Origin of the sequence: Streptomyces sp. NPDC126510, from assembly GCF_040302345.1 — a bacterium.
In the GTDB taxonomy this organism is placed as follows: domain Bacteria; phylum Actinomycetota; class Actinomycetes; order Streptomycetales; family Streptomycetaceae; genus Streptomyces.
The window spans coordinates 240,321-295,576 of the sequence record NZ_JBEORR010000008.1 but is presented as its reverse complement, the minus strand read 5'-3'; the positions used below and the strand labels follow the sequence as shown (position 1 = coordinate 295,576).

51 protein-coding genes and 1 tRNA gene (1 of these 52 only partly in view) are annotated in these 55,256 nt (G+C 70.1%); 19 read left to right on the top strand and 33 right to left on the bottom strand.

Going from position 1 to position 55,256, the window contains the following annotated elements:
* Positions 1-220 precede the first annotated feature (220 nt).
* Both ABTX60_RS13905 and ABTX60_RS13900 read right to left on the bottom strand, forming a co-directional pair.
* A complete protein-coding gene (locus ABTX60_RS13905) occupies positions 221-1,027 on the bottom strand; it encodes an SAM-dependent methyltransferase (protein ID WP_352097284.1) in 807 nt (268 codons plus the stop codon).
* A gap of 127 nt (positions 1,028-1,154) precedes the next feature.
* Entirely contained in the window at positions 1,155-1,640 is a 486-nt protein-coding gene (locus ABTX60_RS13900; RefSeq protein ID WP_352097283.1) for a hypothetical protein, read from the bottom strand.
* Between the two features lie 167 nt (positions 1,641-1,807).
* On the opposite strand from ABTX60_RS13900, the gene ABTX60_RS13895 reads away from it, so the two are divergent.
* A complete protein-coding gene (locus ABTX60_RS13895) occupies positions 1,808-3,037 on the top strand; it encodes a phosphorothioated DNA-binding restriction endonuclease family protein (RefSeq protein WP_352097282.1) in 1,230 nt (409 codons plus the stop codon).
* A 54-nt stretch (positions 3,038-3,091) separates the two neighbouring features.
* On the opposite strand, the gene ABTX60_RS13890 is transcribed toward ABTX60_RS13895, so the two are convergent.
* Complete coding sequence (locus tag ABTX60_RS13890) at positions 3,092-3,772, bottom strand: polysaccharide deacetylase family protein (RefSeq protein WP_502992318.1); 681 nt, start codon at positions 3,770-3,772, stop codon at positions 3,092-3,094.
* Positions 3,769-4,446, bottom strand: a complete 678-nt coding sequence (gene xynA, locus ABTX60_RS13885) for an endo-1,4-beta-xylanase XynA (RefSeq protein ID WP_352097281.1) — start codon at positions 4,444-4,446, stop codon at positions 3,769-3,771. Before xynA ends, ABTX60_RS13890 begins: the two co-directional genes overlap by 4 nt.
* A 306-nt stretch (positions 4,447-4,752) precedes the next feature.
* On the opposite strand from xynA, the gene ABTX60_RS13880 reads away from it, so the two are divergent.
* Positions 4,753-5,349, top strand: a complete 597-nt coding sequence (locus tag ABTX60_RS13880) for a hypothetical protein (RefSeq protein WP_352097280.1) — start codon at positions 4,753-4,755, stop codon at positions 5,347-5,349.
* 60 nt (positions 5,350-5,409) lie between these two features.
* Here ABTX60_RS13880 and ABTX60_RS13875 read toward each other — a convergent pair whose 3' ends face one another.
* On the bottom strand, positions 5,410-5,721 hold the full coding sequence (locus ABTX60_RS13875) for a DUF7683 domain-containing protein (protein ID WP_352097279.1): 312 nt from the start codon (positions 5,719-5,721) through the stop codon (positions 5,410-5,412).
* Positions 5,718-6,101, bottom strand: a complete 384-nt coding sequence (locus ABTX60_RS13870; RefSeq protein ID WP_352097278.1) for a VOC family protein — start codon at positions 6,099-6,101, stop codon at positions 5,718-5,720. Before ABTX60_RS13870 ends, ABTX60_RS13875 begins: the two co-directional genes overlap by 4 nt.
* Before the next feature lie 426 nt (positions 6,102-6,527).
* Between ABTX60_RS13870 and ABTX60_RS13865 the strand changes: the two genes are divergently transcribed.
* Positions 6,528-7,463, top strand: a complete 936-nt coding sequence (locus tag ABTX60_RS13865; RefSeq protein WP_352097277.1) for a 2-dehydropantoate 2-reductase N-terminal domain-containing protein — start codon at positions 6,528-6,530, stop codon at positions 7,461-7,463.
* Between the two features lie 199 nt (positions 7,464-7,662).
* Positions 7,663-8,892 (top strand): GNAT family N-acetyltransferase, encoded by a 1,230-nt coding sequence (locus ABTX60_RS13860; protein ID WP_352097276.1) that lies wholly within the window; start codon positions 7,663-7,665, stop codon positions 8,890-8,892.
* A gap of 153 nt (positions 8,893-9,045) precedes the next feature.
* Here the strand turns inward: ABTX60_RS13860 and infA are convergent, their stop codons facing one another.
* The 8 genes from infA to ABTX60_RS13820 form a co-directional block, all read right to left on the bottom strand.
* Positions 9,046-9,270 carry a translation initiation factor IF-1 gene (gene infA, locus ABTX60_RS13855; RefSeq protein WP_352097275.1) on the bottom strand — a complete coding sequence of 75 codons (225 nt, stop codon included), beginning with the start codon at positions 9,268-9,270 and terminating at the stop codon, positions 9,046-9,048.
* The gene (locus ABTX60_RS13850) at positions 9,267-10,061 is read right to left on the bottom strand and encodes a GNAT family N-acetyltransferase (protein WP_352097274.1); all 795 of its coding nucleotides are present in this window, start codon (positions 10,059-10,061) and stop codon (positions 9,267-9,269) included. Before ABTX60_RS13850 ends, infA begins: the two co-directional genes overlap by 4 nt.
* A gap of 254 nt (positions 10,062-10,315) precedes the next feature.
* Complete coding sequence (locus tag ABTX60_RS13845; protein WP_352097273.1) at positions 10,316-11,650, bottom strand: glycoside hydrolase family 68 protein; 1,335 nt, start codon at positions 11,648-11,650, stop codon at positions 10,316-10,318.
* A gap of 183 nt (positions 11,651-11,833) precedes the next feature.
* Positions 11,834-12,847 carry a LacI family DNA-binding transcriptional regulator gene (locus ABTX60_RS13840; RefSeq protein ID WP_352097272.1) on the bottom strand — a complete coding sequence of 338 codons (1,014 nt, stop codon included), beginning with the start codon at positions 12,845-12,847 and terminating at the stop codon, positions 11,834-11,836.
* A 142-nt stretch (positions 12,848-12,989) separates the two neighbouring features.
* On the bottom strand, positions 12,990-14,003 hold the full coding sequence (locus ABTX60_RS13835) for a LacI family DNA-binding transcriptional regulator (protein ID WP_352097271.1): 1,014 nt from the start codon (positions 14,001-14,003) through the stop codon (positions 12,990-12,992).
* 77 nt (positions 14,004-14,080) lie between these two features.
* On the bottom strand, positions 14,081-14,917 hold the full coding sequence (locus ABTX60_RS13830; protein WP_352097270.1) for an ATP-binding cassette domain-containing protein: 837 nt from the start codon (positions 14,915-14,917) through the stop codon (positions 14,081-14,083).
* On the bottom strand, positions 14,914-15,927 hold the full coding sequence (locus ABTX60_RS13825) for an ABC transporter permease (protein WP_352097269.1): 1,014 nt from the start codon (positions 15,925-15,927) through the stop codon (positions 14,914-14,916). The genes ABTX60_RS13830 and ABTX60_RS13825 overlap by 4 nt, the downstream gene beginning before the upstream one ends.
* A gap of 145 nt (positions 15,928-16,072) precedes the next feature.
* Complete coding sequence (locus ABTX60_RS13820; protein ID WP_352097327.1) at positions 16,073-17,089, bottom strand: sugar ABC transporter substrate-binding protein; 1,017 nt, start codon at positions 17,087-17,089, stop codon at positions 16,073-16,075.
* A 251-nt stretch (positions 17,090-17,340) separates the two neighbouring features.
* On the opposite strand from ABTX60_RS13820, the gene ABTX60_RS13815 reads away from it, so the two are divergent.
* The 3 genes from ABTX60_RS13815 (at position 17,341) to ABTX60_RS13805 (ending at position 20,914) form a co-directional block, all read left to right on the top strand.
* Complete coding sequence (locus ABTX60_RS13815) at positions 17,341-18,327, top strand: carbohydrate kinase family protein (RefSeq protein WP_352097268.1); 987 nt, start codon at positions 17,341-17,343, stop codon at positions 18,325-18,327.
* A 14-nt stretch (positions 18,328-18,341) separates the two neighbouring features.
* On the top strand, positions 18,342-18,644 hold the full coding sequence (locus ABTX60_RS13810; RefSeq protein ID WP_352097267.1) for a putative quinol monooxygenase: 303 nt from the start codon (positions 18,342-18,344) through the stop codon (positions 18,642-18,644).
* A 98-nt stretch (positions 18,645-18,742) separates the two neighbouring features.
* Positions 18,743-20,914: a TerD family protein gene (locus ABTX60_RS13805; RefSeq protein ID WP_352097266.1), complete on the top strand. Its 2,172-nt coding sequence runs from the start codon at positions 18,743-18,745 to the stop codon at positions 20,912-20,914.
* Between the two features lie 178 nt (positions 20,915-21,092).
* Here the strand turns inward: ABTX60_RS13805 and ABTX60_RS13800 are convergent, their stop codons facing one another.
* On the bottom strand, positions 21,093-23,627 hold the full coding sequence (locus ABTX60_RS13800; protein ID WP_352097265.1) for a GH32 C-terminal domain-containing protein: 2,535 nt from the start codon (positions 23,625-23,627) through the stop codon (positions 21,093-21,095).
* 377 nt (positions 23,628-24,004) lie between these two features.
* On the opposite strand from ABTX60_RS13800, the gene ABTX60_RS13795 reads away from it, so the two are divergent.
* The 7 genes from ABTX60_RS13795 to ABTX60_RS13765 all read left to right on the top strand — a co-directional run bounded on the left by ABTX60_RS13795 (position 24,005) and on the right by ABTX60_RS13765 (position 30,576).
* On the top strand, positions 24,005-24,730 hold the full coding sequence (locus ABTX60_RS13795; protein WP_352097264.1) for a GntR family transcriptional regulator: 726 nt from the start codon (positions 24,005-24,007) through the stop codon (positions 24,728-24,730).
* A 121-nt stretch (positions 24,731-24,851) separates the two neighbouring features.
* Positions 24,852-25,922 carry an Ldh family oxidoreductase gene (locus tag ABTX60_RS13790; RefSeq protein ID WP_352097263.1) on the top strand — a complete coding sequence of 357 codons (1,071 nt, stop codon included), beginning with the start codon at positions 24,852-24,854 and terminating at the stop codon, positions 25,920-25,922.
* Positions 25,919-26,221, top strand: a complete 303-nt coding sequence (locus ABTX60_RS13785) for a putative quinol monooxygenase (RefSeq protein WP_352097262.1) — start codon at positions 25,919-25,921, stop codon at positions 26,219-26,221. Before ABTX60_RS13790 ends, ABTX60_RS13785 begins: the two co-directional genes overlap by 4 nt.
* A 21-nt stretch (positions 26,222-26,242) precedes the next feature.
* Positions 26,243-26,677, top strand: coding sequence for a cupin domain-containing protein (locus tag ABTX60_RS13780; RefSeq protein ID WP_352097261.1), 435 nt, complete (start codon positions 26,243-26,245; stop codon positions 26,675-26,677).
* Entirely contained in the window at positions 26,674-28,095 is a 1,422-nt protein-coding gene (locus tag ABTX60_RS13775) for an aldehyde dehydrogenase family protein (RefSeq protein ID WP_352097260.1), read from the top strand. Before ABTX60_RS13780 ends, ABTX60_RS13775 begins: the two co-directional genes overlap by 4 nt.
* Positions 28,096-28,279: 184 nt before the next feature.
* Positions 28,280-29,059 carry a polyprenyl diphosphate synthase gene (gene uppS, locus ABTX60_RS13770; RefSeq protein ID WP_352097259.1) on the top strand — a complete coding sequence of 260 codons (780 nt, stop codon included), beginning with the start codon at positions 28,280-28,282 and terminating at the stop codon, positions 29,057-29,059.
* Entirely contained in the window at positions 29,056-30,576 is a 1,521-nt protein-coding gene (locus ABTX60_RS13765; protein ID WP_352097258.1) for an oxygenase MpaB family protein, read from the top strand. The genes uppS and ABTX60_RS13765 overlap by 4 nt, the downstream gene beginning before the upstream one ends.
* A gap of 114 nt (positions 30,577-30,690) precedes the next feature.
* Here the strand turns inward: ABTX60_RS13765 and ABTX60_RS13760 are convergent, their stop codons facing one another.
* Positions 30,691-31,524, bottom strand: coding sequence for a PIG-L family deacetylase (locus tag ABTX60_RS13760; RefSeq protein ID WP_352097257.1), 834 nt, complete (start codon positions 31,522-31,524; stop codon positions 30,691-30,693).
* A 206-nt stretch (positions 31,525-31,730) separates the two neighbouring features.
* Positions 31,731-32,612, bottom strand: coding sequence for a helix-turn-helix domain-containing protein (locus tag ABTX60_RS13755; protein ID WP_352097256.1), 882 nt, complete (start codon positions 32,610-32,612; stop codon positions 31,731-31,733).
* A gap of 77 nt (positions 32,613-32,689) precedes the next feature.
* Here ABTX60_RS13755 and ABTX60_RS13750 point away from each other — a divergent pair, with 77 nt between their 5' ends.
* Both ABTX60_RS13750 and ABTX60_RS13745 read left to right on the top strand, forming a co-directional pair.
* Entirely contained in the window at positions 32,690-34,480 is a 1,791-nt protein-coding gene (locus tag ABTX60_RS13750) for an ABC transporter ATP-binding protein (protein ID WP_352097255.1), read from the top strand.
* Complete coding sequence (locus tag ABTX60_RS13745) at positions 34,477-36,264, top strand: ABC transporter ATP-binding protein (RefSeq protein WP_352097254.1); 1,788 nt, start codon at positions 34,477-34,479, stop codon at positions 36,262-36,264. Before ABTX60_RS13750 ends, ABTX60_RS13745 begins: the two co-directional genes overlap by 4 nt.
* Before the next feature lie 321 nt (positions 36,265-36,585).
* Here the strand turns inward: ABTX60_RS13745 and ABTX60_RS13740 are convergent, their stop codons facing one another.
* From ABTX60_RS13740 to ABTX60_RS13710, 7 genes are read right to left on the bottom strand one after another with little or no spacing between them, the layout of a single operon-like run.
* Positions 36,586-37,611: a 2-hydroxyacid dehydrogenase gene (locus tag ABTX60_RS13740; protein WP_352097253.1), complete on the bottom strand. Its 1,026-nt coding sequence runs from the start codon at positions 37,609-37,611 to the stop codon at positions 36,586-36,588.
* Entirely contained in the window at positions 37,608-38,231 is a 624-nt protein-coding gene (locus ABTX60_RS13735; RefSeq protein ID WP_352097252.1) for a histidine phosphatase family protein, read from the bottom strand. Before ABTX60_RS13735 ends, ABTX60_RS13740 begins: the two co-directional genes overlap by 4 nt.
* Positions 38,228-39,715, bottom strand: a complete 1,488-nt coding sequence (locus tag ABTX60_RS13730; RefSeq protein ID WP_352097251.1) for an FGGY-family carbohydrate kinase — start codon at positions 39,713-39,715, stop codon at positions 38,228-38,230. Before ABTX60_RS13730 ends, ABTX60_RS13735 begins: the two co-directional genes overlap by 4 nt.
* Positions 39,712-41,214 carry an FGGY family carbohydrate kinase gene (locus ABTX60_RS13725; protein ID WP_352097250.1) on the bottom strand — a complete coding sequence of 501 codons (1,503 nt, stop codon included), beginning with the start codon at positions 41,212-41,214 and terminating at the stop codon, positions 39,712-39,714. The genes ABTX60_RS13730 and ABTX60_RS13725 overlap by 4 nt, the downstream gene beginning before the upstream one ends.
* Before the next feature lie 5 nt (positions 41,215-41,219).
* Entirely contained in the window at positions 41,220-42,470 is a 1,251-nt protein-coding gene (locus ABTX60_RS13720; protein WP_352097249.1) for a sugar ABC transporter permease, read from the bottom strand.
* On the bottom strand, positions 42,467-43,285 hold the full coding sequence (locus tag ABTX60_RS13715) for an ATP-binding cassette domain-containing protein (RefSeq protein WP_352097248.1): 819 nt from the start codon (positions 43,283-43,285) through the stop codon (positions 42,467-42,469). Before ABTX60_RS13715 ends, ABTX60_RS13720 begins: the two co-directional genes overlap by 4 nt.
* 29 nt (positions 43,286-43,314) lie before the next feature.
* Complete coding sequence (locus ABTX60_RS13710) at positions 43,315-44,394, bottom strand: ABC transporter substrate-binding protein (RefSeq protein WP_352097247.1); 1,080 nt, start codon at positions 44,392-44,394, stop codon at positions 43,315-43,317.
* Positions 44,395-44,714: 320 nt separating this feature from the next.
* Here ABTX60_RS13710 and ABTX60_RS13705 point away from each other — a divergent pair, with 320 nt between their 5' ends.
* On the top strand, positions 44,715-45,521 hold the full coding sequence (locus ABTX60_RS13705; protein WP_352097246.1) for a DeoR/GlpR family DNA-binding transcription regulator: 807 nt from the start codon (positions 44,715-44,717) through the stop codon (positions 45,519-45,521).
* 108 nt (positions 45,522-45,629) lie between these two features.
* Here the strand turns inward: ABTX60_RS13705 and ABTX60_RS13700 are convergent, their stop codons facing one another.
* The 3 genes from ABTX60_RS13700 to ABTX60_RS13690 form a co-directional block, all read right to left on the bottom strand.
* The gene (locus ABTX60_RS13700; RefSeq protein ID WP_352097245.1) at positions 45,630-45,965 is read right to left on the bottom strand and encodes a deoxyxylulose-5-phosphate synthase; all 336 of its coding nucleotides are present in this window, start codon (positions 45,963-45,965) and stop codon (positions 45,630-45,632) included.
* 150 nt (positions 45,966-46,115) lie between these two features.
* On the bottom strand, positions 46,116-46,523 hold the full coding sequence (locus ABTX60_RS13695) for an NUDIX hydrolase (protein WP_352097244.1): 408 nt from the start codon (positions 46,521-46,523) through the stop codon (positions 46,116-46,118).
* A gap of 163 nt (positions 46,524-46,686) precedes the next feature.
* Complete coding sequence (locus ABTX60_RS13690) at positions 46,687-47,013, bottom strand: GYD domain-containing protein (protein WP_352097326.1); 327 nt, start codon at positions 47,011-47,013, stop codon at positions 46,687-46,689.
* A 480-nt stretch (positions 47,014-47,493) separates the two neighbouring features.
* Between ABTX60_RS13690 and ABTX60_RS13685 the strand changes: the two genes are divergently transcribed.
* On the top strand, positions 47,494-48,027 hold the full coding sequence (locus tag ABTX60_RS13685; protein ID WP_352097243.1) for a hypothetical protein: 534 nt from the start codon (positions 47,494-47,496) through the stop codon (positions 48,025-48,027).
* A gap of 356 nt (positions 48,028-48,383) precedes the next feature.
* Here the strand turns inward: ABTX60_RS13685 and ABTX60_RS13680 are convergent, their stop codons facing one another.
* The 3 genes from ABTX60_RS13680 to ABTX60_RS13670 all read right to left on the bottom strand — a co-directional run bounded on the left by ABTX60_RS13680 (position 48,384) and on the right by ABTX60_RS13670 (position 51,877).
* The gene (locus tag ABTX60_RS13680; RefSeq protein WP_352097242.1) at positions 48,384-48,713 is read right to left on the bottom strand and encodes a hypothetical protein; all 330 of its coding nucleotides are present in this window, start codon (positions 48,711-48,713) and stop codon (positions 48,384-48,386) included.
* A gap of 28 nt (positions 48,714-48,741) precedes the next feature.
* The gene (locus tag ABTX60_RS13675; protein WP_352097241.1) at positions 48,742-50,514 is read right to left on the bottom strand and encodes a hydroxysqualene dehydroxylase; all 1,773 of its coding nucleotides are present in this window, start codon (positions 50,512-50,514) and stop codon (positions 48,742-48,744) included.
* 937 nt (positions 50,515-51,451) lie between these two features.
* Entirely contained in the window at positions 51,452-51,877 is a 426-nt protein-coding gene (locus ABTX60_RS13670) for a hypothetical protein (RefSeq protein ID WP_352097240.1), read from the bottom strand.
* A 380-nt stretch (positions 51,878-52,257) separates the two neighbouring features.
* Between ABTX60_RS13670 and ABTX60_RS13665 the strand changes: the two genes are divergently transcribed.
* Entirely contained in the window at positions 52,258-52,728 is a 471-nt protein-coding gene (locus ABTX60_RS13665; protein WP_352097239.1) for a hypothetical protein, read from the top strand.
* Between the two features lie 288 nt (positions 52,729-53,016).
* On the opposite strand, the gene ABTX60_RS13660 is transcribed toward ABTX60_RS13665, so the two are convergent.
* The 3 genes from ABTX60_RS13660 to ABTX60_RS13650 all read right to left on the bottom strand — a co-directional run.
* Positions 53,017-53,089: transfer RNA gene (locus ABTX60_RS13660), tRNA-Arg, on the bottom strand.
* 201 nt (positions 53,090-53,290) lie between these two features.
* Positions 53,291-54,961, bottom strand: coding sequence for an IclR family transcriptional regulator domain-containing protein (locus ABTX60_RS13655; RefSeq protein ID WP_502992317.1), 1,671 nt, complete (start codon positions 54,959-54,961; stop codon positions 53,291-53,293).
* 269 nt (positions 54,962-55,230) lie between these two features.
* Positions 55,231-55,256 carry the 3' end of a M6 family metalloprotease domain-containing protein gene (locus tag ABTX60_RS13650; protein ID WP_502992319.1) on the bottom strand. Its footprint extends 1,330 nt past the window's final position, so only the last 26 of its 1,356 coding nucleotides appear in the window; the start codon falls outside the window, past its right edge; it ends in the stop codon at positions 55,231-55,233.

The window sequence follows — 55,256 nt, the reverse complement described above, 5'->3', positions numbered from 1 at the left end:
ACCGACTCGAACGGCTGACGAACGGTACCGGTCCCACTCAGGGGCGCGGGGAACTGCGCGAAGAGCCCCCGCGGCGCGGCACACGACGACGGCGGGAACCCACGGCTTACGCCCCCACCTTGACCGACTCGAACGGCTGACGAACGGTACCGGTCCCACTCAGGGGCGCGGGGAACTGCGCGAAGAGCCCCCGCGGCGCGGCACACGACGACGGCGGAACCTACGGCTTACGCCCGACACCGCAGTACGCATCAACCGCGCCACCGGAACCCGCACCGTCGCCCCCGGACCCCTCCGGCCGCCACTCGGGAACCCGCACCACTCCCGGCTCCACCAGCTCCAGCCCATCGAAGAACCCGGCGATCTCCGCGACCGGCCGTACGTGATACGGCACCGCCCCACTCGCGTTGTACGCCTCCGACGCGGCGATCATTCCCTCACTGGTCGCCGTGCTGTCGCTGATCACCAGGTGGCTGCCGGCCGGCAGCCCGGCCATGAGCTGCCGCACCAGCTCGCGCGCCCGCTCGTACTCGGCGACGTGACCGAGGGTGTTGAGGATCATCAGACCGACCGGCCGGGACAGATCGAGCGTGCCGGCGGCGGCCTTCAGGACGGCCTCCGGGTCGTACAGGTCGGCGTCCAGGTACGCGGTCCTGCCCTCGGGCGTGCTGGTGAGCAGCGCGTTGGCGTGGGCCAGCACGATGGGGTCGTTGTCGACGTAGACGATCCGGGCGTCCGGGGCGACCCGTTGGGCCACTTCGTGCGTGTTGTCGGCGGTGGGCAGCCCGGTGCCGACGTCCAGGAACTGCCGTACGCCCTGCTCACCGGCCAGGTATTCGACGGCCCGCCCCAGGAACCGGCGGCTCGTGACCGCCACGTCGACGAGCCCCGGGAAGATCGACTTGATCTGGTCGCCGATCTCGCGGTCGACCTCGTAGTTGTCCTTGCCGCCGACGAAGTAGTTCCAGAAGCGGGCCGAGTGCGGCTTGGAGGTGTCGATACGGTCGCGCAGGCTGTCGTCGGACACGGCGGGGCCTCCTGGGGGTGGGGAAGGGGGACCGGCCCACCAACCTAGGGGAACTTCCCGGCAGCGCAGGGTTGTTGCCCCTCCTGGGGATCCGCCTGCCGTGGGGTTTCGGCCACGGCGGGCACTGCTAGACCCCGTGGGAGGCGATACCGCCCAACTCCCCGCCGCCCTCGTGCCCGTGGCGCTGGGTGACCAGCCAGAACGACCACGCCAGGGACCACATCAGCAGCCCGGCGGCGATCGGCGTCCCGAACAGGATCAGCAGCCCGGCCCCGATGTTCGCTCCGACGCCCCCCGCGGTCAGGATCCGCCACCCCACACCAAGCATGAGCCCGAGGGCCACCAGCGGCCCGAGCACTCCCCACCACCGCTGGTCCATCGCCCCGCGCAGCGAGGCCCGCACGAGCACCGCGGCACCGGCCACCGCCAGAACCAGCGCGAGCCCCCCGGCGACCGCGGCCACGCCGTCCCCGATGTCCCACGGCTGGAACGCGTAGTCCAGCTCACTGGCCGGCAACCCGGCGTAGTTCTGCTGCCCCATCAGACCCCAGGCGGCCACAGGCACACCACCGGCAAGAGCGGCTCCGGCCGCGACGATTCCCCGATTCCTCATACAGCCAGGATTCCCGGACACCGCGGGTCCCGTCATGAGCACCCGTACTCAAGTACGTCGCACACCTGGGCGCGTGCGCGCACCCCTCGGCGGCGCCGCCGGGCGGTCACCGGCAACGCCCCGGCGAGGCCCCCGCGCTGTCAGTGCCGTCGCGTAGGGTTCCCGCCATGGCACTCTCGGACATATCGCGCGTCGAGATCGAGAAGGCGATCGAGGAGTGTGACTGTCTCGGGCGTGACGCCTTCCTGAAGACGTACGGGTTCCGGCGTGCGCGTCGCTACGTGCTGGTGCACGAGGGCAAGCAGTACGACTCCAAGGCGATCGTCGGCGCGGCACACGGCTTCCTGCCGGGCGAACGCCCCCTGACCCCCGACACACCGGGCTTCTCCGGCGGCGCGGACCACGCCGCCCGCCGGCTCGAACGCCTCGGCTACGACGTCGTCGACGAGCAGGGGGCAGCCGGGCCGGCCCACGAGGAGCTGATCCACCGCATCACCCGCCTGCAGGTGAACCGCTCGGCGAACCACCTGGCCCTGTACAAGCCGATCGCACTGCTGTGGGCCATGGGCCGGGCACTGCGGGGCGAGCCCCGGCTCCTCCCCTGGACCGAGACCGAAGCAGCCCTCAAGCGCCTGTTGCAGAGGCACGGGTACAGGGGGGAGCGGCCGCGTCCGGACTACCCGATCGCGTCCCTCTACCGCGACGGCGTATGGGAGTTGCGCGAGTACACCGGCCCGGTGACCACTGCCCACGGAGACGCCGGGGTGAAGCGCTGGTTCGCCACGAACCAACCCCTCGGCGGCCTCGCCGAGCCCGTGTACGACCTTTTCCGGCACTCCACCGTCACGCGTCTGGCCGTCCTCGACGAACTAGTGGGCACCTTCTTCGAGGACCTCGACGCGGCCCCGTTCCTCGCCGACGTGGGCCTGGACGGCCTCGACCCGGCCGAACCGCACCCCCGGCCCGGCCCCGCACCGGAGCGGTGGCTCCTGACCGCGGCCGAGTACGAACGCGGCTGCACGTTCGTCGAGGAACGGGAAGCACAGACCCACGGCCGTCGCCGCACCGGCACCACCCACCGTCCGGTCCGCTCCCGCACGGCCCGCTACCTGGTCCTGAGCCGTAGCGGGGGCCGCTGCGAGAACCCCAACTGCACGGGCCAGCCCGCCGATGTGACCGACGACGACCACCCGATCCTCGAAGTCGACCACGTCGTGGACCTCACCCGGGGCGGACGCGACCACCCGAGCCAGATGGTGGCTCTCTGCCCCAACTGCCATGCCGTCAAGACCCGGGGGCGCACGCGGGAGGCGCTGCGCGAGACCCTGCTCAGGGTCGCGTCCGAGCGACATGCGGCGAGCGGTGGTGGAAGGCCTGCCGCCGGGCCACCCCTCTAGGCTCCTCCGGACCGCCCTGTGGCGCGACGGCGTGGTCGCCGTCGCGCCGGGGGCTCACGTGGGGGCCACCGCGCGGCCCGTCTGGGGGGAGATCGTTCCCGCGCACAGGCCTCGGGACGCCAGGCCCTGGGCGATGCGGGGGATGGCCGCAACGGTGTTGGCGGGTCCGTCGTGCATCAGGATGATCTGGCCGTTGGTGAGTCGGGCGGCGGACCGGACGATCGCGTCGGTGCTCACGCCGTTCCAGTCCTGTGAGTCGACGTCCCAGATGATCTCGGTCAGGCCGTACCGGGCCGCGACCGACCTCACCGTCGCGTTGGTCTCGCCGTACGGCGGGCGGAACAGCTTCGGCGTGCCCCCTCCCGCGTTGGCGATGGCCTGCTGGGTGCGGGAGATCTCGGAGTCGATCTGCGCCTGGCTCAGTTGGGTCAGGTGCGGGTGGGTGTAGCTGTGGTTGGCGACCCACATGCCGGCGGCCACCTGCGCCCGGACCAGGGACGGGTTGGCGGCCGCGGACCGGCCCACGTTGAACATCGTGGCCCGCAACCCGTTGTGGCGGAGCACGTCGAGCAGCTTCGTCGTGTTGCCGGACGGGCCGTCGTCGAAGGTGAGCCCGACGTAGCCGGTGCAGGCGGCGGCCCGCGCCGGCGCGGCGGCAGAGGCCGTGACGGTCGTGACGGTGAGGGCCGCGGCCGCCACCGTCGCGAGCATCGCCGGCACGGCCCCCGTCCTCATGGCCCCACCCTGATGCTGGAGTTGCCGCTGCTGCGGTATCCCTCGGTCGCCATGATCATGTAGTACTTGAAGTTGCCCAGGGGCATCCCGGCCCGGGCCCACGCGTCGAAGTGGTTGCCGGCCGTGATGGTGCCGCCCGTCCGCTTGGACTGCCGCACGCTCCAGTACTGGTCGAAGGTGCGTACGCCCTCGACGGACGGGGCGTTGTAGCGCGTCGTCTTGTAGATGTCGTACGTGCCGCCGTCGCTGGTGACGGTGCCCTTGTAGGTGCCGGTGGGCCGGTAGGTGCCCCAGTTGTCGACGATGTAGTACTCGACGAGCGGGTTCGCCGTCCAGCCGTACAGCGTCAGGTAGGCGTTGCCGGACGGGTTGAACGAGCCCGAGTACGTCACGGTGCGGCGGGCCCCGGTGCTCCAGCCCTTGCCGGCGACGAAGTTCCCGGTGTTGCGCCATGAGGTGCTGTAACTGCCGCCGGACGACAGGGTCATGGAGACCGTGCCCGGCGCGTCCGTCCAGAACGAGTAGTAGTAGCCGTTGTTGGTGCCCGTCTGGTTGGTGGTGACGACGGTGTCGGCGTGCGCGGTGCCCGGCATCGTGAGCGCCGCGGCCGCGACCAGCAGCATGGTGCAGGTGCTGCTGATGAGCAGCCGTAAGCGGCCTGGTGACTTCTGCATGGGTGTGCTTCCTCCTCGTCCGAGTGGGGGTGGGTCGACGGGGGAGCTCTGTCATCGGGGAGTGTTGGCCGGGCCCTTTCGACTGTCAATGGTTTCGTCGGCTATTGCGAAATGTTCGGGCCATCATGGAGACGAACTGTTCCGAATTTCCGCTGTTCATCGCGGAGATGACGATCGCGGAGAAGTGATCTCCATGCGATGGCAGCCCTGGCCGCCCCGAACACTGAATCCATCTCGTCGAATGTTTCGAAGAGTTTCCGGAGTAAGTCCATGTCACGTCGAGGTCGGCCCATGTACTCTCCGCGAGTGACATCGACGTCCGCCGCGACGCCCGCCACTCCGTCCGATGAGGATGCCGAGTGCCTGGCCCTCACCCGCGCTCTGCGCCGCCGAGGCGTGCTGGTGCTCTCCGCGTTCGCCCTGCTGTGGGCCGTGGCGGCGGCCTCCGGGACCGGCTCGGCGACGGATGTCGTGCCGCTCGGCATCGAGGCGGCGGCGGTACTGCTCACCGCGGCGGCGATCCACCTGGGGTATCGCAAGGACGCCACGCCCTCGCCCCGGATGGTGAACCTGCCCCCCAACTGGGCGTGTGGCGTGGGCATCGTCAACACCGTCGAGCTGGTGGCCGTCTTCGCCGTCATCGCCGCGTCCAACGCCGCAGGCCGGCCCGAGGTCGTCCCCGCGGGCATCGCCCTCGTCGTGGGCCTGCACTTCTTCCCGCTCGCCCGGCTGTACGACCAGTGGCAGTACCGGTGGACGGCGTCGCTGCTGACGGCCGTCGCGGTCGCCGGGTTCGTCCTCGTCGCGGCGGGCCTCGCTGGCGAGACCGTGCGGGTCGTGGTGGGCCTGGGCAGCGCGCTGGTGTTGTGGGCCTCGTCGTACCACCTGGCGCTGCGCGGCTAGGTTCCGTTCGCGCCGGGGGCCGGCACGGCCGGGCGGCCGAGAGGTGCACCCCCGTGCGGCTCACTCAGCCGCGCAGGCCCCCGTCAGGTAATCCAGCTCGGGATCGGGCGGCCCGCACTGGAGGATCGCGTCCACCGCCGGCCACACCTCGACGGGCACGGGGTAGCAGTAGATCATCCAGGGATCGTCGGCATCCGGGGTGATCACCTCCCGCAACAGCAGAAGCTGCTCACGGCTGATGGGGTGCTCGACCTGCAAGGTGTCGTCCGCCTTGCTGAACCCCTCCAGGACCCAGATGGCGTCGGGCGCTCCCGCGGGCGTCTGCCCGTCCTCAGACCCTGTGCCAATCGGTTGACCGGGACGCAGCGTCATCGAAGCGGCTTCAAGCGGGCCTTGAGGAGGCAGAACTCATTGCCTTCGGGGTCCATGAGAACGTGCCACGGCTCCTCGCCGGTCTGGCCGATGTCGGCCGGGCGCGCCCCGAGCTTCAGGAGGCGTTCGAGCTCGGCGTCCTGGTCGCGGTCGGTGGCGTTGACGTCGATGTGCAGCCGGGACTTCCCGGGCTCCGGCTCGTGACTGGGGTTGAGGATGATCGTCGGCTGCGGCCCGCCGAACCCTTCGCGCGGGCCGATCTCGAGGGAGCCGTCGTCCTCGCGGTCGAGTACGACGAAGTCCAGGACCTCGCACCAGAACCGTGCCAGCAGCTCGGGATCGCGGCAGCCGAGCACGAGCTCACTGATACGACATGCCATGGACGAAACCCACCTTCGGTGTCGGAACGGCCGGGGCCATCCCGCGCGGAGCTCTCGAACAACCCCTGCGGGAACGCGCTCGTGACCGTACCGGGCGGGGGGAGCCGGTGCGAATGTTTTTGGTCCGTGCCCATGCCCGCCTGTGGAAGTTCTGGGCGAATTCGAAGACGTACCGCACATCAGACTTACGTACCGGAATCCGCCCTTGCCCGGAATGCCCGGATTGGACTCCGATGATGGTTCGAGTGACCGACGACTCCCTGTTCGCTCGAACTTCGAGGCAAGGTGAGTGAGTGCACATCTCGGATTCCGAGCGGGAGCGGGATCCCGGCGCTGCCGAGAAGGCGATCTACGGAGGATCGGCGACGCGATACGTGCTGCAGCGGCGATGGCGCGGGACTCCTGGGCATGTAGTGGGGCCGTGCGATGGCAATGAAGAAGGTGCCCGGGAGGTGGCGGCAAATCCCAAGCGGTTCGACCGCAACGTCGGAAAAAGGGGGAGACATGGCAAAGCTCTGCGTTGTCGGTGCCGGCGTCGTCGGACAGGCAACAGGGAAAGGGTTCCTCAAACTCGGCCATGACGTCACATTCGTTGATGTCAATGCCGATACGGTGGAACAGATTCGCAGCAACGGTTTCAGCGCCATCTTTCCGGAGGAGATTATCCTGCGTGATGTCGAGGCGGTATTCATTTCTGTCCCGACTCCTACAGCGGAGGATGGGGTAAATCTGTCCTCTCTCGATCAAGCGTGCCATGATATTGATTCTGCACTGGCTGTATTCCAGAGTAGGCCAGTCATCGTCTTTAGAAGTACGATACTTCCCGGTACTACCAGAAAGCACCTCGTCCCTCTTTTGGAGAAGGCTGCTGGTGATAGCCGGGTGGGGGAGCACGTGTGCTACAACCCCGAGTACCTCAGGGAGCGGCACGCTCAGAGAGACTTCGATTGTCCGAGGATCATCACGATTGGGCAGAGCGTCCGTAGTGAGGATGCGGCTCACAGGCTGGCTGAGCTCTATCATCCTTTTGATGCAAAGGTCTACCGATGCGGCTATGAGGAAGCAGAGTTCCAGAAGTACGTCAACAATCTGTTCAATGCTGCCAAAATCTCCTTCTTCAATGAGATGCGAGAAATGGCAAAGGGTTTGGGTATAGACCCCACTCTGGCATTCCAGCTGACGGTGCGCAGCGCTCAAGGCATGTGGGATCCGTTGTATGGCATCCATGACAAGGGGGTGTACGGGGGAGCCTGCCTGCCAAAAGACACCAATGCCTGGATCGAATACATGGAGGAGTCGGGGTTCAACCCGATCTTCATGCAGGCAGTCCGGGAAATCAATCGAAGCATTGGAGGTGCGTGAATGTCACAATGGTGACGGATGCCCGACGGTCCTGCAGCCTGTTGTCCCGGGCGGTCCGTCGCCACCGCAGATGCTCACCGGTCGGCGTCGCCCCGATGCCGGGACGGTAATTCGCTTGCCCGGGCCACGGGTCGACGCTGCACTGTGGGGCGGACACCACGAGTCGTGGTGCGGGTATCCCGAGGAGGCAGCGGCAGTGATGGAGATCCGTCCCACGACCGACAAGGATCTCGACGTCTTCGTCGACACCGTTCATGCCGCGTTCGGGCGCTTCCCGGAGACCCCGGTCGAGGGCGGTGGACTCTGGTGGTCGGCGCTCGAAACGGAGCACTGCCTGCTCGCACTGACGGCGGACGGCCGGCCCGTCGGCACCGCCGCCACGCACTCCTTCGAGCTCACCCTGCCCGGCGGGACCCTCGTCCCGGCCCCGGGGGTGACCGCCGTCGGCGTCCTGCCCTCGCACCGGCGCCAGGGCGTGCTCACCGCGATGATGCGGTATCAGCTCGCCGAGCTGCGGGCCCGTGGGGAGCTCCTGTCCGTACTGCTGGCCTCCGAGGCCTCGATCTACGGCAGATTCGGCTACGGACCGGCGACTCACACAGCGCAGCTGACGGTCCCGCGCCACAACGCCGCCCTCGCCACGCCCCGGGCACGCGAAGCGTCGGAGGCGCAGGCTACCGGCCCGGGCGACGGCTCGGTCGAGGTGCTGCGCCGGGCCGACTGCGACGAGATCCTGGAAGACGTCTACGACCGGTACCGCCGCGCCCAGCCCGGCGCGTTGTCCCGGCCGCACCGCTGGTGGGCCCTGCGCGCGGGGCAGCCCCCGATCTCGCCGGAGCCGCGCTACATCGCCGTCCACCGGGACGCCACCGGAGCCCCGGACGGGTACGCCGCCTACTCCATCGAGTCCGGCACCCTGACGGTCGACGAGACCATCGCCACCGACGACGCCGTCTTCATGGCCCTGGCCCGCTTCGTCCTCGCACACGACCTGGTCTCCCAGGTCGTGTTCAAGCACCTCCCGCCCGAACACCCGCTGCGCTGGCAGCTCGCGGACTTCCGCGCCGGCCGGGTGGGCGGCGACATGGACTGGCTCTGGGTACGGCTGCTGGACGTCCCGCGTGCGCTGACCGCACGCGGCTGGTTCGCGGACGGCGAGCTCGTCCTCGATGTCCACGACCCGTTCCTCGGCGAACGCGACCGCTACCGACTGACCGTCCGCGACGGCAAGGCCGACTGCGCCCCGACGGACCGGAAGCCCGACCTCTCCCTGGACGTCCGCGATCTGGGCTCGGTCTACCTCGGCGGCACCGACCCGAGCACGCTCGTGCGCGCCGGACACATCCGGGCACACCACCCGGACGCGGCACCGCTCGCCGACACCCTCTTCCGGGCCGAACGCTCCCCGCACTGCCTGCACTGGTTCTGACCCACACCTCGCAGACCCGCGCAGGGGCCGCCATCGGGGTCCCGGTCACGCGAACACCGTGACCGGGACCCCGACATCAGCCACCGCCACCGATCGCGCCACGGCTACGGACACGGATACGGATACCGCGACGACGGGTGACTCCGCCCGGCGCTAGTTCCGGTACCGGAACACGATGCGCCCGCGCGTCAGGTCGTACGGCGGGAGCTCCACCAGTACCCGGTCCTCCAGCATGATCTTGATGAAGTTCTTGCGGATCTTCCCGCTGATGTGCGCGAGCACCTGGTGGCCGTTCTCCAGCTCCACCGTGAACATGGCGCTGCGCAGGCACTCGACGACCCTGCCCTCGACCTCGATGACGTTCTTGTTCTTCGTCATCGCACCAGCTCCAGGTTGCTGCTCACCGGCCGGGCGCCGGCGTCCTCGAACAGCGCCGTGGCCGCGTGGTTGGACTCGTGGACCTCGGTCCAGGCCGCGGTGAACCCGGAGCGGTGCGCCGTCACCAGCGCATGGGCCAGCAGGGCCCGCGCGATGCCGCGGCGCCGCTCGCCCGCCCGGACCGCGACCAGCCCGATGCGCGGCCGGATCGCCGTCACCACCCGGATCAGCCCCAGGTAGCGGTCCGGTGCCGCGGCCACCGCGTACTTCGACGGGTCGACGACGGTGTCACCCTCGACGCGGGGAATCACCTCGGCGGGCATCGACTGCCACCACCCGGCAGTCGCCTCGACTTCGTCCCGGATCGCGCGGTCCACCTCCCGCAGCAGACCTTCGTCCGCCTGACCGGCCGGCACGATCGTCACGCCCGAAGGCGGCAGGACCCCTTCGAGCCCGGTGACCCGCGGGTCGGTCGGTACGGCGTACTCCCACTCGCGGCGCCGGACCGTGAAACCGGCCCGCCGCCAGCCGGCCGTCAGCTCGGCGTCCGCTTCGTCGACGACCGTGTACAGCGGCGTCGGCAGTTCCGCCACCATCACCTCGGCGAGTCGGTCGAAGGCGACGTCGTGCCAGGCGTCGATGCTGACGAACAGGCGTCCGTCGGGCCGGTGGTGCGCATGCCCGCGGCCGACCACCAAGTCGTCGTCCAGGGCGTGCCATTGCCTGTCCGCGACGCGCGTGATCATCACCGCGTGCTCGCTCAGGCCGGATGCGAAAGGCTTTGTGTCCATCGGAGTCTCCCTTCCAGGAGTGCCTCGGTCTCAGGCGCTCCTGGCGACACCGAACGTCAGCCGCCGGACCGTGACGGGTTGAGGGAGCACCCACGGGTAACTGCGTTCACGGGGCTCACCTCCCTACGGCGACTTCACGGTCCACCGGCAACCTAGCAGCGGGCGGTCGCGCCGCTCAAAGCCTTTTTCCGACCACCCAGGCGGTCGGGGGGCGGCTGATCGAACCAGCCGCCCCCCGACTCGCTCAGGCAGGCTTACGGAATGTAGCCGTAGTCCAACTGACCGGCCAGCCTCGTCCTGTCGTCCTTCAGGGACAGTACGAGCGTGCGTGCGAGGGTGCCGCCGAAGCGGTTCCCGCCGTCAGCCGTCGGGACCGTGTCGATGAAGCTCTCCACCAGCCCGTTGGGCATCACGTAGTGCGAGTACTGCTGTGTCGGGGCGTCCTCGGGGTTGCCCAGGACCAGCGCGCTGCCGTTGAGCGGCCGGTAGTCGCTGCGCAGCCCCGGGCCGACGAACCCGTAGAGGCCGTCCCAGCCGCTCAGCCCCGGCGCGAATGTGAACTTGTGGCTGATCGTGAACAGGTAGTACTTGCCGCCGCGGATGATCAGGTGCGGCCGTTCGGTCTGCTGGTTCACGCAGTTGGCCGAGAGCAGCGGGGGCTGGAGCTTCCAGTTGTCCATGCTGTCGCCGTCGGCCGTGGCCAGCCCGATGTTGCCCGTGTAGTACTTCGAGTCCTCCGGCACCTCGTGGCCGGCCGGGAGGTCACCCAGGTCGCGCTTGGTGCACTGGTACGAGCCCGCGGTACCGCCCGTGTTGCCCTCGAACAGCAGGTGGACCTTGCGGTCCCGCGGGTCGCGGAAGACGAACGGGTCGCGGAAGGCGTAGATGATCGGGCCTTGTTGCGACTGTTCGAGGGTCTGGTACATCTTGCCGTCGGCCTCGGCGATGATGCGGTGGTCCCGGAAGCCGGAGAACCACACGCGGTTCTTGTCCGCGTGGATCTTTCCGGTCGCCTGCGCCAGGCGCTGCAGCGCGTCGCTGGGGTCGACCCCGCCGTTGTCGCGCCCGGAGGCGGTGTAGAAGGACTGCACCTTGTCGCCGATGAGCGCCGTCGAGCCGGCCCACTCACGTGAGCCGAACGAGGTGCCGGCCGGGAACAGGTCGCCGCCGTACTTCCAGCTCTTGGCGTCGCGCGAGTAGAAGTAGCCGATCTTCGCGTACCAGTGACGGTCACCGAACGGCACAGAGCGCGGGGCCGTCAGCGAGAAGATGACGTGCCAGCCCTTGTAGGTGGCGGTCCGGGTGCTGAGCTTGGTGAGCGGCCAGGTGTCCCACACCCACACCTTGTCGGTCATCACCGGGAAGTCGGGTGACACGCGAGGGGCGGTGTTGGTCCTGTCCTGCTTGAGTTTCAGGGCGTCCGCGCGGGACCAGACGGCTGTGTGGTCGTCGTCGGCGGTGTACTGCCGTGTGCCCGTCCCGGACACGTCGTGGGGGGAGGCGGAAGCGGGAGTGATGATGCCGCTCAGCGTCGCGAAGGCTGCCAGACCCGTCGCCAGCCGGAGCACCGCTCGTCTTGCTCTGTACATACGTCACCCTTGGGGGGAAGAGGGAACGAATGGAAGCTGTGGAGCCGGTTCCATCGCTGACGGTACCTCAGTTGGCCTAAAAAGCGGTGAACTCGTGAGGTGAAAATTTACGTACGAGAGGCGATCGGTGTCGCGTCATGGAAGTTAATGGAAGCCGATCCAACGTGGTCGGCGCGGCGTGGATCAGGCTTCGGCGGCGGCCGTCGTGTGCCGGCGCACGAGCTCCAGTTCCAGCAGCTGCTCGACGGGCTCGCCGAGGGGCCGGCCGATGCGTTCCAGCAGCAGACGCGCGGCGATCCCGCCGCTGGTGCGCAGGGGCTGGCGAACTGTGGTCAGCCCGACGTAGGCCGCCACGTCGAGGTCGTCGAAGCCGACCACGGACAGTTCCCGGGGGACTCGCACGCCCGCCGAGCTCGCCGCTTCGATCACCCCGAGCGCCCGGGTGTCGGACGCGGTGACGATCGCGCTCGGGGGCTCCGGAAGGGCCAGCAACTCGTCGGTGAGGCGGTGCGCCACCGCGCGGCCGTGCGGTCCGACGCGGACGTACGGCTCCTCCAGCGCGAGGCCGTACGCCTTGAGCGCCAGCTCGCAGCCCTCTCGCCGACGGGCGCTCGCGCTGAAACGGAAACGATCGTCGGCGGCATCGCCCATGAACGCGATGCGACGATGGCCGAGTTGCAGCAGATGACGCGTCGCCAGCATGCCGCCGCGCACGTCGTCGATCACCACGCGTGGCAGGTCCGGGTGCTCACAGTCCAGCAGCACCGTGGGCAGACCGGCCCGTGCCAGCTGCTCCGCTTCGTCGTCGGTGGGCGCGAGCGAGATCGCCAGCAGCCCGTCGAAGCGGTCTCCGGCCGCCACCGCCCGGTACTGCTGATCACGCTGGTCCGGCGAGGCCACGTCGAGCAGAGTGAGGTCGTGGTCGCTGCCGTGCAGCACGTGCGAGATGCCGCGCAGCCGCTCGACGACGGACGGTTCGGTGGCGAAGGGCGCGATGACGGCGATGCTCTGGGTGCGTCCCGTGGACAGCGCGCGAGCGCGCCGGTTGGGCCGGTAGTCCAGGTCCCGGATCACCCGCAGCACCCGCTCGCGGGTGTCCTCGCTGACGTTCCGGCTGTCGTTCAGGACGCGCGAAACCGTGCCGACGCCCACCCCGGCCCGGGCCGCGACATCGCCGATGGTCGCCCGTTCTCCCACGGCCGTACAGTACCCGAACTCGCAGAATTAGCTGCCCTGCACACATTTCCGGTTGCCCGGTGCCGGCCGGCCCCTCAACTGCTCTTCCGCCCGGGTCCGCACCGCTCGCGGGAGGTGCTTCGGCCCGTCGGTGACCGTCGCCTCAGATGCGTTGCTCCCCCGACCCACGGACGATCAGCCGGGTGGGAACGGTGATCGTGCGGGCCCGGGAGCGGTCACCGTCGAGCCGGGCCAGGGCGGCGGTCGCGGCGCTGCGGCCGATTTCCTCCGGGTCCTGGGCGACGACCGTGAGGGCCGGTTCCAGCGCTTCGGCGAGGGAGACGTCGTCGAAGGCCACGACGGCCACGTTCTTGCGCTTGCTGCGGGCGAGCTCGGCGACGATGCCGAGCGCCATGATGTTGTTCCCGGCGAACAGGGCCGTGGGGGGATCGGGCAGTTCGAGGAGCTGCGCCGTCATGGCCTCCGCTCCCTGCTGATCGTGCGCGCTGACGACCAGGGAGCGGTCGTGGGGGATGTCGGCTTCCTGCAGGGCGGCCCGGTACCCGGCGAGGCGTTCGCGACGGGTGTACAGCTTGACCGGCAGGTCGCCGACGAAGCCGATGCGGCGGTGCCCGTGGGCGATGAGGTGCGCGACGCCCTCCTGCGCCCCCGCACGGTTGGAGCTGACGACGCTGTCCGTGGACAGGCCGACCCCCGGCCGGTCGAGGAAGACGACGGGCAGTCCCGCCGTACGGTGCGACTTGAGGTCGGAGTGGTCGGCGCCGACGGACGGCACGACGATCAGGATGCTGACGCGCCGTGCGAGGAACTGAGCCGTCAGGGCGCGTTCGCGCTCGGGGTCGTCCGCGGACGACCCCATGAGCAGCGTCAGTCCGCGGTCCCGGACCGTGTCCTCGATGCCCCGGGCCACGGCGCCGAAGAAGGGGTTGCCCAGGTCGGGGATGACCAGCCCTATGGTCGTGTCCGGACCGCCGACGCGGATGTTGCGGGCCATGAGGTTCGGCTGGAAGCCCAACTCCGCCACCGCGGCGAGCACTTGCTCCCGCGTCCGGGCCGAGACGGGCCCGTCCTCGTTGAGGACCCGGGAGACCGTCTTGGCGCTGACACCCACTTCTCTGGCGACATCGGCCAAGGTGGGTCTGCGGCTCGCTGCCATGGAGTAAACCGTCTCCTGGATGCTCCCGGTTCCGGGCCGCGGCCTCGGCCGGAACGTGCGGGAGCGGGGTTGCGCTGTCAGGTGGCCTGTACTCCGGCGGCCTTCGCGGCCTCGGAATCCGCTACGACAGTATCTCCGGCCTCGTCGACGGTGAGGGCGCCCGTCATGATGGCCACGACCTCCGCCATGGAGTAGTCGGACGGCTTGATCACGGCGGCGCGCCGGCCCAGCCGGTGGACGTGGATCCGGTCGGCGATCTCGAAGACGTGCGGCATGTTGTGGCTGATCAGGACGACCGGCATGCCCTTGTCGCGGACGCGGCGGATCAGGTCGAGGACCTGGCCGGACTCCTTGACGCCGAGGGCGGCGGTGGGTTCGTCCATGACGACGACGCTGCGGGCCCAGGCGACCGCCCGGGCCACCGCGACGGCCTGCCGCTGTCCGCCGGAGAGGGTCTCGACGGCCTGGGTGAGCGAACGCAGGCCGATCTTCAGGTCCGCCATGTGCTCGGCGGCCTCCTGGCGCATGCGCTTCTTGTCGAGCATGCGGAAGGCGCTGCCGAGGACGCCCGGGCGGCGCAGCTCACGGCCGAGGAACATGTTCGAGGCGATGTCCATGGACGCCGCCACGGCGAGGTCCTGGTACACCGTCTCGATGCCGTGGGCGCGGGCGCTCTGCGGGCCGGAGAACTGGATCGGCTCGCCGTTCAGGCGGATTTCCCCCTCGTCCGGTACCACCGCTCCGGTGAGGGCCTTGATGAGGCTGGTCTTGCCGGCGCCGTTGTCGCCGATGACGGCGAGGACCTCGCCGGGCATCAGGTCGAAGTCGGCGCCGTCGATCGCGGTGACCTGGCCGTAGCGCTTGACGAGACCGCGAGCCTGCAGCACGGGGGTCTCGGTGGTGGTCGTGGTCATCGGGCCTTCCTCCGGGAGATCTGGTCGACGGTCACCGCGAGGATCACCAGGACACCGGTGATCAGGGTCTGGTAGATCGAGGCGACGCCCATCAGCTGGAGCCCGTTGCGGAAGACACCGACGATGAGGACGCCGATGAACGTGCCCAGGACCGAGCCCCGTCCGCCGAAGAGGCTGGTGCCGCCGAGCACCACGGCGGTGATGCTGTCGAGGTTGTCGGTCTGCCCGGCCTGCGGATCGCCGACTCCGGTGCGGGAGATGAGCAGCAGGGCGGCGATGCCGTACAGCACACCTGCCGCGGTGTAGACGCCGATGGTCAGGCGGGAGGTGCGGATGCCGTTCAGCCGCGCCGCTTCCGGGCTGTTGCCCAGCGCGTAGACGTGCCGGCCCCAGCCGGTGCTGCTCAGCGCGTAGGCGAGGAGGAGGAACAGGGCGATGGTGACCAGCGAGCCGTAGGTGATGTCGGTCTTGCCCAGCGGGAAGGTCTGCCCGAGGGCCGTCAGCGGGCCGGGCAGGTTGCTGACCGTCTGCTCCTCGGAGTAGATGTGCGTCAGCGCGAACGCCACGTTGAGCATGCCCAGGGTGACGATGAACGGCGGCAGCGGGATCTTCTGCACGAGTGCCCCGTTGAGCATGCCGAAGCCGCCGCAGACGGCCAGGCCCAGCGCGATCGCGGCGAGCGGTGGCAGGGAGCCCTCGGCGGCCATCTTCGCGATCACGATGCTGCCGAACGCCATCACCGCTCCGCAGGACAGGTCGATGCCCGCGGTGAGGATGATGAGCGTCTGGCCGATGGCCAGCGTGCCGACGACCATGACCTGCTGGACGATCAGCGAGAAGTTCCCGCCGGTGAGGAACTGGTCGGTCGACACGGAGAAGAAGACACAGGCCAGGAGGAGCGCGATCAGCGGGCCGGTGGTCGGCTGGGTGAGCACTCTGCGGACCGTGGTCGGCGCTTTGAGATCGGCGTACGGCGTGGACGTGGAGGGTGGCGTGGACGTGGCAGTCATGCGAGGTCCTTGTCGGAAGACAGAAGTCCGTGTCCGTCCCTTTGGGGCGGCAGGAGGACGAGGAGGCGGCCGTCCCGGGTCGGGGAGGAGGGGCCGGCCGCCCCGCCGAGAGGTGTCGAAACGGTGGCAGCGGGGAGCCGGCGGCTCAGCCCCAGCAGTTCTCCAGGCCGTAGGCGGTGTCCTTCGAAGCGACCCCGTCCTGTGCCTTGTCGGTGATCAGGGTGACCCCGGTGTCGGTGTAACCCGACGCCTTCTTGCCGTCCTTGGCGTACGTCACGACGGCCTTGACGCCCTCGGCGGCCATCTTCAGCGGGTACTGCTGCGAGGTCGCGGCGATCTTGCCGTCCTTGACGGCCTTGGTGCCGGTACAGCCGCCGTCGACGGAGACGATCAGGACGTCCTTCTCCCGGCCCTTGGCCTTGAGCGCGGTGTACGCGCCCAGCGCGGCGGGCTCGTTGATGGTGTAGACGACGTTGATGCCGGGTTCCTTCTGGAGGCAGTTCTCCATCGCCGTCTGGCCCTTGGACTGGTCGCCGCCGGTGTCCTGAGCACAGGCGACGTCCTTGTCGGTGGCGCCGAAGCCCTTGAGGAAACCGTTGTGCCGCTGGACGCCGACGGACACACCCGGCGCGAGGTCCAGGGCGGCTATCTTCGCGGTCTTGCCCTTCATGGCGGCCTTGGCGTACTCGCCGATCAGCTCACCGGCCTTGAGGTTGTCGGTGGCGAAGAGGGCGTCGACCGCGCTCTGCGGCTCGGTCGGGGTGTCCAGGGCGATGACCAGGACGCCCTTGGCCTTGGCCTTCTCGATCGCGGGCACGATCGCCTTGGAGTCGCTCGGGGTGATCAGGATGCCCTTCACACCGGCGGCGACCATGTTCTCGATCGCGGTGACCTGCCCGGCGTTGTCGCCGTCGAACTTGCCGGCGGCGGTCATGAGCTTGACGCCTTCGGCCTTCGCGGACTTCTCCGCGCCCTCCTTCATCTTGACGAAGAACGGGTTGGTGTCCGTCTTGGTGATCAGGCCGACCTTGACCTCGCCCGAGCCGGTGCTCGCGCTGCCCGATCCCGATCCGGATCCACAGGCGGTCAGGGTGAGGGCCGCGATGCCCGTGCACGCGGCGGCTCTGAGCAGGGAGGAGGACAGACGAGAGGTGCGTGACATGAACGACTCCAGCGGGATGTCGGGCGGGTGGCCGGCAGGGGAGGCCTGCCGTCCCGCGATGTCAACGATGACCGATGTCATCGTTGACACTGCTTGGCGAGGATGATGGACTCCGCTCACCGGCAACGTCAATGCCTTGCACTCGTCACAAATCGGCAACGCCCCTCGGCGGCCGCCCGCCCCGCAGCCGCCCCTCGGCCTGCCCGGGTCATGCCCGTTTCCGCTCCGCGCGCCCCAGAGAAGAGCAGCCCATGAGCCCGCCCCAGATCACCGTCCTCGGCGAATGCGTCGCCGACGCGTTCACCGAACCCGCACCCGCCCGGGGCGAACTCGCCCTGCGCGTCCTGCCGGGCGGCGGGCCGGCCAACACGGCGGTGGCCCTGGCACGCCTGGGCACCCCGGCCCGCTTCCTCGCACGGCTGTCCGGCGACGTGTTCGGCCGCCTCTTCCGGGCCCACCTCGCGGCATCCGGCGTCGACCTCTCGCACGCCGTGGAGGCCGCCGAGCCCAGCACACTCGCCGTCGCCGAACTGGACGCCCAGGGCCAGGCCGCGTTCTCCTTCCACGCCCAGGCCACGGCCGACTGGCAGTGGACGACCGCGGAACTCGCCGGGGTGGACCTGGCCGGCACCGCCTGTGTGCACACCGGTTCGCTGGCCCTGGTCAGGGACCCCGGGGCGGCGGTGGTGGAGGACTTCCTGGCAGCGGCCGCCCCGCGGGCCACCATCAGCATCGACCCCAACGTCCGCCCGCTCCTGGTGCACCCCGAGGTCTACCGCGCCCGGCTGGCGCACTGGTGCGGCCTCGCCGACGTGCTGCGGCTGAGCGAGGACGACCTGGATCTCCTGCTGCCGGGAACACCGCCCGAGCAGGCGTGCGACACCTGGCATGCGGCGGGGACACGGCTCGTGGTGATCACGCGCGGCGCCGGCGGAGCACTGGCCTCACTCGACGGGGAACGCGTGCGGGTGCCCGCGGTGGCGACGGCGGTCGTCGACACGGTCGGTGCGGGGGACTCCTTCACGGCAGGCCTGCTGCACCACCTCGGCACCCAGGGACTCCTCGGCGGCAGGCTGACGGACCTGCGCCTCGCCGACGTCGAGGCCGCCTGCCTGTTCGCCGTGCAGGTGGCAGCCCTGACCTGCTCGGTCGCCGGCCCGAACCCGCCCTGGCGGGACCAGCTGGCGCAGCTCACGCCGGACGCGTCAGCGGTCCGGCACCTCGACTCCGCCCACTGACAAGGACAGCAACCATGACGAAGACCCTGCTCGCCGAGTTCACCGCCCGAGAGGGAGCGGAGGACGAGGTCGCCCGCCTGATCCAGGAGTACGCCCAGAAGGTACGCGAGGAGGAAGGCAACCTGGCCTTCGACGTCTACACCAAGGCCGCCAGCCCCCGCGCCTACTGGATCTTCGAGGTCTACCGCGACGAGGACGCCTTCCAGGCACACCTGAACGCCCCGTACGGCGCTCCCTTCAACGCCGTCCTCACTCCGCTGATCGAGGAGGACGCCTCCGTGCTGACGTTCCTCGATCCGCTGGCCACGCGTCCCTGAGGGGCGTGGGCCGAGGCCCGCTCGCCGGAGGCTTCGGGCACGGCCTCGTGCCGAAAACTCCTGTGCGTCGCCTCGCGCACCTCTGCGATCATCCCCGAATGGCGCACAGTTTCGAATCGCTGGTCATCCGGCACACCCATCGCCTGCCCTCCCCCAAGGGATCCGCGGGGGACGGAGCCACCGCCGCCCGGCAGTTCGACGCGGCGCTGACCTCCGTGGGCTTCAAGCTCTCCGCCGAGCTGCTGGAGCGGCTTTCCGGGCTGTCCGAGGCCGCGGTCGTGCACACCGCCCGGCGAACGCTGGCCACGGTGAGCGAGATGGTGGGCGACCACGTCCGGCACAACTCCTACTTCATCGACTTCCCGGCGAACGTGCCGGACACCGAAGAGTTCTGGATGCGGTGCGTGGCGAAGGCGCTCGCTGACGACACGTCGCGCGAGAGCGTGCTGGCGCAGCTGGCGCACGGGGTCGTGAACCTGCTCAGCCTCCCCGCGTACGGCCGCTACCAGCACACCTACGAGGAGATGCTCGCGGCACAGGACGAGCTGATCGCCTCGGCGGGCGACCGGGTGACCGTCCTGCACCTCGGGCGGGACCTGGACGACGAACTCACCGATCTCTACCTGGCCCTGGCGGGCAGCACGACGCCCCTGGGCGAGGACCACCTGCGCGACCTCAAGACCCTCGCCGAGCGGTGCGCGCCCGGCCCCCAGCCGGAGTGGATCCCCGTCCGGGAGAACCGGGCGGTCGTCAACGAGGCCCGCCTCGGCGTCGGCGCCGGCCTCCTGCTGGACACCGTCACCGATGTGCTGCGGCTGGCCTGCGCCCTGTCGGGGGGCGATGTCACGCTCCAGGAGCCGACCCGGTTCCGGAGGCTGTCGCGGCCGGTCCGCCGGGGGCTGCTCGCGGGCCTCGACGCGGTGGTGGCGGCGAACCCGGCGAAGCTCGCCGACGTGCACGCGCACCGGGAGCCCTTCAAGCGCCTCGGTGAGCGTCTCCATCCGCACGAGTACCCGCGCTGGCCGCACGCCGCCGACGTGTTCGCCGTGGCGCGGGGCGAGAAGGAGGCACGGTCCTTCGACGGCCGCGTCGAGAAGCTGCTCGACGAGTTCGACGTCACCGGTGCGGTGAAGCTGCTGAAGTCCGCTCCCGGCAAGCTGTTCCGCGCACTGGACCTCCTGCTGCGCATCGCCGCCGACCAGGAGGAGCGGGACGCGGTGGTGGCCGCCGCGGTGGAGGTCGCCCCCGAGGTCTCCGGCCGGGTCGTCCTCTCGGTCCGTGAGCACTTCCACAACCGGCAGCGGGAGACCGGCGAACCCCGCATCTTCGTCAACCGCCGGGGCCGCGCCTGGGTGGCCCCCGACGACCGGCCCCCGGTACCGGCCGCCGACCGCGACCGGCTGATCGCCGCCCTCGACGCCGAGATGCGCCGCCGGCTCCCGGCGCCGGGCCGGCTGCTGCTCGACCCCGAGATCCTCGACGTGGCGCTCCCGCTCAGCGGCAGGGCGACCGCGAACGGGTTCGGCGTACTCCCGCGGGGTTCGGTCTCGCGGGTCGACGGCGAGCTGCTGCGCTTCTTCGTGTACTGGAAGCAGACCGAGCTCCGCACCGACTACGACCTGTCGGCCCTGCTTCTGCGCGGCGACTACAGCACCGACTCCTGGCTCTCCTACACGGCCCTCACAGCCGTAGGGGGCAAGCACTCGGGCGATGTCACCGAGGCGCCCGACGGAGCCTCGGAGTTCATCGATCTGTCCCTGGACCGGGTACGCGGCACGTACATCGTTCCGCAGGTCAACATCTTCGCGGGCGAAGGCTTCGAGGACGTCGAGGAGTCGTTCTTCGGGTTCATGCTGCGCGAAGGTGAGCAGAAGGGCCGTCCGTTCGAGCCGCGCACGGTGCGGATGAAGTCGGAGCTGCGCGGGGTCGGCCGGGTGGCACTGCCGCTGGTCTTCCGGCGCGGGGACGACGGCACGTGGCGGGCGAAGTGGCTGCACCTGTATCTGAAGGGCATCTCGGAGGCGAACCGGGTCGAGGAGAACCAGGTGTCGGTGTCCAAGGTGGTGCGTGCCCTCGTGGAGCGCGAGCAGCTGACGACGAGGTACCTGGTCGACCTGATGTCCCGCGACACCACGGCCATGGACCTGTGGGACGGCGGGTCGGTCCCGGAGGAGCCCGTGACGTACATCGGTCTCGAACGTCCCGAGGGGCTGCACCCGGACTCCCGGATCATCACCCTCGAAAATCTGCGCGACCTGGTCCCGGCCTGAGTGCTAGCGTTGCCGACGGCGAGGCCATGAAGGGGCTTCCTTCTCATTCACTCCAAATGACTCAAGTTCCTTCGCTCTCCTCGCCCTCGACTCCGACGGAGAGGCGCCCACACGGCGCCTCTCCGTTGTCGTATGCGCCGACAGCCCGGGGGGCTCGTCACCGCCGGACGGACTTCAGCTACCACGCCCGCAGCTCGTCGAGGGTGGCGGTGCCTCCTTCGGCGAAGACCTCGACGCCGGTGCTGGACGGGTCGGGGAAGATCTGGTCGGTGATCACGGCCTCGCCGCTGCCGCCGAAGACCTCCACGGACGACCAGTCGACGAGGATCCGCAGCTTGACCTTGCCCTTCTCGGCCTTCAGGGGAGCGGTCTGGATGCCGGGGAACGTGCTGTTGAAGTCCCCGGCGCCGGAGCGGGTGCGGTCGACGTACAGCTCCTGTGTCGTGGTGTCGTAGCCGATGACGGTCTCCTCACCGCCCGCCCCGGTGCGCACCTTCAGGCCGAAGCGGTCCGCGTCCTTGAGGGAGAAGGTCGCCTCGATGTCGAGCGCCTTGCCCTTGGCCCCGAAGCCGGTCAGGGACTTCGAGGTGTCCTCGACCACGACACCGGACGCCGTCGCCGGGACCTTCGGGCGGAGCGACGCCAGGCTGCCCACCGGCTTGCTGGTCAGCCGGATCCGGCCGTCGATCGTGCGCAGGGCCATCTCCCGGGGGATGCTCTGCGCGCCGCGCCAGGGGGTGGTCGGGACGGACTGGCCGTAGTCCCAGTTGTTCATCCAGCCGATCATGTAGCGCTTGCCGCCCGGCGCGTCCTCCCAGGACACGGCCGCGTAGTAGTCCTTGCCGTAGTCGGCCCAGTCGGCGCGCTGCACGACGGACTTGGCGGGCTGGTCGGCGGCGGTGAACCGGTCGGCCAGGACGTGGCCCCAGCCGCCGGTGTTCATGTCGCGGATCTGGATCTGCGCCTGCTTGCCGGCGAACGGGCGCATGTCGAAGGACGCCCAGTCCAGGGCCTCGCTGTCGGTGCCGGTCGCGCTGCGGACGACCTTGCCGTCGACGATCAGGTTGACCGACGTCTCCTGGGAGGCGCGCGGGGCCGGAGTGTCGGACATGACGATGTGATCGACGTTGAGGTGGCCCCAGCCACCGGTGTTGTCGTCGACGATCCGGATCCGCGCCTTCTTGCCGGCGAGGTCGCCGACGTCCCACGAGGCCCAGTTGAGCGCTTCGGCGTCCCTCCCGGTGGCGCTGCGGACGACCTGGCCGTCCACGAGGAGCTCGATCGCGGTGGGACGGTCGGAGCCGACCGGGTGGTTGCCGCCGCCGACGAGGAAGTCGATGTACTTCCTGTCGACGGTGAACTCGGGCGAGGTGAGGGTGCCGGTGGTGGAGTCGCCGTCGCGGAAGGTGTTGACCAGGCCGCTGCCCAGGTATCCGGAGACCTGTTGCTGGCCGGGGAGGGTGCCGGTGGCCGGTGCGGCGCCGAAGGCGTCCCCGGTCGCCGTCCAGCCGCCGTACGTTCCGCCCTCGAAGTCGGCGAGGACCGTGCCCTCGGGCGGAGTGCTGTCCAGGACGGTACCGGCCTCGTGCGGATGCCGCCCGCCACCGATCTTGAAGTTCAGATAGGGGCTGTTCACGGTGAAGGGGGGAGAGGTGAGGAGGCCGGTCGCGCCGTCACCGCCGTGGAAGCTGTTGGCGAGACCCTTGCCGTCGAAGCCCGACACGGTTCCCTGACCGTCCACCGCACCCGCTGCCGGCCCTTGCCCGAACGCGTTCCCGGTCGCCGTCCAGTCACCGAAGCCGGCGCCTTCGAAGTCCTGCACGACGTCGCCGGCGGGCGGTGTGTAGGTGCCCTTGTCGTCCGAGGTGAACGTCTTGCCGTCGAAGTCCCCGACGAAGTACTGGGCGGCCGAACCGCCCGCGATGCCACCGGGGTTGATGTTGACCACCAGGACCCACTTGATTCTCTTCTTGTCCCCGTCGACCGCGAGGGGGAACAGGTCCGGGCACTCCCACACGCCACCGGCCGCGCCGGCCGGCCCGAACTCGCTCTGCAGCTCCCAGTCCTTGAGGTTCTTCGACGAGTAGAACAGCACCTTGTGCTCGGCGGACAGCGACACCGTCATCAGCCAGCTCTTGGTCGGCGCGTACCACTGCACCTTGGGGTCGCGGAAGTCCTTGGAGCCGATGTCGATGACGGGATTGCCCTGGTACTTGGTCCAGGTGCGGCCCCGGTCGGTGCTGTAGGCCAGCGACTGGGCCTGCTTGCCGCCGTCTCTGTAGGCGCTGGTGTAGATCGCCACCATGGGCGGATTCTTCTTCGTACCGAACCCGGTGGTGTTGTCCCGGTCGACGACCGCGCTGCCGGAGAACACCATCTCCTCGTCGTCGTGCGACAGGGCGAGCGGCAACTCCTCCCAGTGCACCAGGTCCTTGCTCACCGCGTGCCCCCAGGACATGTCGCCCCAGGAGTTGCCGTTCGGGTTGTACTGGTAGAAGAGGTGGTATTCGCCCTGGTAGTACACGAGGCCGTTGGGGTCGTTCATCCAGTTCTTCTCCGGGGTGAAGTGGAACTGGGGCCGGTAGGTCTCGGTGTACGCCGGGGCGTCGGCTGCGACGGCCCCGGGGGCGAGCGGGGCTGCCGACAGGGCGCAGACGGTCACCACCGTCGCCATCCGTATGCGGGCATGCCGGGATACGCGTACACGGCTCATCGTGTCTCCTTGTCCCACGGCCGTCCACGCAGCGGCGACCGAGGCCCCCTGCGCGCCGGACCGAGAAGTGCACCCCGGGCCGACGGTGGCTCACCTGCCATCGACCGAGGGTGTCATCGTTGACATGTGTCATCGATGACAGCGGCTGCCCGATTATGAGACCCAGCCAGGTGGCCGCGTCAACGGTGGCGGTGCGAAATTGTTTCGGTGGGGGACCTGCGATCGGTCGGGCGCCCACCGCACACCGCCCACCGTCGGCCGCCGACCGGACGAGCGGGAGACGGCGCGCGCGGTCATCAGCGCACGGACCACGGGGCGCATCGCCGACACGTAGTCTGTATACACAAGGGTGTACGCAAGGATGGACAGGGAGTCTCATGGCCCGGACGACTGGCAAGAGCGAGGCGGTCTACGGGCGCCTGAAGGGTGACATCGAGTCACTGCGGTTGCGGCCGGGGGCCAGGCTGAGCGAGGTCCAGCTGGGCGAGGAGCTGGGGGCCTCACGGACGCCGGTGCGGGAGGCGATCCGGCGGCTGGCCCGGGAAGGGCTCGTCGACTTCGTACCGGGGGAGGTGGCCCGGGTGGCCGCCATCTCCCTGGGCGGTGTGCGCGCCCTGTTCGAGTTCCGGATGCTGCTGGAGCCCCGGGCGGCCGCCTCGGTCGCCACCGCGGGCTCGGCCGACGAGCGGGTGCCGGCACCGTTCCGTGAACTGCTGGAGCGGCTGGAGGCGTTCGACGAGTCCTTCCGCGCGCTTGACCCCGCCGCACAGGCGGGCTCCTACCAGGAGTTCTACGACATCACCGAGGCGTTCGACCAGGCGGTCATCGCGGCCTGCCGCAACCCCTACCTCGCCCGCACGATCCGCGACCTGCGCAGTCAGACCGTACGCCTGCGCCACCTCTCGCACAGCGGACCGCGCCGCATGCTGACCTCGCTGGAGGAGCACCGCGCGATGCTGAAGGCGGTCACGCACGGGGACGCCCAGGCGGCGGAGGCGGCCTGCCGGCACCACCTCGCGCAGACCCTGACGGCGCTCATCGACAGTCTGACCAGCCAGGATCTGGCACTCGCCGCGGACGTGTCGCTGGACGTCGCGGGCTGAGACACCCCTTCACCGCCGAGGAAGGCACCGGGCCACCCGCGCCTTCCGGCCTGTGCTTCTTCATGGGAAGTCCTGTATACAGGAGTGGATACAACAACGTACCGACGCGAGAGGCCGCCTCATGCCGCACACCGTCGGCGCCGCCGACCTGCTGGGCTACGCCGCCGCCACAGTCGAGGCACACGGCGTCCCGCCCGCGGACGCACGTCTGCTCGCGGACACGCTGGTGACCGCGGAGCTGTGGGGGCACGCGTCCCACGGCATGCTGCGCCTGCCCTGGTACCTCGACCGCCTCGCGAGCGGGGCCACCACGGCCGTCGCGGCCCCGGAGGTCGTCAGCGACAACGGCGCCGTCATCGTGGTCGACGGCCATGACGGTCTCGGTCAGGTGCTCACCGACCGCGCGGTGGCCCTGGGCGTGGAGCGCGCCCGTCGGCACGGCATCAGCGCGGTCGCCGTGCGCAACTCCGGCCACTTCGGGACCGCGGCGTACTTCACGCGCAGGGCCGCCGAGCAGGGCTGCGTGGCGCTGCTGGCCACCAACGCCAGCCCGGCCATGGCCCCTTGGGGCGGCAAGGAGAAGCGAGTCGGCACCAATCCGTGGTCCATCGCCGCCCCCGGCGGCCGCTACGGCACGGTCGTGATGGACATCGCGAACACCGCCGTGGCGCGCGGCAAGATCTACCACGCCGGGAAACGCGGTGCGCCGATCCCCGAAGGCTGGGCGGCCGACACCGAGGGCGTGCCGACGACCGATCCGCGGCGGGCGATCGAGGGCCTGATCCTGCCGATGGCCGGCCACAAGGGGTATGCCATCTCCTTCATGTTCGACGTGCTGGCGGGCGTGCTGACCGGCAGCGCCTTCGGCTCGGCGGTCGTGGGCCCCTACCGGTCCACCGGCCGCAGCGGCGTCGGCCATCTGCTGCTGTGCGTCGACATCCGGTCGATGGCCGACCCGGTCGAGTTCGCGCAGCGGATGGAAGCCCTGATCGAGGAGACCAAGGCCACCCCCGCCGCGCCCGGCACCGACGAGATCTTCGTCCCCGGTGAGCCGGAGATCCGCACCGCCGAGCGGCTGCGCACCGAGGGCATCACGCTCGCCGACGACACCTGGGCCGCCCTCGCACGGATCGCCGACGCCGCCGCCGTACCCCTGCCCCGTTCCGTCACTTCCCAGGAGCTGCCCGCATGATCGCCCTGACCGTGTCCCTCCGCGTCGTGCCCGGCTGCCGTGCGGACTTCCTCGAGGCCATCGAGGAGAACGCCGAGCGTTCCTTCACCGACGAGCCCGGCTGCCGTTACTTCGACGTCGTCTGCGACCTGGCCGACGACCACCACTTCGTCTTCCACGAGATCTACGACGACGAGGCCGCCGTCGAAGCCCACCGCGCCGCACCCCACTTCCGGGTCTGGCGCGCGGCCGCGGCGAAGTACGTCGTCCCCGGCAGCCAGGTCAACACGCTCTCCCGTCGCCTGTTCCACCACTCCTGACCTCTCGATCGGAGCCGTCGCATGTGCACCGAGCCCGTCGCACCGAGCCTGCTCATCCACCCCGACAAGGTCGAACGCTTCGACCGCGGCGGCGGTGTGGCCACCCTCCCCTACGTCGGCAAGTGGAACTCGGAGAAGTCCGTCGTCACGACCGGCCAGACCGTCTTCCGGCCCGGCACCGGCCTGCCCCTGCACAGCCACAACGTCGAGGAGTCCGTGCTGATCCTCGAAGGCGAGGCGACCGCGGAGATCGACGGCGAGTTCTTCGACCTGGAGCCCGGCCAGGCCACCTGGGTGCCGGCCGGGACACCGCACCGCTTCCTCAACCGCGGCGAGGGCGTCATGCGGATCTACTGGGTCTACGGCGGCCGGGACGTCACCCGCACCATCACCGTCACCGGCGAGACCTTCGAGCACCTCTCGGAGCACGACAGGGGAGGGGCACCCACCGCATGAGCGGCATCCTGCAGACCGTCGACCCGTCCACCGGTGAGCCGACCGCCCGGTACGAAGGATGGGACGCGGACCGTATCGAGACCGCTGTGGCACGGGCCCACGCCGCGAGCCGTGCCTGGGCCCTGGTGCCGGTCACCGAGCGGGCCGCGCGTGCCCGCCGCCTGGCTCGGACCCTGCGCGAGCACAAGGCCCCTCTCGCTTCCCTGGCCGTCGCCGAGATGGGCAAGCCGGTCGGCGAGGCCGAGGGCGAGGTGGAGAAGTCAGCGGTCACGGCCGAGTACTACGCCCGGCAGGGCCCCGGCATCCTCGCCGACGAGCGCGTCGAGATCGACGGGGCCGGCGGGGCTGGCGGGGCCGGCGGGGCCGGCGGGACACAAGCCTGGGTGGCCTACGAGCCCGCCGGACTCGTCCTGGCCGTGATGCCGTGGAACTTCCCCGTCTGGCAGGTCATGCGCTTCGCCATCCCCTCCCTGGTGGCCGGCAACGGCGTCCTGCTCAAGCACGCCTCCAACGTCACCGGCAGCGCGCTCGCCCTCCAGGACCTCTTCGTGCAAGCCGGTTTCCCCGAGCACCTGGTGACCGCGCTGGTGATCGCCGACAGCGACGTGCCCGAGGTGACGGCGCGGCTCATCGAGGACGACCGCGTCGCGGCCGTCACCCTCACCGGAAGCAACCGGGCGGGCTCGGCCGTCGGTTCGGCGGCCGGGCGCGCGGCGAAGAAGGCCGTGCTGGAACTGGGCGGCTCGGACGCCTTCGTGGTCCTGGACGACGCCGACATCGGCGTGGCCGCGGCGGCCGCGGTGAAGGCGCGCTTCACCAACTCCGGGCAGAGCTGCGTCTGCGCGAAGCGGTTCATCGTCGCCGCCCCCGTGGCGGATGAGTTCACCGCCGCGTTCGTGGCCGGTGTCGAATCCCTGCGCGTCGGCGACCCGCGCGAACGGCAGACGCAGGTCGGCCCGCTCGCCCGGGACGACCTGCGGGCGGCGATCCAGCGGCAGGTCGAGGAGTCCGTAGCCGCCGGAGCCCGGCTCCTGACCGGCGGCAAGCCCCTGCCCGGCGACGGCTTCTTCTACCGGCCCACCGTCCTGGGCGACACCGGCCCGGGAATGCCCGCCTTCGACGAGGAGACCTTCGGCCCGCTCGCCGCCATCGCCGTCGCCCGGGACGACGAGGACGCCGTACGGCTCGCGAACGCCACGCCGTACGGGCTCGGCCTGAGCATCTGGACGGCCGACACGGGCCGTGGGGTCGCCCTGGCCCGCCGTGTCACCAGCGGAGCGGCCTTCGTCAACGCGATCGTCGCCTCCGACCCCCGCCTGCCCTTCGGCGGCACCAAGCGCAGCGGCCACGGCCGCGAACTCGCCGCCGCCGGCATCCGCGAGTTCACCAACACCCGCACCTACTGGGTCACCGCCTGACCGGATCACGCCCTGCCGCAACACCGCACGGGACCCGGCTCGGACAAGCGTGCCAAGGGTGAAAAGTCACATGTGGCAGTGCCTGCGAAGACGTGAACTGCCACCCTCGAAAACGGTGTTGGAGGGCCCCAGCCGGGCCTTCGACCACCTCGGGGAGACGTCACGGCCTATGCGGGGGGCGAATGTGACACAGCGGCAGACGGTCGGAACACCCACCTCATCCGGTCCGGGCGGCGAGGAGCGGCGCAGCTCTCCGCGTCACGTCGCGTGCGTCATGGACGGCAACGGGCGGTGGGCCGCGCAGCGGGCACTGCCGCGGACATCGGGCCACCGTGCCGCGGAGGCGGCGGTGATCGACGTCATCGAGGCGGCCCGTTCGGCCGGTGTCGGCTGGCTGAGCCTGTACGCGTTCTCCACCGAGAACTGGCGCCGCCCGAGCGCCGAGGTCGACTTCCTCATGCACCTGGTGCGCCGCGTGGTGCGCAAACACGCCCCGCTGCTGCTCGCCCGCGGTATCCGCTGCCGCTTCCTCGGCGTGACCGATCCGCGGGTCCCCCCGGCACTGGCCCGGGACTTCGCCGACCTGATGACCCTGACCGGCGACAACCGCGGCATGACGCTGACGGTCGCCTTCGATCACGGTGGGCGCAGGGACATCGTGGAGGCCGCACGGTCACTGATCCGCGCCGGCGTGCCGGCCGAGGCGGTGGACGAGGAGAGTTTCGCCGCACATCTGCCCTTCCCCGACACCCCCGACGTCGATCTGGTCATCCGGACGTCAGGGGAGCAGCGCATCTCCAACTTCATGCTCTGGCAGGTCGCCTACGCCGAGTGGGTGTTCCCGCCGGTGCTGTGGCCCGACTTCCGCGCGCCGCACTTCCTGGAGTGCCTGGACACCTACCGGCAACGTGAGCGCCGCTTCGGTGGCGTGGTGCCGCATCAGAACGGAGAACCCCGACCATGAGCCACGCGGACAGCGACGCCCCCGGCAGCACCGGTGCCGACCGGACCGAAAGCGACGCCGGCTTACCGCAGCCGGACACCGAAGGCGGGACAGCACCGGTGTTCGGGCCCGGCTCGCAGTTCCACGCGTTCTTCAACGACCCCCGCTGGGCACTGGCCATGATCCGGGCGACCGTCCTGGAGGCGGCCCACCCGCAGATCGGGGGCGCCCTGATCGACAACTCCACGTTCGTCGCCCATCCCTGGCGGCGGCTGCGCAACACCCTCATGAGTCTGCAGCGCATGTTCGGCGCCGACGACCACGTCAGGCAACGGGAGGCGGCCCGGCTCAACCGCCTGCACGCACGGCTGAACGGCACCGACCCGCGAGGCCGCCCCTACGACGCGATGGACCCCGACGTGCGGGCCTGGGTGGTCGCGACGATATTCGAGAGCGCCGTCACCATGTGCCGGCTCAGCGGCCAGCCCCTCGACCAGCAGGCCATGGAGCGGCTGTATGCGGAGTTCCGGGCATTCCTCGCGGCCATGGGCGACGAGGCCGGTCACCTGCCGCCCTCCTTGCACGCGTTCTGGAGTTACTACGACCGGGTGGTGGAGGAGGAGCTGGAGAACACGGAGGCGATGCGCATCATCCTCTACAAGCTCTTCGACCACCTCCCGGCCCCGCCGCTGCTGAACGGCCTGCCCACCCTGTGGGCCGCCGGCCGCACCGTCGCCGGTCCCCTCATCGGGACCATCACCGTGGCGTCCCTGCCCGAGCCGTTCCGCCGACGGGCAGGGCTGCCGGAACTGCCCGGCGCACAGACCCTGATGCAAGGCGCCTACCTGGCCGCCGGCCTGGCCCGCCTCCTGCCGGACGGCTGGCTCCAGGCCGGCACCATCACCGACCTGCTGTCCCTCTCCCTCGACAGCGACGACCCGCGAGCACGCACGATCACCGCCCTGCGCGACAGGATGAACCGGGCCGCGGCCCTCATCAGGCTCGTCTCCCCGCTGCTCCCCGAACCGGAGCCCGCCCCGCAGGACACGACCCGCCGCAGCGCCGAGACGTTCTTCGCCGAGGTGCTGGACCAGACCGGCAACGGCTACCTGGACTGGCCCGACCTCGCCGCCATGGCGCGCGAACTGTCCAGCCGCCTCGACTTGGACGAACCCGAGGAGACCCGGCTCTACAACGCCTTCGCCGACTGGTGGCGCGAACTGCAGACCGCCCTCGACACCGACGGCGACGGCCGCGTCAGCGCCCAGGAGTACGCCGTGGCCGTTCCCTCCCTGGCCGGACCCGCACTGATCAGAGTCGCCGAAGTCCTCTTCGACGCCACCGACAAGGACGGCAACCAGACCATCGACGCGGACGAACACCGCGCCCTGTTCCGCACCGCCTTCCGACGCGACACAGCCGGCACGGCGGACACCGGGACGCAGTACACACGCAGCGCGTTCATCAAGGACTTCCTGTCCTTCATGTCCGGCCGCCGGCGCACCACCCCCTACGACCCGCTCCTCGCCCAGGCCTGACCGCCGGCCGGCGTCCGCCGCGGGGACCTGCCCGCGGCCGTGTCCACCGGCGGGCGCAGCCAAGCGGTCGGCCGGTTCCGGTGCGCTGTCCGGTCGGCCGGCCGGAGGGGCGGATCAGCGCAGCCCCGCGAAGAGATCGTTCTCCGGCACGGCCGCACCGGTGGCGTCCTTGACCCGCACGAAGGTCTCCACGCCCATCAACTCGCCGAACCTCTCCTTGCCCATCTTGAGGAAGAAGATGTTCTCGCCCTGACTGGCGTGCGCGGCCAGCGCGTCGAACTTCTGGCCGCTGAACTCGGTGGTGTCCACCCACGTGGTGATCTCATCGTCGGGGAGGCCGATCTCGGCCATCGCGGCGGCCTCGGCAGGATCCGGCTCCGGCATGTCCGGATGGAACTCGCGCATGATCTCGCCGAACCGCCGCATCATCGAGCGGGGCATCGTGGTCCAGTACACCTTCGGTGTCCGCGCGGTCATCTCCAGCGCCGCCATGGTGATGCGGTGGGCCTGGATGTGGTCGGGATGGCCGTAGAAGCCGTTCTCGTCATAGGTGACGACCACATCAGGCTGGTACTGCCGCATGAGTTCCGCGAGCCGGGCAGCGCCTTCCTCGACGGGGGTCCGCCAGAAGGAACCGGGGGCGTCGTTGCTCGGCCAGCCCATCATCCCGGAGTCGGCGTAATCCAGCGTCTCCAGATCGCCGATCCCCAGCACGGCACAGCTCGCCTCGAGTTCTCGACGGCGCATCAAGGCGACCGCGGCCGGATCGTGCGCCGGATCGCCGGGTTTGACACCCCCCGGTCCGTCACCGCAACCGCCGTCGGTACACGTCACGAGAACCGTGCGGATGCCCTCCGCCGCGTACCGCGCCAGGACCCCTCCGGTTCCCGTGGCCTCGTCGTCGGGGTGGGCGTGTACGGCCATGAGCGTCAAGGGCCGGTCAGTCATGCGGCAGTCCTCCTGCAGAGATACGTCTTGGTCCGAGTGCGTGGCGGGCCCGAGGGTCCCGCGATCGATGCAACCGTGCCGGCCGGGCCGGCTGTTCCCGGGCTCCTCGCGTACGAGCGGCACCGCATCCCGATGGCCACCGCATACGGCCTCTCAGCAGGCGCGCACCCGGGGGTCGAGCGCGCCACCGAAGCGGTCTCCGCCGGCTACGGCGCCTTCCACGCCTTCGGGAGGCGCGGCACGTGGTCCACCCACGCCATGTCGGCCGTCGCGATGAGCGACCCGCCCGCCACCGTCGCGGGGGTCACACCGGTGAACGCCACGACATCCCGGTGCAGATGCGACTGGTCCGCGTAGCCGCAGTCGGCCGCGACCCTGGCCGCCTCCTGGCCCACGGCGAGACGGGTGGCGGCCCGGTCGAAGCGGACGAGCTTCACGGCGCGCTTGGGCGGCAGGCCGAGCTGCGCGTGGAAGCGGGACCACAGGCGCTTGCGGCTCCAGCCCAGCTCGTCGGCCAGCCCCTCGACCCGCACCTGGCCGTGCCCGGCGACGATACGGTCCCAGGCCCAAGCCAGCTCCGGCTCGATGGCGGGCCCCGCGGAGGGCAGCGGGGCGAGGAACGCTTCGACGAGCGCGAAGCGTTCCTCCCAGGAGGCCGCCTCGGCCAGCTGCTCGCGCAGCCGGCCTGCCCGCCGCTCTCCCCACAGGTCGTCCACGGTCACCACGGAGCCCTCGAGCTCAGCAGGACTCACGCTCAACACGGCGCCCGCGATGGCGGGGGACAGGCGCACCTGCATCCACTCGACGTTCGCGGCCCGCACTCGTGCCGTACCGCCGACACCGAAGCCGAGCCCGGTGACCAGGCTGCCGCGGTGCTGCCGCCCCGTCGACTCGTCGATGCCGAGCGCCGCCTCGCCGCAGGCCAGCGCCAGCGTCAGCACGGGGTGCGGGTCGAGCCGGTGATCGACCGGAGCCGGGCCGCGGTCGCGCAGCCCCGCCAGGACGACGCCGGGTACGCGGCCGGGCCGGGCCGGACGCGTGACCTGCCACACGGGGTCAACAACACGCTGTCGCACGGCAGTTGGCATGCCCCCATGCTACGGGGCCCGCCCGGACGGAACATTTCTCCAATCCGGGGTACCGCAGCCGCGGCGAAGGTGAGCGCATGACTTCCACCGGAACCACCGCGCCGCCGCCACCGGGCGTGGCCCGTCTGTTGCGCCCGTACGCGGGCGGCTTCGCCGTCGTCGTGGCCCTGCAGGTCATCGGCGCTGTCGCCGGCCTGGCGCCCCTGCTCGCGGTCGTCGAGCTCGGCCGTACGCTGCTGTCGCCGGGGCCGGCCGACGACGGGCACGTGCGCAACGTGGTGATCGCGGGCGCGGCAGGGCTGCTGGTACGGCTGCTGTTCACGGCCGCCTCGTCCGGCGTCGGGCACCTCCTCGACACCCGGGTGCAGCTGTCGCTGCGCCGGCAACTCGCCGAGCGGCTCGGGCGGGTGCCGATCGGCCGGCTGGCGCGGCGGCGCAGCGGGGAGCTGGCGAAGCTGGTGGGCGAGGACGTCAGCGCCGTGCACCCGCTCATCGCCCACACGCCGGGCGAGCTGGTCTCCGCCTTCGTGGTGCCGCTGGTCTCGCTCGGCTACCTCCTCACCGTGGACTGGCGGCTGACCCTGATCACGCTGATCCCCGTGCTGCTGGCGGTCGCGCTGGTGCCGCTGATGATGACCCCCACGCGGCTGCGCGAGCAGAAGGAGTTCGACGCCGCGATGGGGCGGATCTCGGCGTCGGTGGTCGAGTTCGTGCAGGGCATCGCGGTGGTGAAGGCGTTCGGCGGATCGGAGCGGGCGCACGGCAAGTACCGTGCCGCGGTGGGCGAGTTCACCCGGAGCTTCTACCGGATGGTGCGCGGTCTTTCCGGGGTCGCCGCCGGGATGCAGGTCGCGCTGTCGCCGCCGTTCGTACTGCTGGCGGTGCTGGTCGGCGGCGCGTACCGGATCACCGGGGGCGGACTCGCCCCGGCGGACCTGCTGCCCTTCCTGCTCCTCGGCCTCGGGTTGACCGCGCCCGTGGCCGCGCTCGGGCACGGCTTCGACGACCTGCAGGCCGCGCGGCGCGCCGTCGGCCGCGTCCGGGACGTACTCGCCGAGCCGTCGCTGCCCGAGCCCGTACGACCGACGGCGCCCGAGGGACACCGGGTGGAGCTGCGGGACGTCCGCTTCGGGTACGAGGGCGCCGCGGCCGGGCGTGAGGTGCTGCGGGGTATCGACCTGGTGCTGGAGCCGGGGACGATCACGGCCGTGGTCGGGCCGTCCGGCAGCGGCAAGTCCACGCTGGTGCGATTGCTGACGCGGTTCTACGACCCGACGCACGGCTCCGTGCTCCTCGGCGGAGTCGACCTGCGGGAAGTGGGCAGTCAGGAGCTGTACCGGCGGGTGTCCTTCGTCTTCCAGGACGTCCGGCTGCTGCGCGCCTCGGTCGCGGACAACATCGCCCTCGCCGTCCCGCACGCCGACCGCGACGCCGTCGTCCGCGCCGCCCGCCGGGCGAGCATCCACGATCGCGTCCTCGAACTGCCCCGCGGCTACGACTCGGTGATCGGCGAGGACGCCCGCCTCTCCGGCGGCGAGGCGCAGCGCGTCTCGATCGCCCGCGCCCTGCTCGCAGAAGCCCCCGTCCTGGTCCTCGACGAGGCCACCGCCTTCGCCGACCCGCTGACCGAGCAGGCGGTGCGTGAAGCGCTGGCGCAGACCCGGCAGCAGCGGACGACGCTGGTGATCGCCCACCGCCTGGAGACGGTCGCCGACGCCGACACTGTCGTGATGCTGCGCGACGGCGAGATCGTGGAGCAGGGGACGACCACGGAGCTCCTCGCGCGCAACGGCGCGTTCGCCGAGTTCTGGAAGATCCACGCCGACGCTGTGGCAGCCGGTGCCATGGAGGGGGGAGAGGCCCGATGATCAGCACCTTGCTGCGGGTTCTCGGCCACGAGTACGCCCGGCCGGTGCGCCGCACCGTCGCCCTGATGACGGCGACCGCACTCGCCGAGGGGCTGTCGTACGCCCTGTTGGTGCCCGTGCTGCGCGCGCTCCTCGGCAGCACACCCGAGGACGCCCGGCCCTGGCTGGCCGGCTTCGGCGCGGCGGTCGCGGTCTACGCGGTGCTGCGGTACGTCAGCGACCGCTCCGGTTTCCGCGTGGGCACGACGATGCTGAACGGCATGTACGAGCGCCTCGGTGAACACCTCGCCCGGTTGCCCATCGGCTGGTACCAGCCCGGCCGCACCGGCGAGGTGTCCGTCCTCGCGAGTCAGGGCGTGTTGCAGGCGATGAGTGTGATCGCGCACCTGCTGGCTCCGTTCATCTCCGCCTGTGTGACGCCGCTGACGATCGTCGCCGTGATGCTCGCCTTCAACTGGCAACTGGGACTCGCCGGCCTGGCCGCCGTGCCCTTGGTGGCCGCGGTCCAACTCCACACGGCCCGCGCGACGACAGCGGCCGACACCGAGCGCGTGGAACGCGAGCGCGCGGCCACCGGCCGCGTCATCGAGTACCTCCAGGCCCAGCCGGTGCTGCGCGCAGGCGGCCGCACCGGCGAGCGATTCGGTCTGCTGGACGACTCCCTGAAGGCACTGCGCCGCGCCTCGCGTCGCTCCACCCTTTCGGCGCTGCCGGGTGTGCTGGGTCTCGCGGTCACCGTGCAGGCGGTGTTCACCGCGCTGCTCGCCCTCGGTGCGTACCTCGCCCTCGGCGGGGACACCGGCGCGGCCGAGGTTCTCGCACTCCTGGTGCTCGCCGCCCGCTGCGCCGACCCGCTGCTGTCCCTCGCCGAGATGAGCGGCGGCATCCGCGCCGCCCGCGCCGAACTCACCCGCCTCGACGACGTCCTCACCACCGAGCCGCTGCCGGAGCCCCGCGCCCCGCGCGAACCGTCCTGCCACGACATCGAGTTCGACGCGGTCACCTTCCGGCACGGAGACCGCGCGGTCGCCGACGGGGTGACGCTGTCCGTACCCGAGGGCGGGCGGCTCGCCGTCGTCGGGCCCTCGGGCGCGGGCAAGACGACGCTGCTGCAGCTGCTCGCCCGCTTCTACGACGTCGACGCGGGCGCGGTGCGGATCGGCGGCGTGGACGTACGGGAGATGGACACCGCGGCGCTGATGGCGCGGATCGCCATCGTCTTCCAGGATGTTTACCTTTTCGACGGCACGATCGAGGAGAACGTGCGCCTCGGCCGCCCCGACGCCACCGACGCCGAGGTGCGGGCCGCGGCCGCCGCGGCCCGTCTCGACGAGGTGATCGAGCGGCTGCCCGGCGGCTGGTCGGCGGACGTGGGGGAGGGCGGGGCGCTGCTGTCGGGCGGCGAGCGGCAGCGCGTCTCCATCGCCCGCGCGCTGCTGAAGGACGCGCCGATCGTGCTGCTCGACGAGGTCACCTCGGCCCTGGACCCGGTGAACGAGGCTGCCGTGCACGCCGGCATCGAGGAGTTGATGGCGGGCCGGACCGTGGTACTGGTGGCGCACCGCATGGCGACCGTGCGCCGGGCCGACCGCGTCGCGTTCCTGGACGCCGGGCGGGTGGTCGAACAGGGCAGCCACGAGGAGTTGCTGCGATGCGCCGGCCGGTACGCCGCGTACTGGGACCTGTCCCTGGCCGGGGCGGCGGGGCGGGACCGAGACGGCCGTGCCCCGGTCGTCGCCCCGACCGCGCGGGGCCTCGGTGGGAAAGCCAGGCGGTCGAGATAGCCTCCCGCGATGACCTCGGCACGCGGAGGACTTCGACCGGCACGTCGGCTTCACCTACACCGTCCTGTCGGTCCCGTGGGATGAAGTCATCGGCTGTGTCTACGTGTACGGCTCACGTCAGGAGCCTGGTGTGACGGACGTCCGCTCCTGGGTCCGGGCGGACCGTGCTGCGCTCGACACCGAGGTCTGTCGCAGGTGTGCTTGAGGGCCGAGTTCCACCGTGCCTGTTTCGCTTTACGCGGCCGTCGTCCTGACAATCGCCATGGACCTCCGCCGGGGTGGGAGCCGGTCCGGCATCCCGCCCCTGACCGGAACGGCCTCTCAGGCCAGGACCGCCGGATTCGCGCAATGGGCGAGGCTGCCGTCCGCCAGGAATCTGGCGACTTCCGAGGCGACGATGGAGGCGGCGTTGAGAGCGGTCTGCTTGCTGGCGCCGGCCAGATGCGGCGTCATGACGATGTTGGGGGTGCTCAGCAGGCGTGAGTCCGCGGGAACCGGCTCGTGGGGGAAGACGTCGAAGGCGGCGCCGAACAGCCTTTCCTCGTTCAGGGCGTCACACACCGCGTCGTAGTCCAGGAGCGATCCGCGGGCACAGTTGACCAGTACGCTCCCCGGTGGCATGAGGTCGATCATCGCGCGGGACAGCAGGCCCTCGGTCTGAGCGGTGGCGCGGGCGTGGACGGTGACGAACGTCGAGCGCCGCATGAGGTCGGCCAGATCGGTGACCTCGCCGAGTGCCACGTCGTCCGCGCCGACCCATGGATCGGCGACGAGCACCCGCGCGCCGAATCCGCTGACGATCCTGGCCACGCGGGACCCGATCGCGCCGTACCCGACGATTCCGACGGTGCTGCCCTCGAGTTCCGGGCCGACCCTGTCGAACATGTAGTAGTCACCCCGCCAGGTGCCGACGGCGAGATCCGCGTGGGTGGCGGGGACGCGCCGTGCCGCGGCCAGCATCAGCGCGACGGTGTGCTCGGCGGTGGCGGTGGCGTTGCGTCCGGGGGCGAAGGAGACCGCGACGCCGTGCCGGGTGGCGGCCTCGAGGTTGGCGTTCACCGGGCCGCCCCGGCTGACGCAGAACAGGCGCAGATCGGGGCTGGCCTTCAGGATCCTCTCGGTGAGGGGAGCCATCTGGGTGACACAGATCTCCACTCCGTCGAGGGCCTCGATCAGCTGGTCCTCGGTGCCGGAGGCCTCGCGTACCTCGGCCACCTCGCCGAAGGGCTCGACCGGCCAGGGCAGGGTCAGTTCCCGGAAGGCCGCGGTGGGAGCCACCGGGCGGAGGCTGTCGATGAACAGGGAGTTGAGGACGAAGTGGTCACCGGCGGTGAGAATGGTGGTCACCTGAGGGCTCCTTGGGCCACGGGACGGTTCAGCGTGAGCAGCGAGGGCACGCCGTCCCGCAGGATGAGTTCGTTGAGCGCGCAGTTGTCCAGGACCGGGAAGACACGGCGGTAGTCGCTCATGCGCAGGCCGAGCAGCCGGCACAGGGCGAGCCGGATCGCCGTGGAGTGGCCCACGACGAGGACGCGGCCCTCCTGGTGCTGTTCCTGGAGGTCGGTGAGGAACTCCAGGTAGCGGTCGCCCGCCGCCCGTGGGTCCTCGCCGCCGGGAAAGTGATGGGCGACCGGGTCGGCCTGGAACGCGGCGAGGGCGTCCGGAAAGCGCTGCCCGATCTCCGCGCGCGTGAGCCCCTCCGCGACGCCGAAGTCGAGTTCGCGCAACCTCGGATCCACACCCAGCGGCACCCCGGCGCGCGCGGCGCTCGCCTGTGCGGTCTGCTGCGAGCGGGTCAGTGAGGATGCCCAGACGGCGGTCAGACCGGCTTGCTCCGCCCAGTCCGCGAGCGCACGGGCCTGCTCGTGGCCGCGCTCGGTCAACGCGACGTCGCTGCCGCCCGCATAGCGGTTCTCGGCGTGCCAGACGGTTTCCCCGTGCCGGACGAAGATGACGTGGAGGCTCATGAGGCCGTCCTTTCTCGCGCGTGGGCCGCGACGGGGTGGGGGAGCCAGCCGCGTCGGGCGAGCAGCTCGGTCAGCCGCAGATAGCCGTCCTGGTGCTGATCCGCGACGGAGTCCCGTGGTTCGATCGTCCGGTCGAGGCGCACCATCGTGGCGGCGGCGCGGTCCAGGGACCCGTGGGTCGACGCGGCCAGCACCGCCATGCCGAGTGCCGGTTGGGCATGGCGGGGCAGCGTCACGGGGCGCCTCAGCACATCGGCGCGCAACTGGTTCCACACGGGGTTGCGTGTCGCCCCGCCGGTGAGGACGACCGCGCCGTCGGTCGGGGCGCCGAGCATGTCCAGGTAGTCGAAGCAGAGGCGTTCGATGTACGCGGTGCCCTGCAACAGCGCCGCGAAGGACTCCGCCTCGCCCACGGGCTCGCGGCTGGCGAAGCCGCGGGCGTCCGGTGCGACGAAGGGGAATCGCTCGCCCGGGGAGACCAGCGGATAGCGCAGCAGATCGGTGGGGAGCAGGGCCGCGGCCTCGCGGGTGAGACGGCTCAGGTCGGCCGCCGCGAACTCGCGTGCGACGAGTCCCGCTCCCACGCTGGAGGCTCCGCCGGGCAGCCAACGGCCGGTGGGCGACCGGTGGGAGTAGACCACTCCGTGCGGGTCGTGGACGAGTTCCTCGGTGACACCCTTCAGCACCAGAGTGGTGCCCAGCACCGAGTTCCAGCTGCCGAGGGCGGTCGCACCGGAACCCAGCTGGGCCGCGCAGCCGTCGGTCATCCCGGCGATGACGGCCGTGCCTTCGGGCAGTCCGGTCTCGTCGGCGGCTTGGGCACAGACCCGGCCGATGACCGTGCCGGGCAGCACCAGGTCCGGCAGCACCGCGCGCGGGACACCCAGGGCGGCGAGGACCTCCTCGGGCCAGGTCACGTCCGCCGCGTCGGCGCCGGTCTTGAGAGCGTTGCTGGTGTCGGTGGGTGTCTCGTGACCCACGAGCCGGCGGTTGACCACGTCGTTCTGATGGGCCAGCCGCCAGCCGTCCTCTGCGGCCCGGGGAAACCTGGTGAGCAGCCAGCGGAGCTTCGGCAGCCCCCAGGAGCGCTGCATCCTGCGGTAACCGGCCTTCGCCCACTGGTCGGTACCGGCGGCGTTGACCTGTTCCGTCTCCGCCGAGGCACGGCCGTCGTCGTACATCAGAGCCGGTGTCACACAGGCGCCGCTCCGGTCCAGCAAGGTGATGGTGCCGGAGGTGGCGTCGACGGCCACGCCCCGCACCCCGCGCAGCTCGGCACCCGCGGCGCGCGCCTGTCCGATCGCCGCGCACACCGCCCGCCACCATTCCTCGGGATCCTGCTCGTGCCGGTCACCGTCGCGGTGACTGGTCAGCGGAGACGATCCCTCTCCGAGCAACCGGCCGCCGGACGTGACCACGACCACGCGGACACCCTGGGTTCCCAGGTCGACGCCGAGCCAGGCGTCCTCCGCCGGGCCGGTCATGAGGGGGCTCCGCCGCCGGGACGGAGGCGTTCGTGGTCGAGCGCCCAAACGGGCTCGGACCGTTCCCGCAGCCGCAGGAAATCGGCGTACCGGCCGGTGAATTCGGCACTTCTCGCCGCGTCGGGCTCGTACGCGACGGCGTACGCGAGGTGCCGGGCGGCGGCGGTCGGGAAGTCCGCCTCCCGGCCGGTGGCCACCAGGCCGGTCAGCCAGGCCCCGCGGGCACCGACCTCGGCGTCGAGCGGAACCGTCACCGCGAGACCGGTCATGTCGGCGATCAGCTGCGGCCAGAAGTCGCTGCGCGCACCCCCACCGCACAGCGCCAGCCGCTCCGGTGTGCCCGTGGCGGCGGCCAGGCAGTCGCGGATGGTCATGGTGACGCCCTCCACGAGCGCGCGGGCGACGTCCTCCCGGCCGGCGTCCAGGGAGAGACCGGACAGGGAGCCGCGCGCGGTGGGATCGAAGAACGGGGCGCGTTCCCCGGCGGGGGACAGGTAGGGAACGAACCGCACCCCGGCCGTGTCCCGCCCGCCCTGTGCGGCCAGAGCCATGAGATCCGCGGCGGAGGCCACTCCGAGCAGCCGGGCACCCCAGTCCAGGACGTCACAACCGCTCATGGTCGGGAAGGCACGCAGGTAGCGGCCCGGTACGCCCAGCGTGACGGTGATGCCCACCGGGTCGTCGGTGACCACCGTGTCGGTGACGGCCTCCGCGGCCAGGGTGGTGCCGAGGATGCAGCACGCCTGCCCCACGTCCACCACGCCCGCCCCGATGGCGGTGGCGCAGATGTCGTACGGCGCCATCACCACCGGGACACCGGCGGGCAGACCGGTCTCGGCGGCCGCCGCCCCGCTGAGCGCGGTGACGCGGTGTTCGTCGTCACGCAGCGGGGGAAGCAACCGCCGGGCCCATTCCAGACCGTAGAGCTCGAACAGCCGGTCGGACCAGGCACGCCGCCTGATGTCCATGAACGGTGCCGAGGCGTCCGACTCGTCGACGGCGGGTTCTCCCGTAAGCCTCAGATACAGCCAGCCGCCGCAGGTCAGCAGATGTTCCGAACGTGCCACCCGGTCGGGGTCGTGTTCGCCGAGCCAGGAGAGTACGGCGTTGGGCATGCCGGTGGACACCCGGGAACCGGTGATGCGGAAGGCTTCCTCCACCACCCCGTCCCGTTCCCACGCGGTGACCCGGGCCGCCGCCCGGCCGTCGTTCCACAGCACCGCGGGTCCGGTGGGCCGGCCACGGCCGTCGACCAGCCAGGCGCCGTCGCCCTGCGCGGTGAGGGCGACCATGCCCGGTGGCTCCGGAAGAGCCGTGAGGACCTCCCGGACGGCGGTGCACACCGCGGCCCACACCTCGGACATGTCCTGCTCGGACCAGCCAGGGCGGGGCCGGCTGACCTGGGTGGGCTGGCGGCTCACCGCCAGTTCCGTCCCGTCGTCGGCGTATCCCACCGCCTTGATGGTGGTGGTGCCGGCGTCGATTGCGATCGCGGTCATGTGCCTCACCCCCGACCGTGTGCCTGCCGGGACCGGCGGGCCACGGCGTCCAGGCCGACGGCGATGAACAGCACCACGCCGGTGATCACGAAACGGTAGGAGGAGTCGAGGTTGAGCAGGGTGAGACCGCTGGAGATCGACTGGATGACCAGGATGCCGAGCAGGGCCGAGAAGGCCGAGCCGCGACCGCCGAACAGGCTCGTGCCGCCGATCACCGCCGCGGCGATGGCGTTGAGGTTGACGTCTCCACCGCCGGCGCTCTGGTTCGCCGCGGCCAGCCGCGACGCCGCGAGGATGCCGCCGAGCGCGGCCAGGCCGGAACAGATGACGAACACCGACGTGTACACGCCCCGCACGTCGATGCCCGCCCTGCGGGCGGCCTCCGCATTGCCGCCGACCGCGTGGACGGACCGCCCGTACTTGGTCCGGGTGAGTACGTAGTGCAGCACCAGCACCAAGCCGACGAAGAGCACGAACATCCAGGCGAGGCCACGGGTACGGCACAGGTAGTAGACCATGAACAGCAGGCCCGCCAGCAGCAACAGCGACTTCGCGAGGAGCAGCCGCAGCGGCGACGAGGAGAGCCCGGCGCGGCGACGCGTACGGGCGCGTACGCATCCGGCGGCCAGGTAGCCGGCGGCGGCCGCCACCGCCAGCGCGTAGGCCAGCCAGTCGGGGACGAACCACAACTGCGCGAACTTCACGAGGGTGGAGTCGTAGGGGAGGTTGATCGCGGTCTCGCCCTGCAACACCAGCAGTTGCACTCCGAGGAAGGCCAGCAGGCCGGCCAGGGTGACCACGAAGCTGGGCACCCCGATGCGGTTGAACGCCTGGCCGTAGAGCCATCCGATCAGGCAGCCGGCGGCCACGGCCGCGAGGACCGCCAGCCACATCGGCTGCTCGAACCGGACCATGACGACGGCGGTGACCGCCCCCGACAGTCCGCTGACCGACCCCACGGAGAGGTCGATCTGGCCGACCAGAAGGACGCAGACGATCCCCAGGGCGATCACGCCGATCGGGACCATGTCGAAGGACAGGTTCACCAGGTTGGTGCTGGACAGGAAGGTGGGATTCAGGAGCTGGAAGATGGTCCAGATCACCACGATGCCCGCGACGACCGGCAGCGCGCCCAGGTCTCCGCCCCGGACCCGGCGTACTCCCGCCCTGACGCTGTCCGCGATGCCCTGAGGAGTCGCGAGACGCTCGTCCCGCAGGTCGGTGGGCGTCGCCACCGGAGTGTGGAGAGAGCTCACGTCGATTCCTTCTCTTCCCGCCGACGGTGCGGACGACGGGCGGCTCGCTGTGCCACCACGTTGTCGGCCGCGCCGGTGATCGCGGCGACGATCTCCTCGGAGGAGACGTCCCGGGCGTCGAACACGCCGTTGTTGCGGCCCAGTCGGAGGACGGCGACACGGTCGGCGACCGCCCGCACGTCCTCCATGTTGTGGCTGATCATCACCACGCCGAGTCCGTTGTCCTTGAGCCGCTCGACCAGGTTCAGCACCTCGGCCGTCTGCGCGACGCCCAGGGCCGCCGTCGGCTCGTCCAGCAGGACGATCTTGGGGCTGCTGAGCAGGGACCTCGCGATGGCGACCGTCTGCCGCTGACCGCCCGACAGGGCGGCCACCGGTACGTCGAGGGTGGGGATCCGCGCCGACAGCTCGCGCAGCAGTTCCCAGGCGCGCTTCTCCATGGCGACCTCGTCCAGCATCCACGGCCTCAGTTCCTGGCCCAGGAACAGGTTCGCCTTGACGTCGAGGTTTTCGCACAGCGCGAGATCCTGGAAGACGGTCGCCACCCCCAACTCGTGGGCCTCGGCGGGCGAGCTCAGGGAGACCTCCTCGCCGTGGAAGAAGACCTTCCCCGCGTCGGCGGCGTAGACGCCGGAAAGGACCTTCACCAGCGTGGACTTGCCGGCCCCGTTGTCCCCGACGATGGCCACCACCTCGCCGGCCGAGACGTCGAGGTCGATGTCGGTGAGCGCGGCGACCGCGCCGAAGTGCTTGCAGATTCCCCGCAGCGACAACACGGTGTCCGCCTTGCGGGGGACCGTGGTGGCCGTGCTCACGGACCGCTCTTCTCCGGAGGCCAAGGCAGTCACTGGATGCCCAGGCGGCGGCAGGCGGCGGCGTACTCCGGGGTGCACACGTCCTTGGCCTTGAGCGCGCCGTCGGCACCGAAGATGACCTTCTTGAGGTTCTCCTGCGTCACGACGGTCGGCTCGAACAGCTGGGAGGGAGTGTCGAACAGCGTGGTGCCGGCCTTGGGCTTCTTGCCCTGCAGCAGCTCGTAGGCGACGTTCGCGGCGGCTTCGGCGACGGTCTTGATGGGCTTGGAGATCGTGTTGTACTGGTCTCCCGCGACGATGCGCTGCACCGCGGCCAGCTCCGCGTCGTTGCCGGTGACCGGCGGGACCTTCACGTCCGCGGCCTTGAACGCGGCGATCGCGCCGCCGCCGGTGCCGTCGTTGGCCGCCACCACACCGGCGATCCGGCCCTTGTACTGGGCGATCTGACCGCTCACCCACTGCTGTGCCTTCTCCGGCGCCCAGTCCGGGGTGTCGTACTCGGCGAGCAGGTCGAACCCGCTGTCGTCGACGGCCTTGTGGATGCCCTTCTTGATCAGCGCGGCGGCGGCGTCGGTGGGGGACCCGTTGACCTCGAGCAGGCCGCCCTTGGCCTTGGTCGCCTTCAGGTGATCGACCAGGGACTGCCCGATCGCCGTGCCGATCGCCTCGTTGTCGAACGAGACGTAGAAGTCGGCCGGCTTCTTCGGAATGGGACGGTCGTAGGCGACCACCTTGACGCCCTGGGACTGTGCCGTCTGCACGATCGTGGCCGCCGCGGTCGAGTCGACGGGGTCGAGCACGATCACCTTCGCGCCCTGCGCCATGGCGGAGTTGGCCTGCTGCTGCTGGAGCGAGGCGTTGCTGTTGGCGTTCTGGTAGATCACCTTGCAGCCCGAGCACAGCTCGCCCATGCGCTTCTTGAACAGCGGAGCGTCGTACTGCTCGTAGCGGGTGGAGGCGAGGTCGGGCATCAGGAACGCGACCTTCCCCGTCGCGGCCTTCCCCGTCGAGGACTTGCCCTGGGTGGTGTCGCCCGGCTCCTCGGCGCATGCCGTGAGGACACTCAGGGCGACGAGGCCGGTGAGAACACCGGTGGCCAGTCTTCTCATGTTCACTCCTTGATCCGGGGCCGCGAAGGCGCCAGCCGGTAGCGGTGAGTCAGGCGCGAGACGTAACGCACAAGTAAGGTGACGGCACTCGGAAGTGTCAACAGATCGCGGGAAATGAACAGGATTGGCGTTCTCTTCGATCATTTAGAGTGTCTGATTGCCCGGCATGGACGAACATCCAGGACTTGATCCAGGTGGTCGAGTGCAGGCCGTAAACGGCATCAACGGTTTCTCCGCAGGCGGGCGGCCCAGTGACGGCGGGGCGGAATCCGAGACGTACGAGGATGTTCGCTTCACACCGATCGAACAAGGGGGGGCGTATGCAAGCGAACGAACCGCAGACCGGGGACGCGGGCGGGCGAGGACCGATCGACAGACGCGAGCGGATCAAGAACCGCGTCGTCGACGAAGGCTTCGTCCGCATCGAACAGCTCGCGAGCGAGCTGGGCGTCACACCGATGACGATCCGCCGCGACCTGGACTACCTCCAGGGCAAGGGGTGGCTCAGAAAGGTGCGGGGTGGGGCGACCGCGCAGCCCTCGACGGCGTTCCACGGTGACGTCCGGCACCGCACCCAGGCCATGGCGAAGCAGAAGAGCGCGCTGGCCCGTGCCGCGCTGCAGTTCGTCAAGCCCGGCCAGTCCCTCGTCCTCGACGACAGCACATCCGCCCTCGCCCTCGCCGGACTGCTTCCGCAGCGGGCACCGCTGACGGTCATCACCAACTTCGTGCCCGTCGTCCAGCTCCTCGCCGGCAGCGCCGGGATAGAGCTGATAGCGCTGGGCGGCCTCTACTACCCGGCCTACGACGCCTTCCTCGGCATCCGGACCGTCGACGCCGTGAGCACCCTGCACGCCGATGTTCTGTTCGCCTCCACGACCGCCATCACCCGCGGCCACTGCTACCACCAGTCCCAGGAGACGGTGGCGGTCAAGCGGGCGCTGATGGACGCCTGCGACCGCAGAGTTCTGCTCGTCGACCACAGCAAGTTCCAGCGGCGCGGGCTGTACCAGCTCGCCCCCCTCACCGCCTTCGACCTCGTCATCGTCGACCCCGACATCCCGGAGTCGGACCTCGACTCACTGCAGAGCCAGGGCGTGGACGTCCTGGTCGGCAGGCACGACTAGCGGGTCGCGGACCGTTCGTGAGGCAGGGGCGGGTCACCTTGCTCCCCTGCCGTGCATGGCAGCAGGGGTCGCTTCGACGGCGCAGCGGAACGCCCCTGCTTCAGGCGGTCAGGGCAGGTCTCGGCGGACCAGCGCCTGAGCGAACGGTTCTCCGGTGGCCCGGGCGTAGGCCACCCGCTCGCGCACCTCGCTGAGGGTGCGTGGGCGGTAGCCGGGGCCGCCGCAGCAGCTTTTGTGGAAGCGAACACCGGCGTGCAGCAACAAGGAGAGAGTGCGCCAGGCGGCGGTGTCCCGCCTCTTGGGTGCCGCGAAGGCGGAGCCGACATGGATCAGGGGTTCGGCGCAGCGTGGACAGACCCGGTCGTGGTCGTGGAGGCCGGGGTAGGGCTGCTTGTACGAGGCCCGGCAGGGCAGGCAGACGTACGAGGTCTTTCCGTGGGCCATGCGGCCAGGGTAGAGCCGCCCCAGGATCGGGTTCGACGGAGTTTCGGCCGCACGCGCCATGCATGGGCGTAGATCGTGGCTGACACCTGCACCTGTCACGACTCCGGCACGGAGAGACCTCCGTCCCGATCCCGTACGGCGGTCGCGAGGTCAGGGCAGCCGACCGGCCTCGTACAGCGCGTCGAAGACCAGCCCGTCGATGGCGGAGACCCGGTCCCTGTCGGCGTAGCGGAACCACGCCTTCTCAGCGATCTCCCGTGACGGGGTCAACTCGCCGCGGTGATCGGCGGTGTAGCAGATCATCCGGAACGGGCCGTGCTCCGGATGGCCCTCGCCGATCTCGAAGGTGCCGAAGTGCACCATGGAACCGGGGTCGATCGCCGCCCGCAGTTCCTCGTCGATCTCCCGCACCAGAGTCTCGCCGTCGGACTCACCCGGCTCACGGTGACCACCCGGGAGGTAGAAGCGATCCCTGCCGTGACTACGCGTCACGAGCACCAGATCGTCCCGGACCAGGACCCACGCCACCTTCTCCGGCACACCGTTGCCATTCGCCATGACGGGACCGTATCGGTGTGGCACGGCGCCAGAAACGGTGAGAGGCCGGGCCGGGCCGGAAGAAAAGCCCTCCTGAGCTGGTCCTCGTCCCGGTGCGCCCGGGCAGGATTCGAACCTGCGACACCCGCGGCGGGTCGGCCACGGCGTTCAGCCGTCTGGACCGCTACGCGCCGGGAGCCCGGTACTGGACTTGCCCCGCTTTGCGCAGGGCATCCATGGTCTCGTCGACGGTCAGGAGAACGGTCGTCTCGAACGAGCTGAGTGCGCCGCCTCCGCTGATCGCCAGGGCGACCGCGGCCATGGAGACGTTGTCGGGGGCCTCCCACAGGTTGTAACCGTCGCGGGCGCCGAACGCGTACCAAAAGCCGTGGAGCTTGCCGCCGACGGACTCGATGTACGACTGAGCGGCCCTTCCGCGGTCCTCAGGCCGGTCGATAAGCCTCGCCCAGGTCTCCGGCGTGTAGCTGAACCTCGATAGATAGAGCGGCATCATGTCTCCCTTTCGTCCCAGCAAGGGATGCCCCCGCAGAGTGGGGTACGTCTCCGAGGCCGCCCGCGTATCCCTCGAACGGCCGGGATGATGACCGGCATGGCCACCGCCGGAGCGACCCAACCGCCCCGGGGCTACAGCGACGAAGCTCTCAGCTTGGGAAGCTTGGGTTCCATGGGGCCGATCGGCTTGCCGACCTGCTGCGGAGCGGGCTCATGACCTGAGGGCGTGCTGGATCGGTGGCCGCTGTTCTTCGTGGCTCCCAGCACTATCTGCCACGGGGGGCATGTTCAGGGGGTGAGTCAGCGGCGCCGCGGATCCGGCCGCCGGGGCCGAGGCCGGTGGGGGCGGTCAACGACTGGGCCGCGGTCTGCGGGTTGAACGGCTTTGGCGCTGGGCGCGGAGCTGCCCACTGGCCGGACGCAGCGAGCGGAGACGAGCCGCTACTCAAGCCACCGAATCGTCGACAGAATGACTGATATGACGTCATTGCTGGCCTTACTGGCGGCTCCGTTCGGAGCGGTGCTGACCACACTGATCGGCGTGTTCGTCGGGAGCATCGTCAGTAGAAGAGCTCAAGATCGCCACTGGATCAGGGAACAGCAGGCGGCAGCGTGCGTCCGCGTACTGCGGGAATCATCCTCAGTGCTTGTAGACCTCAGCGACATGGACCGCAACCGACCCGACGACATCCCTCAAGGCGTGCTGGCCCCGACGACAGTCGACTGGCGCCCCTGGGGCGAGGCCCTCGGCAGCGTCAATCTCGTTGCCAGCAGGGACATTGCAGCAGCCGCGCACGCCATTGACGAGCAGATCTGGCGGTTTCACATTGCCATTCGGCGGGGTCTGGCTCCAGAGGAGAACTGGATGGAGCTCAGGGGGAGAGTCGTCGCAGCACAGGGACACTTCATAGCCGTCGCCCGTCGGCATCTCTCACTCACCGGAGAGACCCTTCAGCGCCTCGACGGACGCCCCGCACCCGACGACCCGATCTGGAGGACGGGGCGGCTCTGAAGCCCAGCCTGACCGAGCTACAGACATGAGCGCGCCGCAATGCGAACGGCACTTTGACGGTCTCCGGCCGGGCGGTAAGAGCCGGCTGCGAACGGTCTGGCGACGCAGGTTCCCGCCGTCGTTCTCGCCTGCGTGCCCGAGGAAGACGCGGCGGCAGCCGTCTCGGCCTCTGTGACGCGGGAGCCCGGGCAGAGACGAGAGAACGGCCGGAGCTGGACTCCTGAGCTGAGCACGGTCCGGTCGACCAGCTGATGGCCCAGAGCCAGCCGGCGCACACCGAAAGCCCCCTAGGGATCTTGATGAGCTGGGGGGTCGTCATTGATCACACTGTCGAGCGGCCTCGGACGGCCCAGCGGTTAGCTCGCATCACGTAGAGGCTCACTGGCCTCGTAACAGGCATCCGGCCACTTTGCTTCGCCCCCGCCAAGGATGACGTCCCCGCACAGGGGCGTGCTCAGCAGCCCACCGTCGATGCCCACCTTGAGGAGCGTCTGCTTCTGCTCCGGAGTCGCGGCGTCTGCCATCGTCTCCGTGGGCCTCAGTACCGGCTTGGGCTCCCAATCCAGGTCGGAGTGAAGCAGCGTGGCCGACTGTTGCCCCCACTTCTGCACAAAGATCATTGGCTCCCCGGTGTCGTTGACGAAGTAGGAGACGTAGTCCCTGTCTCCGATGGGGAAGCCGCTCATCTGTGTCGAGCGACCGCTCCCGACTACATCACCCCAGGTCGAACGCGTTCGGCAGGCCGGCCTTGAAGCGGAAGTGGTCGTGGCGCTTGAGGCTCTCGAGCTCCGGCGGCCTGAACAGCGGGGTGACCGTGCAGCGCGGCGCACTCGAGCCTGCTTGATCCAACAGGGCATTGACCGCCTGACGGGCCGAGGCGTTCGCGCCCTCCATGGTGGCGAGGTCGATGTCCACGGCGACGTAATCCCCGGACAGGAAGAAGTTCGGGACCGTGGTCCTGGCCGAAGGGCGGTTGTGCAGCGTGCCCACGGGGTGGATCAGCAGCTCGTCCTGGTTGGTCGGGTGCGGAGTGCCGATCCCGTCTACTCCGGGGTCCAGGAACCACGAGTGCAGCGTGCCGTCGCGCAGCACTGTCCTGCCGGTGTCGTTGAGTGCGTCCTTGAGCTGTGCCCACACCTCGCGTGCGACCTCCTCGCGGGTGCACTGTTTAGCCGTTTTGCCGTACAGGACGCCGGGCTTGTCCCACTCGGAGATATCCACCGACAGACACTCCTTGGCCACGCCGTCGCCGTAGTCGGCGGCGAAGTCCCGCCCTGGCCAGTGCCGGGCCTGGGCGATCGCGGTCAGCGACCATGGGGAATCGATGCAGTTGAAGTGGCCCTGTACCACGGGCGGCGTCTCGGTCAGATAGAACTGAAGGCCCGTCATCCAGTCTGTCCGCAGCTTGTCGCAGCGTGCCAACTGTGGGTCGGCAGCGCGTAATCCGGCATTCCAGGTGCGCCGCGCGTGCTCCACCGGCATGGCGGAGACATAGTGATCGGCGGTTATGGAGCGAAGGACGCCGTCCGTATCCTCGATGACGGCCTCGGAGACCAGCCCGTCTCCGCCCAGCCTCACCTCGTGCACGGTCCAGCCGATACGGAACTTCACACCCAGGGAAGTGAGATGAGCCACCCAGGGGTCGATCCAGGCCTCATTGGTGGGTGCGTTGAGGATCCGATCGGGTGGGCCGTCCGCACCCCGGCCGAGCACGTTGAACACGAAGGCCTCGCCGAGGGCGCCGACCGTGCGGGTGCTGGCCACCTCGGCCTTGGTGGCGACGATGTTGCGGGTGACGCCGACCGCGAGGATGCGCTGGTACTCCTTCGACATCTGCCCGGCGCGTACGAAAGTCCACCAAGGGGTGGCTTCCCAGGTGGAGTTGCGGCGCGCGTCGCAACTGGTCAGGAAGACGACGGCGCGGTTCACGAAGTACGTGATCTCATGCAGAGGAAGATTGAATCCCGTCTCCAGGAGGCCGGTGAGGGCGCGTCTGATGTCGTCGAGGGTGAGCTCGGCGGGCTCTTTCTCCCCGGGGATGGGTATCCGCAGATCCTCGCGGCCGTCGTTCCGCGCGAACATCATCTCCTTCGGTGCGATCAGGTTGTCCCAGACGCCACCCGCGTTCCCAGGAAAGGGGATGCGCCGCATGGTGTCGGGGAGGTTGTGGTAGATCCCCGGGATGAAGCGGAACCCGTGCTCCGCGGGCAGTGGCTTGCGGCCTCCCTTCGCGCTGTCCGGTACGTCCATGGAGCGGGCCTTGCCGCCGAGCGCCCGGCGCTCGTAGACGGTCACCGCGAAGCCCCGCTCGGCGAGTTCATGCGCCGCGGTCAGCCCGGCGACGCCACCGCCGAGCACGGCGACGGCCTGCTGCCGTCCCTGCGCCGGTGCCGCTGAAGCCGCCGTGCCGGTGCCCAGCGCCACCACCCCGCCTGCGGCCGCGGCCCCGACCACAAAGGTGCGTCGCGTGCTGCCCGTTCGCCCCATGACCGGTCTCCCCTACCGTCGGTAACACCTGCCGTCCGGCGGAGGAGCCTAAGGGAGTACCCCTAGACGCGAAAGGCATGGACATGACTGACGTGGGCATGCGCGCGAATGTGGCGCGTTTGCGTTGTCGGAGAGCCGACCCCTCACCGCCAGGGGTGATCGAAGTGGCATAGACGGCATGCCGTATCGCACCCCGCGCAGGAACCGGTAAGCGTCGTCGACGGTGACGGGTGGCCAAGAGCCGGGTAGCGCAGGGTGGGGATCGCGCTCGGGTTCGTCCGGGCGCGGGGCGATCACGCCGAGGCCGTGAAGGACGCGGTCCACCTCGGGGTACTGGCCACGCGATTCTTCCAGACGCTGTTGGAGTCGCGATGCTGTCGCGGGCCTTGTCGATGGATCCGTAGATCGCCGCTGTCCGCTGTTCGAACCTGGGAGCGCCGTCAGCTGGCCCGACACCCGCTTTAGGAGTTCGATCTACCCTCGCCTTGGTCCGGACTCGCCTCTGGCACCGGTGCCGGACGTGGTTGCCGCGTGTCGCTGCCGTCCACGCTCGTTGATGTCAGCGTTGGATGTCAGCGGAGAAGCTCCGGCACCGGGCAGGCCTCCAAAGCCTCGTCCGGCCGGTCGGCCCAGCGCCACCAGACATGCCGACTGGCACACCCCCAGAGCGACCGGCAGGCGCGCCGGCCATCGTCCTCCCGCCTGGAGAGGACAAAGCCGCCCGCCTTCATGGGCTGGCTGCACTCAGGGCAGTCCGGGGCGTCGGCCATGCGACGCACCCTAACGGAGCGACCTCTTCATCCCGAAGCAACTTGGGTGGGCGCCTGACCATGGGACGGTGTGCCTCTCACATGCTGCGATGGTCCGCAGGTGTGCGCGGTTGTCCGCCGCTGTCTGTCGGCGTTGTCACGCAGTTAGACGCTCAAGGTGCTTGATCTCAGGTCCCTGCTGGACCAGCTCCATGGCGTTCGTAGAGCTGTTTCACTTGCTTGACCCAGAAGCCGAACTTCTCATCGGCCGACGCGCTCATGGGCAGAAGCTGAAGCTCCTTGGCCAACTGATAGAAGCCAGAGCCAGCGTCGTTGGCACCCAGGTAGTTCACCAGGGCCGAGAGCATGACAGGCGGGTCTGAGGGGGCCATCTCCTGGTCTCGTTCCACGATCAGTCCGAGCAGATGCCCCATCGCGGCCCGTTCGTCAGCACGCTCGAAGTCGAAGGGACGGCAGCCGGTTCGCCTGGCCAGAGTCACGTTGAGCTCCGTGTACGAGGTGAGCTTGCCCAGCTTCGCTCGCTCGACGAGGAAGCCACGACCGACATGTACCAGCTCGTCCCATTCACTGTCCGCGCGGCCGTATCCAGACATCCCCGCCCCCTGAGCTACATAGATCCGTGAGCGGGAACGTACAGTGCCGGCGCAGTGCCCACAATCGCTCGATGGGCTAGTCACCGCAGCTCCCGGGCACGGCGAGAAACACCCCATCTTGCGCGACCGCCACCCCTGGGGGAACGGGTACGGTCGGGGGGCTCTGACCTGGGGGTTCGCTGCTGGCGGCTGTGGCTCTTCTGTCACTGTCGGTCGTCGGTGGTTGGCCTCGGACGGCCCAGGGACGGCCCGGAGAGGTCCCTTCTATGAGCCGGTGATCCATGCGTCAGCAACTGACTCGCCATGTTGGTCTATCACTGATTGTTGTCGATCCTGGGTATCCCCAGACACATCGGGTCGTCCCCTGCGATCATCCGGCCATGGATTACGAACCTCTTGCCGCCGCAGTCGTGGCTGCATCTGGTCTAGTGGGCCTCTATTTCCAGACCCGCAGTCCCAACGTGCATGCAGCAGAGGAGATCAAGCGGGAGCTAGACATCCTTGCGTCGCTACCGGAGGGCAGCCAGCTCCGGGCGCCGCTTCAGAGCCGGGTCGAGGACTCGCTGAGGCGGTACATCGCTGGCAATACGCCGGAGAGCCGCACCAGGGACTGGGCTGGCGTCACTGCGTCCATGGTCATGTGCATTGGCGCAGCTTTCCTCACATGGATGGCCATCAGCAATGGTGGGTGGTGGTGGTCAGGTCTTGTCATCGCCGTCCCGTTTGCTGCCGTTGGTCTGATCTCCTTTCCTGACGCTTTTGTAAAAGCGGAGCGTGATGCTCGAGGACGACGCATAGGACCGATTGCTAATCGTTCTGGCGTGTCAGACAGCGACAGCGCTGCTGTCTGACACCTGCCCGCGTGAGGTCAGCGGAGTCTCAATGGCCCGGGCGCAAGTGCCGGCGCGCGGCGCCTGGAGCACCAGTTTGGAAGATCGCGTATCTGGATCACGTCTTGCGACCGGGACAGAGCCATCGCGGACCGCCTTGGGGCCATGATCCGGGGCGGCGGGGGAGCGGCCTCAGGTTCCCCGCAAGAGGACGACGAGCGGACGTAGTGGCACGCGTGTGGCACGGCGCCTGATACGACGAAGGGCCAGCCTGGGAGGAAACCCCTCCTGAGCTGGCCCTTATCTCTGTGCCCCCGGCAGGATTCGAACCTGCGACACCCGCTTTAGGAGAGCGGTGCTCTATCCCCTGAGCTACGAAGGCAGTGGCAGTGGACGCAAGCAGCGCCGTGCCTGTGGTCTGGGAGGACCACAGGCGTCAGCGTACCGGATGCGGGTCGGGCGGGTGTGGGGGTCAGGTCAGGGAGACGCGGCGGGTGGGTGTGGGGGCGGGGCGGGGGTGCGGGGCGGACAGCGGGGGCGGGGAGAGGCCGGGTGGGGCGGTCGAGGTCCGGGCCGGGGGCGCTCATGACGCCGGGACCCTGGTGAAGCGGGACGCCGTGTGGAGGTCTGTCTGGATGCGGGTCGCCGTGGTGGTCAGTTCCGGGAGGAGGTCCGTCACGCACTCCTTCAGGGTGTGCCGGCTCGCGTGCATCGCTGCGTTCAGGGCCGCCACCACCCGGCCCGACCGGTCGCGGATCGGGACCGCGAGGGAGCGGAGGCCCTCTTCCAGTTCCTCGTCCACCAGGGCGTAGCCCTGCGAGCGGACCGAGGCCAGGACCCCTTCGTCACCGGTGTTCGGAGCCGTGCCGGCGGGCGCGTCCGCCAGCAGGACCCTGCCCAGTGCCGTCGCGTACGCCGGCAGGCGTGTGCCCACGGTGATGTTCACGCTCATCACCCGGGACGTCGCCACCCGCGCCGTGTACTGGATCTCCTCGCCGGAGTCCGACAGCACCGCCAGTGACGTCGATTCGTGGATGCGGGACGTCAGATCGGCCAGGTGGGGCTGGGCGATCTCGGGGAGGGACGTACGGGACAGGGGCGGGAAGCCGAGGGAGAGGACCCGGGGGGTCAGGGTGAACGTGCGGCCCGTCGGGGCCACCAGGCCCAAGTGTTCGTAGGTGATCAGGGCGCGGCGGGCCGTCGCCCGGGCCAGGCCCGTCGCCCGGGCCACCTCCGTGAGGGTCAGCTCCGGCCTGCCCTCGCCGAACACCGTCAGGACGGTCAGGCCACGGGCCAGGGATTCGATGAACTCGCGGCCCAGCTGCTGCTTGGACGCGCCTGTCCAGAGCGCCAGGTCTGAGGGGGGCGGGCCGGGCTCGGGGGGTGGCGTGTTGTGGAGTTCTCGTTCCATGGTCTCCACCGCGGACCGCAGTCTCGGGAGCAGCGTCGTGCGCAGGTGGTGCGCGGTGTGGCGGCTCGTGTGGCTGACCACGCTCGCCACGCATGCGATCCTGCCGTCCGTTCCCGGGGCTCGGACCGGTACCGAGATCGCCACCAGGCCCGGCTCGATCAGCTGCTCGTCCAGGGACCAGCCGTTCGCCGACGCCTCTTGCGTGCGGCGTGCGAACGTCTCGTCGTCCCGCGCTTCCGCCCCGTATCTGCGCGGCGGTACGGCCGTGAACGACAAGTCCCTCGGGTCCGACGCCCTGCGGTGTCGCCAGCGCTGCCAGTCCGTGGCCGTCCACTCCGTCGCGAACAGCGGCCCGGGCGCGGTGCGTTCGGCGGGGAGCAGGTCGCCGATGCGGAAGCTGAGGGACATCGCGCGGCGGCGGGTCGCCTGGTGGATGAAGCGGATGCCGTCGAGGTCGGCGACCGCGAGTGAGACCGACTCGTCCAGTTCGTCGGCCAGGGCGTCCGCGTGCGGGGCGAGCAGAGCGGGCAGGCGCAGGGCCGACATATAGGCGTTGCCCAGCTCCATCAGGCGCGGGGAGAGGTGGACGTCCCGGCCGTCGAAGCGGACGTAGCCCATGCGGGCGAGCGTGGCCGTGATGCGGTCCACCGTGGAGCGGGCGAGGCCGGTGGCGCGTTCCAGGCCGCTCAGGCTCAGCGTGCCGCCCGCCTCCGTCAGTTCCCGCAGGACCGTGATGCCGCGGATGAGGGGGGTGACCGCCTCCTCGGGGACGTCCCTCTGCCCCGACTCGTCGGCCGGCGGGGCGGCACCCTCCTGGGACTCGGGCATGGGCTTCGCTGGCATCGGCTCTCCGGTACGGCGCTCGCGACGGTCGCGGCAAGCCCACCGTAATCCGAGTGATCTCGAATCATCCGAGTAATCCGAGATAGGCGGCCCGGTGGCCGGGTGGCCAGGCAGTCGGTGGCCGAGTGACCATCCCCAGGCAGCAGGCAGCAGGCAGCAGGCAGCAGGCAGCAGGCAGCAGGCAGCAGGCAGCAGGCAGCAGGCAGCAGGCAGCAGGCAGCAGGCACAGCCAGTCAGGTAGCCCGGCGGCCCAATGCCACCCCCCTGCACTACTCCCTCGTCACCCGCACCCGAT

Coding starts and splice junctions, on each gene's coding strand:
- ABTX60_RS13870 (WP_352097278.1), bottom strand. CDS start 6,101: ATGGCATGTCGTATCAGTGAGCTCGTGCTCGGCTGCCGCGATCCCGAG.
- ABTX60_RS13825 (WP_352097269.1), bottom strand. CDS start 15,927: ATGACTGCCACGTCCACGCCACCCTCCACGTCCACGCCGTACGCCGAT.
- xynA (WP_352097281.1), bottom strand. CDS start 4,446: ATGCAGAAGTCACCAGGCCGCTTACGGCTGCTCATCAGCAGCACCTGC.
- ABTX60_RS13810 (WP_352097267.1), top strand. CDS start 18,342: ATGACGAAGACCCTGCTCGCCGAGTTCACCGCCCGAGAGGGAGCGGAG.
- ABTX60_RS13775 (WP_352097260.1), top strand. CDS start 26,674: ATGAGCGGCATCCTGCAGACCGTCGACCCGTCCACCGGTGAGCCGACC.
- ABTX60_RS13800 (WP_352097265.1), bottom strand. CDS start 23,627: ATGAGCCGTGTACGCGTATCCCGGCATGCCCGCATACGGATGGCGACG.
- ABTX60_RS13875 (WP_352097279.1), bottom strand. CDS start 5,721: ATGACGCTGCGTCCCGGTCAACCGATTGGCACAGGGTCTGAGGACGGG.
- ABTX60_RS13655 (WP_502992317.1), bottom strand. CDS start 54,961: ATGCCAGCGAAGCCCATGCCCGAGTCCCAGGAGGGTGCCGCCCCGCCG.
- ABTX60_RS13665 (WP_352097239.1), top strand. CDS start 52,258: ATGGATTACGAACCTCTTGCCGCCGCAGTCGTGGCTGCATCTGGTCTA.
- ABTX60_RS13700 (WP_352097245.1), bottom strand. CDS start 45,965: ATGGCCCACGGAAAGACCTCGTACGTCTGCCTGCCCTGCCGGGCCTCG.
- ABTX60_RS13705 (WP_352097246.1), top strand. CDS start 44,715: ATGCAAGCGAACGAACCGCAGACCGGGGACGCGGGCGGGCGAGGACCG.
- ABTX60_RS13900 (WP_352097283.1), bottom strand. CDS start 1,640: ATGAGGAATCGGGGAATCGTCGCGGCCGGAGCCGCTCTTGCCGGTGGT.
- ABTX60_RS13890 (WP_502992318.1), bottom strand. CDS start 3,772: ATGAGGACGGGGGCCGTGCCGGCGATGCTCGCGACGGTGGCGGCCGCG.
- ABTX60_RS13735 (WP_352097252.1), bottom strand. CDS start 38,231: ATGAGCCTCCACGTCATCTTCGTCCGGCACGGGGAAACCGTCTGGCAC.
- ABTX60_RS13835 (WP_352097271.1), bottom strand. CDS start 14,003: ATGGCAGCGAGCCGCAGACCCACCTTGGCCGATGTCGCCAGAGAAGTG.
- ABTX60_RS13675 (WP_352097241.1), bottom strand. CDS start 50,514: ATGGGGCGAACGGGCAGCACGCGACGCACCTTTGTGGTCGGGGCCGCG.
- ABTX60_RS13670 (WP_352097240.1), bottom strand. CDS start 51,877: ATGTCTGGATACGGCCGCGCGGACAGTGAATGGGACGAGCTGGTACAT.
- ABTX60_RS13785 (WP_352097262.1), top strand. CDS start 25,919: ATGATCGCCCTGACCGTGTCCCTCCGCGTCGTGCCCGGCTGCCGTGCG.
- ABTX60_RS13895 (WP_352097282.1), top strand. CDS start 1,808: ATGGCACTCTCGGACATATCGCGCGTCGAGATCGAGAAGGCGATCGAG.
- infA (WP_352097275.1), bottom strand. CDS start 9,270: ATGACGAAGAACAAGAACGTCATCGAGGTCGAGGGCAGGGTCGTCGAG.
- ABTX60_RS13850 (WP_352097274.1), bottom strand. CDS start 10,061: ATGGACACAAAGCCTTTCGCATCCGGCCTGAGCGAGCACGCGGTGATG.
- ABTX60_RS13845 (WP_352097273.1), bottom strand. CDS start 11,650: ATGTACAGAGCAAGACGAGCGGTGCTCCGGCTGGCGACGGGTCTGGCA.
- ABTX60_RS13710 (WP_352097247.1), bottom strand. CDS start 44,394: ATGAGAAGACTGGCCACCGGTGTTCTCACCGGCCTCGTCGCCCTGAGT.
- ABTX60_RS13860 (WP_352097276.1), top strand. CDS start 7,663: ATGGAGATCCGTCCCACGACCGACAAGGATCTCGACGTCTTCGTCGAC.
- ABTX60_RS13745 (WP_352097254.1), top strand. CDS start 34,477: ATGATCAGCACCTTGCTGCGGGTTCTCGGCCACGAGTACGCCCGGCCG.
- ABTX60_RS13865 (WP_352097277.1), top strand. CDS start 6,528: ATGGCAATGAAGAAGGTGCCCGGGAGGTGGCGGCAAATCCCAAGCGGT.
- ABTX60_RS13685 (WP_352097243.1), top strand. CDS start 47,494: ATGACGTCATTGCTGGCCTTACTGGCGGCTCCGTTCGGAGCGGTGCTG.
- ABTX60_RS13765 (WP_352097258.1), top strand. CDS start 29,056: ATGAGCCACGCGGACAGCGACGCCCCCGGCAGCACCGGTGCCGACCGG.
- ABTX60_RS13725 (WP_352097250.1), bottom strand. CDS start 41,214: ATGACCGCGATCGCAATCGACGCCGGCACCACCACCATCAAGGCGGTG.
- ABTX60_RS13755 (WP_352097256.1), bottom strand. CDS start 32,612: ATGCCAACTGCCGTGCGACAGCGTGTTGTTGACCCCGTGTGGCAGGTC.
- ABTX60_RS13695 (WP_352097244.1), bottom strand. CDS start 46,523: ATGGCGAATGGCAACGGTGTGCCGGAGAAGGTGGCGTGGGTCCTGGTC.
- ABTX60_RS13820 (WP_352097327.1), bottom strand. CDS start 17,089: ATGTCACGCACCTCTCGTCTGTCCTCCTCCCTGCTCAGAGCCGCCGCG.
- ABTX60_RS13750 (WP_352097255.1), top strand. CDS start 32,690: ATGACTTCCACCGGAACCACCGCGCCGCCGCCACCGGGCGTGGCCCGT.
- ABTX60_RS13795 (WP_352097264.1), top strand. CDS start 24,005: ATGGCCCGGACGACTGGCAAGAGCGAGGCGGTCTACGGGCGCCTGAAG.
- ABTX60_RS13815 (WP_352097268.1), top strand. CDS start 17,341: ATGAGCCCGCCCCAGATCACCGTCCTCGGCGAATGCGTCGCCGACGCG.
- ABTX60_RS13830 (WP_352097270.1), bottom strand. CDS start 14,917: ATGACCACGACCACCACCGAGACCCCCGTGCTGCAGGCTCGCGGTCTC.
- ABTX60_RS13760 (WP_352097257.1), bottom strand. CDS start 31,524: ATGACTGACCGGCCCTTGACGCTCATGGCCGTACACGCCCACCCCGAC.
- ABTX60_RS13680 (WP_352097242.1), bottom strand. CDS start 48,713: ATGAGCGGCTTCCCCATCGGAGACAGGGACTACGTCTCCTACTTCGTC.
- ABTX60_RS13690 (WP_352097326.1), bottom strand. CDS start 47,013: ATGCCGCTCTATCTATCGAGGTTCAGCTACACGCCGGAGACCTGGGCG.
- ABTX60_RS13780 (WP_352097261.1), top strand. CDS start 26,243: ATGTGCACCGAGCCCGTCGCACCGAGCCTGCTCATCCACCCCGACAAG.
- ABTX60_RS13730 (WP_352097251.1), bottom strand. CDS start 39,715: ATGACCGGCCCGGCGGAGGACGCCTGGCTCGGCGTCGACCTGGGAACC.
- ABTX60_RS13805 (WP_352097266.1), top strand. CDS start 18,743: ATGGCGCACAGTTTCGAATCGCTGGTCATCCGGCACACCCATCGCCTG.
- ABTX60_RS13790 (WP_352097263.1), top strand. CDS start 24,852: ATGCCGCACACCGTCGGCGCCGCCGACCTGCTGGGCTACGCCGCCGCC.